Origin of the sequence: Pseudomonas syringae group sp. J309-1 (genome assembly GCF_032582135.1) — a bacterium.
Classification (GTDB): Bacteria; Pseudomonadota; Gammaproteobacteria; order Pseudomonadales; family Pseudomonadaceae; genus Aquipseudomonas; species Aquipseudomonas quasicaspiana.
On sequence record NZ_JAWHNU010000013.1, the window covers coordinates 55,758 to 111,830 of the forward strand.

At 58.1% G+C, this 56,073-nt stretch carries 56 protein-coding genes and 1 pseudogene (2 of these 57 running past the window's edge); 27 read left to right on the forward strand and 30 right to left on the reverse strand.

Features of this window, described 5'->3' with window-relative positions:
• The 4 genes from RX972_RS10175 to RX972_RS10190 all read right to left on the reverse strand — a co-directional run.
• On the reverse strand, positions 1-596 hold the beginning of the coding sequence (locus tag RX972_RS10175; protein ID WP_316874745.1) for an ABC transporter permease. It extends 670 nt beyond the left edge of the window; the window shows 596 of its 1,266 coding nt (coding positions 1-596); it begins with the start codon at positions 594-596; its stop codon lies off the left edge, out of view.
• Between the two features lies 1 nt (position 597).
• Complete coding sequence (locus RX972_RS10180; RefSeq protein ID WP_099268186.1) at positions 598-1,308, reverse strand: ABC transporter ATP-binding protein; 711 nt, start codon at positions 1,306-1,308, stop codon at positions 598-600.
• Positions 1,309-1,382: 74 nt separating this feature from the next.
• The gene (locus RX972_RS10185) at positions 1,383-1,976 is read right to left on the reverse strand and encodes a DUF2796 domain-containing protein (protein WP_316874748.1); all 594 of its coding nucleotides are present in this window, start codon (positions 1,974-1,976) and stop codon (positions 1,383-1,385) included.
• A gap of 205 nt (positions 1,977-2,181) precedes the next feature.
• A complete protein-coding gene (locus tag RX972_RS10190; protein ID WP_316874750.1) occupies positions 2,182-2,382 on the reverse strand; it encodes a hypothetical protein in 201 nt (66 codons plus the stop codon).
• 436 nt (positions 2,383-2,818) lie between these two features.
• Here RX972_RS10190 and RX972_RS10195 point away from each other — a divergent pair, with 436 nt between their 5' ends.
• On the forward strand, positions 2,819-3,175 hold the full coding sequence (locus tag RX972_RS10195) for a hypothetical protein (RefSeq protein WP_316874752.1): 357 nt from the start codon (positions 2,819-2,821) through the stop codon (positions 3,173-3,175).
• 10 nt (positions 3,176-3,185) lie between these two features.
• Here the strand turns inward: RX972_RS10195 and trxA are convergent, their stop codons facing one another.
• From trxA to RX972_RS10210, 3 genes are all read right to left on the reverse strand, one after another.
• Complete coding sequence (gene trxA / locus RX972_RS10200) at positions 3,186-4,058, reverse strand: thioredoxin (protein WP_316874754.1); 873 nt, start codon at positions 4,056-4,058, stop codon at positions 3,186-3,188.
• 133 nt (positions 4,059-4,191) lie between these two features.
• Complete coding sequence (locus tag RX972_RS10205; RefSeq protein ID WP_316874756.1) at positions 4,192-4,893, reverse strand: class I SAM-dependent methyltransferase; 702 nt, start codon at positions 4,891-4,893, stop codon at positions 4,192-4,194.
• Complete coding sequence (locus RX972_RS10210; RefSeq protein ID WP_316874758.1) at positions 4,890-5,342, reverse strand: hypothetical protein; 453 nt, start codon at positions 5,340-5,342, stop codon at positions 4,890-4,892. Before RX972_RS10210 ends, RX972_RS10205 begins: the two co-directional genes overlap by 4 nt.
• A 219-nt stretch (positions 5,343-5,561) precedes the next feature.
• On the opposite strand from RX972_RS10210, the gene nrdR reads away from it, so the two are divergent.
• From nrdR to RX972_RS10265, 11 genes are all read left to right on the forward strand, one after another.
• Positions 5,562-6,026 (forward strand): transcriptional regulator NrdR, encoded by a 465-nt coding sequence (gene nrdR / locus RX972_RS10215; protein ID WP_027901698.1) that lies wholly within the window; start codon positions 5,562-5,564, stop codon positions 6,024-6,026.
• Positions 6,027-6,067: 41 nt separating this feature from the next.
• A complete protein-coding gene (gene ribD / locus RX972_RS10220) occupies positions 6,068-7,168 on the forward strand; it encodes a bifunctional diaminohydroxyphosphoribosylaminopyrimidine deaminase/5-amino-6-(5-phosphoribosylamino)uracil reductase RibD (RefSeq protein ID WP_316874851.1) in 1,101 nt (366 codons plus the stop codon).
• Between the two features lie 47 nt (positions 7,169-7,215).
• Positions 7,216-7,887, forward strand: a complete 672-nt coding sequence (locus RX972_RS10225; protein WP_027901700.1) for a riboflavin synthase — start codon at positions 7,216-7,218, stop codon at positions 7,885-7,887.
• 18 nt (positions 7,888-7,905) lie between these two features.
• Positions 7,906-8,997, forward strand: coding sequence for a bifunctional 3,4-dihydroxy-2-butanone-4-phosphate synthase/GTP cyclohydrolase II (gene ribBA, locus RX972_RS10230; protein WP_027901701.1), 1,092 nt, complete (start codon positions 7,906-7,908; stop codon positions 8,995-8,997).
• Between the two features lie 114 nt (positions 8,998-9,111).
• Complete coding sequence (gene ribE / locus RX972_RS10235) at positions 9,112-9,588, forward strand: 6,7-dimethyl-8-ribityllumazine synthase (protein WP_027901702.1); 477 nt, start codon at positions 9,112-9,114, stop codon at positions 9,586-9,588.
• A complete protein-coding gene (gene nusB / locus RX972_RS10240) occupies positions 9,585-10,085 on the forward strand; it encodes a transcription antitermination factor NusB (RefSeq protein WP_316874761.1) in 501 nt (166 codons plus the stop codon). The genes ribE and nusB overlap by 4 nt, the downstream gene beginning before the upstream one ends.
• Before the next feature lie 123 nt (positions 10,086-10,208).
• The gene (thiL, locus tag RX972_RS10245; protein WP_122707015.1) at positions 10,209-11,174 is read left to right on the forward strand and encodes a thiamine-phosphate kinase; all 966 of its coding nucleotides are present in this window, start codon (positions 10,209-10,211) and stop codon (positions 11,172-11,174) included.
• Positions 11,171-11,680 (forward strand): phosphatidylglycerophosphatase A, encoded by a 510-nt coding sequence (locus tag RX972_RS10250; protein ID WP_027901910.1) that lies wholly within the window; start codon positions 11,171-11,173, stop codon positions 11,678-11,680. The genes thiL and RX972_RS10250 overlap by 4 nt, the downstream gene beginning before the upstream one ends.
• Before the next feature lie 399 nt (positions 11,681-12,079).
• Positions 12,080-12,697, forward strand: a complete 618-nt coding sequence (gene ribA / locus RX972_RS10255; RefSeq protein WP_316874763.1) for a GTP cyclohydrolase II — start codon at positions 12,080-12,082, stop codon at positions 12,695-12,697.
• Complete coding sequence (locus tag RX972_RS10260) at positions 12,694-13,113, forward strand: MFS transporter (RefSeq protein ID WP_316874766.1); 420 nt, start codon at positions 12,694-12,696, stop codon at positions 13,111-13,113. Before ribA ends, RX972_RS10260 begins: the two co-directional genes overlap by 4 nt.
• Before the next feature lie 52 nt (positions 13,114-13,165).
• On the forward strand, positions 13,166-13,798 hold the full coding sequence (locus tag RX972_RS10265; RefSeq protein ID WP_410478216.1) for a Vat family streptogramin A O-acetyltransferase: 633 nt from the start codon (positions 13,166-13,168) through the stop codon (positions 13,796-13,798).
• A gap of 373 nt (positions 13,799-14,171) precedes the next feature.
• Here the strand turns inward: RX972_RS10265 and dxs are convergent, their stop codons facing one another.
• The 3 genes from dxs to RX972_RS10280 form a co-directional block, all read right to left on the reverse strand.
• Entirely contained in the window at positions 14,172-16,067 is a 1,896-nt protein-coding gene (gene dxs, locus RX972_RS10270) for a 1-deoxy-D-xylulose-5-phosphate synthase (RefSeq protein ID WP_316874769.1), read from the reverse strand.
• Between the two features lie 160 nt (positions 16,068-16,227).
• Positions 16,228-17,115 carry a farnesyl diphosphate synthase gene (locus tag RX972_RS10275; RefSeq protein WP_316874772.1) on the reverse strand — a complete coding sequence of 296 codons (888 nt, stop codon included), beginning with the start codon at positions 17,113-17,115 and terminating at the stop codon, positions 16,228-16,230.
• Complete coding sequence (locus tag RX972_RS10280; protein WP_027901904.1) at positions 17,112-17,354, reverse strand: exodeoxyribonuclease VII small subunit; 243 nt, start codon at positions 17,352-17,354, stop codon at positions 17,112-17,114. The genes RX972_RS10275 and RX972_RS10280 overlap by 4 nt, the downstream gene beginning before the upstream one ends.
• 249 nt (positions 17,355-17,603) lie before the next feature.
• Between RX972_RS10280 and RX972_RS10285 the strand changes: the two genes are divergently transcribed.
• On the forward strand, positions 17,604-18,356 hold the full coding sequence (locus tag RX972_RS10285) for an Asp/Glu racemase (RefSeq protein WP_027901903.1): 753 nt from the start codon (positions 17,604-17,606) through the stop codon (positions 18,354-18,356).
• Between the two features lie 50 nt (positions 18,357-18,406).
• Complete coding sequence (locus RX972_RS10290; protein ID WP_316874776.1) at positions 18,407-19,288, forward strand: LysR family transcriptional regulator; 882 nt, start codon at positions 18,407-18,409, stop codon at positions 19,286-19,288.
• 414 nt (positions 19,289-19,702) lie between these two features.
• Here RX972_RS10290 and RX972_RS10295 read toward each other — a convergent pair whose 3' ends face one another.
• Entirely contained in the window at positions 19,703-21,025 is a 1,323-nt protein-coding gene (locus tag RX972_RS10295) for a UDP-glucose/GDP-mannose dehydrogenase family protein (protein ID WP_316874778.1), read from the reverse strand.
• A gap of 325 nt (positions 21,026-21,350) precedes the next feature.
• Here RX972_RS10295 and RX972_RS29470 point away from each other — a divergent pair.
• A pseudogene (locus RX972_RS29470) lies at positions 21,351-22,385 on the forward strand (methyl-accepting chemotaxis protein); the annotation flags it as partial.
• Positions 22,386-22,526: 141 nt separating this feature from the next.
• Positions 22,527-23,240, forward strand: coding sequence for a methyl-accepting chemotaxis protein (locus RX972_RS29475; protein WP_406645324.1), 714 nt, complete (start codon positions 22,527-22,529; stop codon positions 23,238-23,240).
• A 3-nt stretch (positions 23,241-23,243) separates the two neighbouring features.
• Here RX972_RS29475 and RX972_RS10305 read toward each other — a convergent pair whose 3' ends face one another.
• The 3 genes from RX972_RS10305 to RX972_RS10315 form a co-directional block, all read right to left on the reverse strand.
• A complete protein-coding gene (locus RX972_RS10305) occupies positions 23,244-23,549 on the reverse strand; it encodes a DUF3649 domain-containing protein (RefSeq protein ID WP_316874782.1) in 306 nt (101 codons plus the stop codon).
• Positions 23,550-23,933: 384 nt separating this feature from the next.
• Positions 23,934-25,484 (reverse strand): PepSY-associated TM helix domain-containing protein, encoded by a 1,551-nt coding sequence (locus tag RX972_RS10310; RefSeq protein ID WP_316874783.1) that lies wholly within the window; start codon positions 25,482-25,484, stop codon positions 23,934-23,936.
• Positions 25,485-25,687: 203 nt separating this feature from the next.
• Positions 25,688-28,141: a TonB-dependent siderophore receptor gene (locus tag RX972_RS10315; protein ID WP_316874785.1), complete on the reverse strand. Its 2,454-nt coding sequence runs from the start codon at positions 28,139-28,141 to the stop codon at positions 25,688-25,690.
• A 216-nt stretch (positions 28,142-28,357) separates the two neighbouring features.
• Here RX972_RS10315 and RX972_RS10320 point away from each other — a divergent pair, with 216 nt between their 5' ends.
• From RX972_RS10320 to RX972_RS10330, 3 genes are all read left to right on the forward strand, one after another.
• Positions 28,358-28,876 carry a sigma-70 family RNA polymerase sigma factor gene (locus tag RX972_RS10320; protein ID WP_027902034.1) on the forward strand — a complete coding sequence of 173 codons (519 nt, stop codon included), beginning with the start codon at positions 28,358-28,360 and terminating at the stop codon, positions 28,874-28,876.
• Positions 28,877-28,924: 48 nt separating this feature from the next.
• A complete protein-coding gene (locus RX972_RS10325; RefSeq protein WP_316874787.1) occupies positions 28,925-29,896 on the forward strand; it encodes a FecR family protein in 972 nt (323 codons plus the stop codon).
• A gap of 371 nt (positions 29,897-30,267) precedes the next feature.
• The gene (locus RX972_RS10330) at positions 30,268-31,161 is read left to right on the forward strand and encodes a helix-turn-helix transcriptional regulator (protein WP_316874789.1); all 894 of its coding nucleotides are present in this window, start codon (positions 30,268-30,270) and stop codon (positions 31,159-31,161) included.
• A 154-nt stretch (positions 31,162-31,315) separates the two neighbouring features.
• Here the strand turns inward: RX972_RS10330 and RX972_RS10335 are convergent, their stop codons facing one another.
• Positions 31,316-32,545, reverse strand: coding sequence for an MFS transporter (locus RX972_RS10335; protein WP_316874791.1), 1,230 nt, complete (start codon positions 32,543-32,545; stop codon positions 31,316-31,318).
• Between the two features lie 141 nt (positions 32,546-32,686).
• Here RX972_RS10335 and RX972_RS10340 point away from each other — a divergent pair, with 141 nt between their 5' ends.
• Positions 32,687-33,145 (forward strand): helix-turn-helix domain-containing protein, encoded by a 459-nt coding sequence (locus RX972_RS10340; protein ID WP_316874853.1) that lies wholly within the window; start codon positions 32,687-32,689, stop codon positions 33,143-33,145.
• A gap of 121 nt (positions 33,146-33,266) precedes the next feature.
• On the forward strand, positions 33,267-33,551 hold the full coding sequence (locus tag RX972_RS10345; RefSeq protein WP_316874793.1) for a hypothetical protein: 285 nt from the start codon (positions 33,267-33,269) through the stop codon (positions 33,549-33,551).
• A 564-nt stretch (positions 33,552-34,115) separates the two neighbouring features.
• On the opposite strand, the gene RX972_RS10350 is transcribed toward RX972_RS10345, so the two are convergent.
• From RX972_RS10350 to RX972_RS10405, 12 genes are all read right to left on the reverse strand, one after another.
• Positions 34,116-34,805: a protein phosphatase 2C domain-containing protein gene (locus RX972_RS10350; RefSeq protein WP_316874795.1), complete on the reverse strand. Its 690-nt coding sequence runs from the start codon at positions 34,803-34,805 to the stop codon at positions 34,116-34,118.
• Positions 34,806-35,510: a hypothetical protein gene (locus RX972_RS10355; RefSeq protein WP_316874797.1), complete on the reverse strand. Its 705-nt coding sequence runs from the start codon at positions 35,508-35,510 to the stop codon at positions 34,806-34,808.
• Entirely contained in the window at positions 35,507-36,151 is a 645-nt protein-coding gene (locus RX972_RS10360) for a hypothetical protein (protein WP_316874799.1), read from the reverse strand. Before RX972_RS10360 ends, RX972_RS10355 begins: the two co-directional genes overlap by 4 nt.
• Positions 36,152-36,384: 233 nt before the next feature.
• The gene (locus tag RX972_RS10365; RefSeq protein ID WP_316874801.1) at positions 36,385-39,834 is read right to left on the reverse strand and encodes a glycosyltransferase; all 3,450 of its coding nucleotides are present in this window, start codon (positions 39,832-39,834) and stop codon (positions 36,385-36,387) included.
• A 980-nt stretch (positions 39,835-40,814) separates the two neighbouring features.
• Entirely contained in the window at positions 40,815-41,540 is a 726-nt protein-coding gene (locus RX972_RS10370; RefSeq protein WP_027898626.1) for a helix-turn-helix transcriptional regulator, read from the reverse strand.
• 373 nt (positions 41,541-41,913) lie between these two features.
• Positions 41,914-42,441: an inorganic diphosphatase gene (gene ppa / locus RX972_RS10375; protein ID WP_003317259.1), complete on the reverse strand. Its 528-nt coding sequence runs from the start codon at positions 42,439-42,441 to the stop codon at positions 41,914-41,916.
• A gap of 111 nt (positions 42,442-42,552) precedes the next feature.
• Positions 42,553-43,365 (reverse strand): zinc-dependent peptidase, encoded by an 813-nt coding sequence (locus RX972_RS10380; RefSeq protein ID WP_316874816.1) that lies wholly within the window; start codon positions 43,363-43,365, stop codon positions 42,553-42,555.
• A gap of 3 nt (positions 43,366-43,368) precedes the next feature.
• A complete protein-coding gene (locus RX972_RS10385; protein WP_027898624.1) occupies positions 43,369-44,016 on the reverse strand; it encodes a DedA family protein in 648 nt (215 codons plus the stop codon).
• A 259-nt stretch (positions 44,017-44,275) separates the two neighbouring features.
• Positions 44,276-44,734, reverse strand: a complete 459-nt coding sequence (locus RX972_RS10390) for a GNAT family N-acetyltransferase (protein ID WP_316874820.1) — start codon at positions 44,732-44,734, stop codon at positions 44,276-44,278.
• Positions 44,735-44,821: 87 nt separating this feature from the next.
• A complete protein-coding gene (gene eutC, locus RX972_RS10395) occupies positions 44,822-45,658 on the reverse strand; it encodes an ethanolamine ammonia-lyase subunit EutC (RefSeq protein ID WP_316874855.1) in 837 nt (278 codons plus the stop codon).
• 11 nt (positions 45,659-45,669) lie between these two features.
• On the reverse strand, positions 45,670-47,064 hold the full coding sequence (locus RX972_RS10400; RefSeq protein ID WP_099268210.1) for an ethanolamine ammonia-lyase subunit EutB: 1,395 nt from the start codon (positions 47,062-47,064) through the stop codon (positions 45,670-45,672).
• Between the two features lie 450 nt (positions 47,065-47,514).
• A complete protein-coding gene (locus RX972_RS10405) occupies positions 47,515-49,035 on the reverse strand; it encodes an aldehyde dehydrogenase family protein (protein WP_231671318.1) in 1,521 nt (506 codons plus the stop codon).
• A gap of 258 nt (positions 49,036-49,293) precedes the next feature.
• On the opposite strand from RX972_RS10405, the gene mpl reads away from it, so the two are divergent.
• The 3 genes from mpl to RX972_RS10420 are packed head-to-tail and all read left to right on the forward strand — an operon-like array spanning position 49,294 to position 51,546.
• Positions 49,294-50,643: a UDP-N-acetylmuramate:L-alanyl-gamma-D-glutamyl-meso-diaminopimelate ligase gene (mpl, locus tag RX972_RS10410; protein WP_316874824.1), complete on the forward strand. Its 1,350-nt coding sequence runs from the start codon at positions 49,294-49,296 to the stop codon at positions 50,641-50,643.
• Positions 50,640-51,269, forward strand: coding sequence for a flavin prenyltransferase UbiX (ubiX, locus tag RX972_RS10415; RefSeq protein ID WP_027897914.1), 630 nt, complete (start codon positions 50,640-50,642; stop codon positions 51,267-51,269). The genes mpl and ubiX overlap by 4 nt, the downstream gene beginning before the upstream one ends.
• On the forward strand, positions 51,262-51,546 hold the full coding sequence (locus RX972_RS10420) for a YceK/YidQ family lipoprotein (protein ID WP_027897915.1): 285 nt from the start codon (positions 51,262-51,264) through the stop codon (positions 51,544-51,546). Before ubiX ends, RX972_RS10420 begins: the two co-directional genes overlap by 8 nt.
• A gap of 178 nt (positions 51,547-51,724) precedes the next feature.
• Here the strand turns inward: RX972_RS10420 and RX972_RS10425 are convergent, their stop codons facing one another.
• From RX972_RS10425 to RX972_RS10435, 3 genes are all read right to left on the reverse strand, one after another.
• A complete protein-coding gene (locus tag RX972_RS10425) occupies positions 51,725-52,366 on the reverse strand; it encodes an oxidoreductase (RefSeq protein WP_099268213.1) in 642 nt (213 codons plus the stop codon).
• Positions 52,367-52,391: 25 nt separating this feature from the next.
• Complete coding sequence (locus RX972_RS10430) at positions 52,392-54,116, reverse strand: C13 family peptidase (RefSeq protein ID WP_316874830.1); 1,725 nt, start codon at positions 54,114-54,116, stop codon at positions 52,392-52,394.
• Positions 54,117-54,252: 136 nt separating this feature from the next.
• The gene (locus tag RX972_RS10435) at positions 54,253-54,708 is read right to left on the reverse strand and encodes a MaoC family dehydratase (protein ID WP_027897918.1); all 456 of its coding nucleotides are present in this window, start codon (positions 54,706-54,708) and stop codon (positions 54,253-54,255) included.
• Between the two features lie 189 nt (positions 54,709-54,897).
• On the opposite strand from RX972_RS10435, the gene RX972_RS10440 reads away from it, so the two are divergent.
• The 3 genes in view from RX972_RS10440 to RX972_RS10450 are tightly spaced (at most 10 nt apart) and all read left to right on the forward strand, a layout consistent with a single transcriptional unit that may run on beyond the window.
• A complete protein-coding gene (locus RX972_RS10440; RefSeq protein ID WP_027897919.1) occupies positions 54,898-55,266 on the forward strand; it encodes a CidA/LrgA family protein in 369 nt (122 codons plus the stop codon).
• Positions 55,256-55,972 (forward strand): LrgB family protein, encoded by a 717-nt coding sequence (locus RX972_RS10445; protein WP_027897920.1) that lies wholly within the window; start codon positions 55,256-55,258, stop codon positions 55,970-55,972. Before RX972_RS10440 ends, RX972_RS10445 begins: the two co-directional genes overlap by 11 nt.
• 10 nt (positions 55,973-55,982) lie before the next feature.
• Positions 55,983-56,073: the 5' end (the start) of an LON peptidase substrate-binding domain-containing protein gene (locus tag RX972_RS10450; RefSeq protein WP_316874835.1), read on the forward strand. 500 nt of this gene lie beyond the right edge of the window; 91 of the gene's 591 nt are visible here — the first part of the coding sequence; the start codon lies at positions 55,983-55,985; the stop codon falls past the right edge of the window.

Consider the following 56,073-nt stretch of genomic DNA (forward strand, 5'->3'; position numbering starts at 1 on the left):
GTGCGATCCACTGGCGTGCCGGTACGCCTGAGAATACCGACCACGGTAAACGGTTTGTCGTCGTGTTTGACCAGACTGATCGCCGCTACGCCATGGGCCAGCACCAGCTTGTCGCCGAGTTTGTATTTGAAGGCATCGGCCACTTCGGCGCCGAGCACCACTTCAAAGGGGTCCGTCGCAAAGGCCCGACCTTGTGCCAGTTCCAGGTGTTGCTGGCGGCCAAACTGGTAATGCTCGAAGTAGTTTTCGTTGGTACCCATCACTCGATAACCGCGATGGGAGTCACCCAGGGAAATCGGGATGGCCCATTTCACTTGTTTGCTTTGGGCGATTTCTTCAAAGCTGTCCCAGCGAATATTGTTGGTTGCATTACCGATACGGAACACCGAATACAGCAACAGATTGATCGAGCCGGAGCGAGCGCCGACGATCAAATCCGTGCCGCTGATGGTGCTGGCGAAACTGGCGCGGGCTTCGGTACGCACGCGCTCCACCGCCAGCAACAGGCAGACCGACAAGGCAATGGCGAATGCGGTAAGGAAAGCGGTGAAACGACGGTTAGCCAGACTGGCCATGGCTAGGCGAAACAAATACATCTCAAACCTCTGCGGCGACGGCGGCGCGATTGAGTTCCGATAACGACAGACTGCGGTCGAACAGCGGTGCCAGGCTCTGGTCGTGGCTGACGAACAACAGGCTACTGCCTGCTTCGCGGCATTCGGCGAACAACAACTTGATGAACGCTTCCCGTGCGTCGGTATCCAGCGCGGAGGTCGGTTCGTCCGCGATCACCAATTCGGGCTGACCGATCAACGCTCGTGCGGCTGCCACTCGCTGCTGCTGGCCGATGGAAAGTGAGTCTGCACGGCGGCTGAGCATCTCCGGATCTTTCAAACCCAGATGAGCCAACAGTGTAACGGCGGCGTTTTCTACGCTGCCGTGGCGCTGTTTCGCACGTTCGGCGCGGACTTTGGAGAAGTGACACGGCAACTCGACGTTTTCACGCACCGAGAGAAACGGCAGCAGGTTGAACTGCTGGAAGATATAGCCGGTGTGATTGACGCGAAAACGATCACGCTCACCGGATGATAGTTCGGTGAGCTCCTGACCCAGCAGGCGAATGCTGCCGCGATTGGGTTTCTGGACGCCGCCCAGCAAACCCAGCAGCGTTGTCTTGCCACTGCCGCTGGGGCCTTTGAGGAACAGCGTTTCGCCCGGTTCCAGGCGGAACGCCGGGATATCCAGCAATTGCGCATGGCCTGGCCACGTGAAGCCAAGGTCTGCCAATTCGATAAGTGCTTGGGTCATAACCGTCTTCGGAATCCGGCTGAGTGGAAATCAAACGACCGGGCAAGCCCGGTCGGTTTTCAACAATAGCTGAATCAGAATTTCAGGCTTGGATTGCTTGGGCGTACTTCGGCACCTGACTGCCCTTTTGGCGAGATCAACTGAACCTGAAGTTTTTCGGTGCCCGGGAACGATTTGAAGATGGTCGACAGGTCGAGGGTTTTCAGCACTGCCGGGACCTTGCAGGTGAATTTGTAAGTGCCGTGGATTTCGCTGTGCTCGTGCTCATCGTGGGCGTCTTTGGCGTCATGATCGTGATCATGGTCCGCGTCAGCTTCAGGCTTGTCACCGAACAATGGGCTTTCCAGTTTCTGGGAAACCACGTTGCACTCGGCAGCTTCAGGGATGCTGAACAAGGCGTGGGGCTTGAGCAGTACATCTTTGGCCGCGGCTACTTTGGCTTTGTCTTCGGCGCTGGTAGCCAGATGCTCAAACCCGACGAGGTTCATGGCCGGGCTGCCCAGTTCGAACTCCAGCGTGCCGCCGACCAGCGCAACGTCCAGCCGACCCACACCGTGCTCATGCGCGCCGAGACTACCGTGCTCGTGGTCGTGATCATGCTCGGGGGCCGCATTAGCCATGGCGAGTGGAAGCAGGGCGAAGGGCAAAGCGAGCAGCAGACGGCGCATAAAAACAGACTCCGGACATGACTGGATAAAGATCGTTATGTGATCTTATAACAATTATTGTCGCGGGCGTGAGCTGGAATTTGGATTTGGGTAAGGATCACTTCCCCGGTAGGAGGCAACTTGTTGGCGAGACAGTCGTTCTGGTTACGCAGGTCCAACGCCTCGCCAACAAGTTGGCTCCTACCCTGGTGATGTATTCCAATTATTAAACGCGCTGACCCCAAGGCCGCGCCCGGCGCAGGTCTTGAGCCAGCGTGTAAATAATTGTCCGTCCGGCATGAGTGGTCCAGCGCAGGGTTTTTATGAGGCGATGTTCATCGGGCGTGAGGTAGGCGAAGCCTTGGATTCTGGCTTCGTGGAGGCAGTCGATGGGTTGGTGAATTGAGCTTTTCTTGGTCTTTTTCATGGCATTTCCTTTGGGGTAAAGGCTGCCACACAACGCTGCGTTCGAATGGGTGGCGGCTGTAATGGGTTCGCAGACCGAGCCAAAGGCATCCCGGCACACCTTTCAGGTGTCCCACATACAGCCGCCATAAAGCGTTTTGAAAGTATGTATGCCTTCTGCTGGTTCAGACTGCGACGTCTGTTCGCTGCTGCTGCAACGACCGGCGCACATTACCGATACGGGACGCGATCCACGAGGTAACAGATGCTATTCGTCAGGTAGGAATCTTCTGTGAGTGAAAGGGCCCCTTCGCGAATGAATTCGCTCCCACTGTGAAATGCGCTCTACCTGTGGGAGCGAATTCATTCGCGAAGACCTCAATCAAAGTAAAGAAGATTCTCCGGACGGACGCTTAACCATGCGAGCATGTCCCCCTGCAAAAAAAGAGGAAGCACCCATGTTGCGTATTCGTGGAACCGTTGGCGATTTGCCAGTGGATTTGACGCTGGAGCTGGACGAAGGCGATTGGGCGCAGCTTGGCGCTCAACTCAAAGCCGCCAAACCTGAAGCCACCGCCGCAGCCGTGGTCAGCAAACCGGCCAGTCAGGACGACAAGATCTGGCAGATCGCGTTGGATCTGCTGCGCAACGCCGGGCAGATAAATGGCCCGGAGTTGCTGGATCAACTGGAAGGTCTGACCGGCAGCACAGCGGCAGGCAAGCGCCTGTTAGTGCGCTTGCGCCACAGTTCGCAAGTCAAGGTCGAGAGCGGGCAGGACGCGCCGCTCTACAGCTGGGTTGGCACAGACGCCTGATGCCAGAGGCTTAGTACAGCGCAGCAAACAACTTGCGACGATAGGCAGTGACCAGTGGGTGGTCGTTGCCCAGCAGATCGAAGACTTGCAGCAGGGTTTTGTGCGGCAGGCCGTCGGCGTAGTTGCGGTTGCGGATGAACAGCTTCAACAAGCCTTCCAGCGCCGCTTCGTATTGCTGGCGGGCCAGTTGTTGAATCGCCAGTTGATGCACGGCTTCGTCATCCTGCGGGTTTTGCGCCAGTCGAGCTTTGAGGTCAGCTGCGTCAGGGAATGCCTTGGCTTCAGCCAGGAAGGTCAATTGCGCACGGGCACCGGCCAGATCTGCTTTATGGTCGTCGTTTTTTACCGCGTCCAGTACCTGACGAGCCTCACCCAGCTCGCCACGTTCTGCCAGGCAACGGGCATACAGAATCAGCGCGGCGGCGTTGGTGTTGTCCTCGGTCAGCATCTGCTGCAGCGCCGCTTCGGCTTCAGCGAAGTGGCTTTCAGCGAACATTTCCTGAGCCAGCTTCAGCGGGTCAGCGGCGACTGGCGCAGGCATGACCACGTGTTGTTCGAGAATCTTGCGGATCTCTGATTCAGGCTGGGCACCGGTGAAACCGTCGATGGGCTGACCATCCTTGAACAGCACAACCGTCGGCAGGCTACGGATGCCGAAGCGGGCGACGATGTCTTGCTCGGCGTCACAATCGACCTTCACCAGCAGCAATTCGCCCTGATAACTTTCAGTGATCTGCGCCAGCAATGGCATCAGCACTTTGCAGGGCGCACACCATTCGGCCCAGAAGTCCACCAGTACGGGCTGGTCGAAAGACTTGTCGATGACCAGTTGCTGAAAGGTCGCCGCCGTAGCGTCGAAGATGTAGGTAGTGTCCTGGTTCATTGCGAATCTCGGGGGATCTGAATGGGGCCAACTATAAAGGGCGCTTGGGTTTGCGCAAAGCGATGAGTAGAGGGATCTTTTGGAGCGAGGCTTGCCCGCGAATCAGTCGCCTCGGTGTGGCAGGGACAACGCGTTATCGTTCTTCGCGGGCAAGCCTCGCTCCCACAGGGGATTGCATTTCAACTCGGGCAGCGTGATACAGGCTCACGTGACGAAACTCATGGGGCTCGGCCAGATCCGGCAACGTATGCGCTTCAAAGATATCCAGCCGTTGATAAGCCGGGTGCTGAAAATCCCGGACTCGCGAATCCGCCACCAAGGCTTGCCGCCCGCGACTGAGGAACTGGTCCAGCAGAGGCAGGTTAGCCCGGTCGTACAGCACGTCCGCGACGATGATCAAATCGAAGCGATCCGCTTCGGCAAAGAAGTCCGCCGAGTAGCTCAACTGCACGCCGTTCAGTTCAGCATTGGCGCGGCAGGCTTCAATGGCCAGCGGGTCAAGATCACAGGCCACCACTTCAAGTGCGCCCGCTTTAGCCGCTGCAATCCCTGCAACACCAGAGCCCGCGCCAAAATCCAGCACTCGCATTCCGGCGACCCAATGCGGCTGCTCTGCCAGAAACCGCGCCAGCGCCAGGCCGCTGGCCCAGCAGAAACTCCAGTACGGCGGCTCTTCAAGGATGCGTCGGGTTTCTTCGGGGCTGAAGGCGCGATCCATGTTCTCGGCGTCGATCAGCCACAGCCGAAAATCGGTGCCCGGCAGTGCTGTGGCGACCAGTTGCGCATCGCCGAGCAATTCGCTGAGCGCCTGTTGCAGGTGTTGCGGTGCAATCATGGAGCGGTTTCGAACTGCAAAGGCCCCAGCGCTTGTGTGACGGGTTGTTCAATACGCATCGACGGCAGATGCAGGATCAATTGCCCAGACTTGCTGGCACGGCCGCGCAGTTCTACGCGCTGACCCACCGGGAAGGCTTCCGGATTGAAACGCAGCTGGAAGGGCAGCGACTGATTGTTGCCTTGCAGCTTGGTGCTGGTCAGCAGTTTCTGCGGACGACCGCGCTCGTCGATCACCAGCAGCGCCAATTCAACTTCGGCGCCAGCCGGTACGCCCAGCAACTGGCCGCTCAGCTCTCGCTGGAAGGGCTGCAAGGGGCCCGGACCGGCCGGTACTTTAACAACGGGCACCGTGGCAGGTTTGGCCGGGGCAGTTTCAGGCGTCTCATTGCTGCTGCAGGCGGCAAGCAGGCCAATCAGGCTGAGCAACATCAGCGGTCGTAGCGTCATGAACAGCTCCAACAAAAAAAATCAATACGAAGGACAGCAGCAAACCGCTCAATGACGGTAACGCTAAATTACCCGCAAGCGCCGATAAATAGCCCAATGGCCAGCAGTATCGCTGAACACCGCGCCAGATGCGCGTCTATATAGCGCAAAGTCCAAGACTTGTCTTGCCTGCGGGATGCGCTACCATGGCGGCCCTTCCTATTTTTGTTGCCTGCCACCATGCACTGTCCCTTCTGCGGTGCCAATGACACCAAAGTCATCGATTCCCGCCTGGTTGCCGAAGGCGATCAAGTTCGTCGTCGTCGTGAATGCCTGGCGTGCGGTGAGCGTTTCACGACGTTCGAAACAGCCGAGCTGGTGCTCCCACGCCTGATCAAGCAAGACGGTAGCCGTCAGCCCTTCGATGAAGAGAAGCTGCGCGCCGGTATGCAGCGCGCCCTTGAGAAACGCCCGGTCAGCGTCGAGCGGCTGGAAGCAGCGCTGGTGCATATCAAGCACAAGCTGCGCGCGACTGGCGAGCGCGAGGTCAAGTCGCTGGTGGTGGGCAATTTGGTCATGGGCGAACTGCAAAAGCTCGACGAAGTGGCGTATATCCGCTTTGCTTCTGTTTACAGGCGTTTTCAGGACCTCAACGAATTCCGCGAAGAAATCGATCGCCTGGCTCGCGAGCCAGCTAAAGAGTGAGTGCTTCGTTGACTGAGCAAACCGCGCTGGACACCCATTACATGGCGCGCGCGCTGGAACTGGCGCGCAAAGGGATTTACTCCACCCATCCCAACCCACGAGTCGGCTGCGTGATCGTGCGCGACGGGCAGATTGTCGGCGAAGGCTGGCACGCTCGCGCTGGCGAGCCGCATGCCGAAGTGCATGCCTTGCGTCATGCGGGCGACAAGGCCAAAGGCGCGACGGCTTATGTGACGCTGGAGCCTTGCAGTCATCATGGCCGCACACCGCCGTGCGCCGATGCGCTGGTCGATGCTGGCGTGGCGCGAGTGGTCGCAGCCATGCAGGACCCCAATCCCGATGTTGCCGGACGCGGTTTGCTGCGTTTGATGAATGCCGGTATTTCGGTGCAGTGCGGGGTTCTGGAAGACGAAGCCCGGGCGCTGAACAAAGGCTTCCTCAAGCGCATGATCAAAGGCTTGCCGTATGTGACGGTCAAGCTCGCCATGAGCCTGGACGGTCGCACCGCCATGGCCAGCGGCGAAAGCCAATGGATCACCGGCCCGGCTGCGCGTGGGGCGGTACAGCGTCTGCGTGCGCAATCGAGTGTCGTGTTGACTGGCGCTGACACCGTGCTGGCCGACAAGGCTCGCCTGACTGTACGTCCTGATGAGCTGGGCCTGAATGCCGAGCTCTCCGGCTTGGCCATGACGCGTCCGCCGCTGCGGGTGTTGATCGACGGCCGATTGCGGGTGCCGCTGGATGCGCCGTTCTTTCAGGCCGGGCATGCGTTGGTGGTGACCTGCGCTGCCGCGTCAGCCCGCGAGCGTTATCACGATGAAGGCCACGACATGTTGGCCCTGGCCGGCAGCGGCGGTCATGTAGACCTGCGCAAGTTACTGGTCGAGCTGGCGGCTCGCGGTGTCAACGACGTGCTGATCGAAGCGGGCCCGCGTCTCGCCGGGGCGTTTACTCGCCTGGGGATGGTGGATGAATTCCAGATTTTCGTCGCAGGCAAGTTCCTTGGCTCTTCTGCTCGCCCATTGCTTGATCTGCCGCTGGCGCAGATGAGCGAGGCTTTTGAGCTGAAAATTACGGATATACGCGCCGTGGGTGATGACTGGCGAGTCATTGCAACCCCCAAGCTCCCACCCGGCGTATAATTTCGGCCTTTCGCTCAGCGCGCTGGGCTTGTTCTCCTGGAGGACCCATGTTTACTGGCATCATCGAATCCATCGGCAGCATCCGCGCCATCACCCCTAAAGGCGGCGATGTCCGTGTTTATGTCGAGACGGGCAAACTTGATCTGAGCGACGTCAAACTCGGCGACAGCATCGCGGTCAACGGCGTTTGCCTGACTGCTGTAGAGCTGCCCGGCGATGGCTTCTGGGCTGACGTCAGCCGTGAAACCCTCGACGTCACGGCGTTCATCGATCTCAAGACCGGCAGCCCGGTCAACCTGGAAAAGGCCCTGACCCCGACTACACGTCTGGGCGGCCATCTGGTCAGCGGCCACGTCGATGGTGTTGGCGAGATCGTTTCCCGGGAGGAAAACGCCCGCGCTATCCAGTTCAAAGTGCGTGCCCCCCGCGAGCTGGCCAAGTACATATCGCACAAAGGTTCTATCACGGTCGACGGCACCAGCCTGACCGTGAACGCCGTTGACGGTGCCGAGTTCGAGCTGACCATCGTGCCGCATACCCTGGCCGAAACCATCATGGCCGACTACCGTCCGGGCCGTAAGGTCAACCTTGAGGTGGATTTGCTGGCGCGTTATCTGGAGCGTTTGCTGATGGGCGACAAGGCCGCCGACTCCTCGAAAGGGCAGTCCGGCACCATCACCGAGAGCTTCCTGGCCGCCAACGGCTACCTCAAATCCTGAATTGAAGGAGGGTGCCGCGTGGCGCTCAATAGTATCGAAGAACTGGTTGAAGATATTCGCCAGGGCAAAATGGTCATCCTCATGGATGACGAAGATCGCGAGAACGAAGGCGATCTGATCATGGCTTCCGAGTGCGTCAAGGCTGAACACATCAACTTTATGGCCCGCTACGCGCGTGGCCTGATCTGCATGCCGATGACCCGTGAGCGCTGCGAGGCCCTCAAGCTGCCACTGATGGCACCACGTAACGGATCCGGTTTTGGCACCAAATTCACCGTGTCCATCGAAGCTGCCGAAGGCGTGACCACTGGCATTTCTGCTGCTGACCGTGCCCGCACCGTGCAGGCTGCAGCGGCCAAAGACGCCAAAGCGGAAGACATTGTCAGCCCCGGCCACATTTTCCCGTTGATGGCTCAGGCCGGCGGTACATTATCCCGGGCAGGGCACACCGAAGCAGCCTGTGACCTGGCGCGCATGGCCGGTTTCGAGCCAAGCGGCGTGATCTGTGAAGTGATGAACGACGACGGCACAATGTCGCGTCGGGCTGAACTGGAAGCTTTTGCGGCGGAACACGACATCAAGATCGGTACGATTGCCGACCTGATTCACTACCGGATGATCCATGAACGTACCGTTCAGCGGATTGCCGAGCAGCCAATGGACAGCGAATTGGGCCAGTTCAACCTGGTGACCTATCGCGATTCAGTGGAAGGTGACGTCCACCTCGCACTGACGCTGGGCAAGATTTGCGCAGAAGAACCGACCCTGGTGCGGGTGCATAACATGGACCCGCTGCGTGACCTTTTGATGGTCAAACAGCCTGGCCGCTGGAGCCTGCGCGCCGCGATGACCAAGGTTTCCGAGGCGGGCAGCGGTGTTGTCCTGTTGCTCGGTCACCCGCTGGATGGCGATGTGCTGCTGGCGCATATTCGTGAAACCGCCGGGCAATTGCCGATCAAATCGCCGACCACTTACAGCACCGTGGGGGCCGGTTCGCAGATCCTGCGTGACCTCGGTGTGCGTAAAATGCGCCTGATGAGTTCGCCAATGAAGTTCAATGCGATATCCGGTTTCGATCTGGAAGTTGTAGAATACGTGCCCTCCGAATAAAGACCGGTCGGGTGGTGCGCTTTTGTGCGTGCCACCGGCTAATCTGATTCGTGGCCTAACATCCCTATAGTTCGCCCCAAGGCGTACTTGCTCTTTAATACGAGACTTACACGAATGACCCTGAAGACCATCGAAGGTACCTTCGTCGCTCCCCAAGGCCGCTACGCTCTGGTAGTTGGCCGTTTCAACAGCTTCGTCGTGGAAAGTCTGGTGAGCGGTGCTGTTGATGCTTTGGTACGCCACGGCGTCAAAGAAAGCGATATCACCATCATCCGCGCTCCGGGTGCCTTCGAAATCCCGCTGGTTGTGCAAAAAGTTGCCCAGCGCAGTGAGTTCGCTGCCATCGTCGCCCTTGGCGCAGTGATCCGTGGTGGTACTCCGCACTTTGAATACGTCGCCGGCGAATGCGTCAAAGGCCTGTCCCAGGTTTCCATGGAATTCGGCGTGCCGGTTGCGTTCGGCGTGCTGACTGTCGACACCATCGAACAAGCCATTGAGCGCTCCGGCACCAAAGCCGGTAATAAAGGCGCAGAAGCTGCGTTGTCCGCCCTTGAAATGGTCAGCCTGCTGGCGCAGTTGGAGGCCAAGTGATTTCCGACGACAGCGATCAGTTCAACCCGCGCGATCCAAAACCTGCGGACGCTGGCAAGCCATCCAAGAGCGTCAAGCGCCGGGAAGCCCGTCAGTTGGCAACTCAAGCGCTTTACCAGTGGATCATGGCGGGTCATTCGCTGAATGAAATCGAAGCGCAGTTCCGCGTCGATAACGACTTCAAAGATGTCGACGGCCCTTATTTCAGTGAGCTGCTGCGCGGCGTGCCGACCAACATCGACGAAATCGATGCGGCCCTGACGCCATGCCTGGACCTGACCATTGAAGAGCTCGACCCGGTTGAACTGGCCATCTTGCGCCTGTCCACCTACGAGTTGCTCAAGCGCGTCGATGTGCCGTATCGCGTGGTGATCAACGAAGGTATCGAGCTGGCGAAGGTCTACGGCTCCACTGACGGCCACAAGTTCGTCAATGGCGTCCTGGACAAACTGGCCCCGCGCCTGCGTGAAGCTGAAGTCAAAGCGTACAAGCGCTAAGATCTGGTCGCCTTCATCGCGGGCAAGCCACGCTCCCACAGGGAATGCGATCTCCTGTGGGAGCGTGGCTTGCCCGCGATAGAGCAACGCAAATACAGGCTGAGAACACAATAAGAGATCCTGATGGGCGAGTTTGAGCTGATCCGCAATTACTTCGCCGCTGCGCCTTGTGCGCAAGCGGGTGAAGGTGTGGCGCTGGGGATTGGTGATGACTGCGCTTTGCTGACGCTGCCGCCCGGTGAGCAGTTGGCGATCTCTACCGACACGCTGGTCATCGGCGTGCATTTCCCTGACGTTTGCGATCCTTTCCTGCTCGGCCAGCGTGCGCTTGGCGTGTCTGCCAGTGATCTGGCGGCCATGGGCGCCACGCCCGTTGCATTTACCCTTGCGTTGACCCTCCCTGAAGTATCTGCCGACTGGCTGAAGGCTTTCGCCGAAGGTTTGAACCTCATGGCGCAAGGTTGCGGCTTGCGACTGGTGGGCGGCGATACGACTCGGGGGCCATTAAGCCTTACAGTCACGGTATTCGGCCGCGTGCCGACGGGTCAGGCATTGACTCGCAGCGGCGCACTTCCGGGGGATCTGCTGTGTGTCGGTGGACCGTTGGGCGATGCGGCGGGTGCATTGCCGCTTGTGTTGAACCAGCGCACCACTGAGGCGTCTACCGCAGAGGCTTTACTGGCGCGCTACTGGTCGCCACAACCGCAATTTACCCTGGGGCTGGCGCTACGTGGCAAGGCCAGCGCCGCCCTGGATATCTCCGATGGTCTGTTGGCAGACTGCGGACATATCGCGCTGGCATCAAAAGTCCGGCTATTGGTCGAGCAGGAAACGCTGCCGATGTCCGAGCCTTTGCTAGCCTTTATCGGGCAGCAGGGCGCGAGGGAAGCAGCGTTGAGTGGTGGTGATGATTATTTGCTGGCGTTCACGTTGCCCCCAGAACACTTACAGGATTTGCTCGACGCAGGATTACCCATCCATGTCATCGGGCGAGTCGAGGCGGGCGAGGGCGTCGCGCTGATCGACACCATGGGTCACGACATTCCTGTCCTGGCACGCGGCTACCAACATTTTCGGGAGACACCGTGACAGATCATCCAAAGCAGGTCCCGGCGGAATTCGTTCCACCTTCGGTCTGGACCAACCCGTGGCACTTCCTGGCGTTCGGTTTCGGCTCCGGCACCCTGCCCAAAGCGCCGGGCACCTGGGGTTCCATGGTTGCCGTGCCGTTCATTCCGCTGTGGCAAATGCTTCCGGACTGGGGCTACTGGCTGATGCTCGGCATCACCATGCTGTTCGGTTTCTGGCTGTGCGGCAAAGTCGCGGATGATCTGGGCGTACACGACCACGAAGGCATCGTCTGGGACGAAATGGTCGGCATGTGGATCACCTTGTGGCTAGTGCCCGAGGGCTGGGTCTGGCTGCTGGTGGGGTTCCTGGTGTTCCGCTTTTTCGACATTCTCAAGCCATGGCCCATTCACTGGATCGATCGCAAGGTGCACGGTGGCGTCGGGATCATGCTCGATGACGTGCTAGCGGGCGTATTCGCTTGGGCGGCGATGCAGGGAATCGTCTGGGTCTGGGCGTGGATTTGAGCCGCAATGTGCTTTCCTGTGGGAGCGAGGCTTGCCCGCGATAAGTCTGGACGCGATCTAAAGTGAATCGCGTTCAACCTTATCGCGGGCAAGCCACGCTCCTATCAAACATCACTCCAATAATGGATTTGAAACGCGGACCTTGTAGGAGCTAACTTGTTGGCGAAGCGGAATTTCTGACGATGCGGGTCCGACGTCTCGCCAAAAAGTTGGCTCCTACAGGGTCATCCGTTTGCTTAGCGACAGCGAGGTGTCAGGGATACCAGGACCACTCCCACAGGGCATCAATCTAACTTCCCGATCTGTATGCCCCACAATTCGGCATAAGCGTCTGCCGAGGCGTGCTGCTACAATGCGTGCCTTGCGAATTTCCAGTCCCATACTGATCAGGAGCACACGGTGCCCGTCGTATTTGTAGCCGCTTCCAAGCTGCCTACCCCTTTTGCCGAATTCACCATGCATGGCTTTCTTGAGCATGCGACCGGTCGCGAACATCTTGTGTTGAGCCTGGGCGACGTATCCGATGGTGCTCCAGTGCTGGGGCGTGTCCATTCCGAATGCCTGACCGGCGATGCGTTGTTCAGTCAGCGTTGTGATTGCGGTTCACAGCTCGAAGCTGCCTTGCGTGCCATCGCTTCTGAAGGTCGCGGCGTTTTGCTCTATCTGCGTCAGGAAGGCCGGGGCATTGGCTTGCTGAACAAGGTTCGCGCGTACGAACTGCAGGATGGTGGTGCTGATACCGTTGAAGCCAATGAGCGTCTGGGTTTTGCCGCAGACCAGCGCGATTACGCTATCTGCCTGCCAATGCTGCAGCACCTGGGGGTCGAATCCCTGCGTCTGATGACCAACAACCCGCGCAAGGTCAAAGCCTTGACCGAGATGGGCATCAACGTTGCCGAGCGTGTACCGCTGCATACCGGCCATAACCCGCACAACAAGCTCTATCTGGCGACCAAGGCCGGCAAGCTCGGCCACATGATGGGCAATGAGGATCAAGGCGAGGCTGATCGCGCTTGAATCGCCACAACACCAGACGCCGCTTCGCTCTCGCGTGGTGGTGGCAACTGGTGTTGACCCTGGCGCCGCTGTTTGTGATCAGTGGTGCGTTCGATAGCAAAAACGCCATTTTTCCCGTGCTGGCGATGCCACTCTTCGTTGTCGGGCTGCTATCGATGTTTGTCAGCCTCAAGCCATTCGGCCGCTACAAACACGCGCTGATCGCTACCGGCGCTGCCCGCGACACCCCTGAAGAGTCCGCGGCCTGGATCAACCTCGCTGACGCCCGTCGCGTGGCGTTTCTGACTGCGGGGTTGCCGGCATGGATCGCTGCACTGGCGGTTTTTGTCGGGCTGGAAACGGTTCCGCTGCTGCTGTTGGCGTTCTCCAGTGCGGTGCTTCTGTATCTTTACCGCTTACCCCGGCAACTGGTTTGAAGTACTGCCACCTGTAGGCGCTGTGTGTACTTGCATGAAAAAGGAGCTTTCCATGAACGGACCTGACCCGAAAAACCCCCACCCAATGAACGGCTTTCCGCAGGTGTGTTTCATTAAGAACACCCTCAACAATCCGAATATCATTGTGGGCGATTACACCTACTACGATGACCCCGAAGATTCGGAAAACTTCGAGCGCAACGTCCTTTATCACTTCCCGTTCATTGGCGACAAACTGATCATTGGCAAATTCTGCGCACTGGCGCGGGGCACTAAATTCATCATGAACGGTGCCAACCACAAGATAAATGGCATCTCGACGTATCCGTTTCAAATCTTTGGCAGTGGCTGGGAGAAGGTCACCCCTGAGCCGGGAGACTTGCCCTATAAAGGCAATACCGTGGTGGGTAACGATGTCTGGATGGGCTACGACGTGCTGGTCATGCCGGGCGTGACGATCGGCGACGGGGCGATCATCTCTTCGCGCTCGGTAGTGGTGGGTGATGTCCCTGCTTACAGCGTCGTTGGCGGTAACCCGGCCAAAGTCCTGAAACACCGCTTCCCCGCTGAAGTCAGCCAGCGACTTTTGACCGTTGCCTGGTGGGACTGGCCCATAGAGAAAATTACCCGGAATCTGCAGATGATTGTTTCAGGTGATATCGAGGCGTTAGAGGCAGCTGTTTAGCGTAAATACGCGCACATTTCCTGTAGGGGCTCACCGAGGTTACGAGGCCAGCGATGGCGGTGTATCAGACAAACCGCTATCGCGGCCTCGCGCTGCTCGTGCGCTCCTACAGATCCGTGTTTGCTTAGCGAGACGCATAGTCATCGGGTGAAACGCATCCCCTGTAGGAGTGAGCTTGCTCGCGATAGCGTCAGGCCAGTCGATGATTCATAAACAGAAAAATCGAATCGCGAGCAAGCTCACTCCTACAGTTCCGTGGTTTGCTTCGCGACAGAGCGTTATCGGGACACAGTGCCATTCGCTGCCAGTCATCAACCAAACTGCACAAAAAAAGGCGCTCAATGAGCGCCTTTCTTTTTGATGCTTTCAACGATTAGCCAATCAACACTAGTCGCTCGTTGATCGCCGCTTCGATACCCGCCTCATCCAATCCGCACTCAGCCAGCATTTGTGCAGGCTTGGCGTGTTCAACGTAGACATCCGGCAAGCCGAGATGCAGCACGGACTTGAGGATGTTTTCCCGTGCCAGAAACTCACTGACGGCAGCACCGGCACCGCCCATGACGGCGTTTTCTTCGACGGTCACCAGCAATTCATGATTGGCTGCAGCGTCGCGGATCAGTGCCTCATCAATCGGTTTGACGAAGCGCATGTCGATTACGGTGGCGTCGATCTTATCTGCGACTTTAAGCGCGTCAGCCAATTGCACGCCGAACACCAGAATGGCAACGCCCTGACCATTACGGCGAACGATGCCTTTACCGATTTCGATCGGTGCGAGGCCGCTCTCGATCACTGCGTTCGGCCCGGTACCCCGTGGATAGCGCACAGCGGCGGGGCCGTTATGCAGATAGCCGGTGCTAAGCATCAGGCGCAATTCGTTTTCGTCGCTCGGCGTCATGACCACGATGCCGGGAATGCAGCGCAAGTACGACAGATCGAAGCTGCCCGCGTGGGTCGGGCCGTCTTCGCCTACCAGGCCTGCGCGGTCGATGGCGAACAGGACGTCGAGGTTCTGCACCGCCACGTCATGCACCAGCTGGTCATAGCCGCGTTGCAGGAAGGTGGAGTAGATCGCTACTACTGGTTTGGCGCCTTCGCAGGCCATGCCCGCAGCCAGTGTTACAGCGTGCTGCTCTGCAATGGCCACGTCGAAGTAGCGCTCCGGGAAGCGCTCGGCGAATTCGACCATGTCCGAGCCTTCCTTCATCGCTGGGGTAATACCCACCAGACGTGAGTCAGCCTCGGCCATGTCGCAGATCCACTGACCAAACACACCGGAATACTTCGGCCTGCTGGCCTTTTTCGGGGCAACGGCCGGAGCATTGAGTGGCTCCAGTTTGGTAATGGCGTGGTAGCCGATCGGGTCGACTTCAGCAGGTGCGAAACCTTTACCTTTCTTGGTCACAACGTGCAGGAATTGCGGACCTTTGAGGTCACGCATGTTGCGCAGCGTGGCGATCAGGGTTGGCAGGTCGTGGCCGTCGATAGGCCCGATGTAATTCCAGCCCAGCTCTTCGAACAGGGTGCCGGGCACCAGCATGCCTTTGGCGTATTCCTCGGTGCGGCGGGCAATTTCCCAGGCACCAGGTAAACGCGACAGAACCTTTTTGCTGCCCTCACGCATGCTGCTGTAAGTGCGACTGGAAAGAATCTTTGCCAGATAATTCGACAGCCCGCCAACGTTGCGCGAGATCGACATGTCATTGTCATTGAGGATGACGAGCATGTTGGCGGCGACTTCAGGCGCGTGGTTCAGCGCTTCGAACGCCATCCCCGCAGTCAGCGCGCCATCACCGATGACGGCGATGGACTTGCGGTCGCTGCCTTGCAGACGGGCGGCGATGGCCATGCCCAATGCTGCGCTGATCGAGGTGCTGGAGTGGCCGACGCCGAAAGTGTCGTACTCGCTCTCGCTGCGGCGCGGGAAGGCGGCAACACCGTCTTTCTGGCGCAGGGTGTTCATGCGCTGGCGACGGCCGGTGAGGATCTTGTGCGGATACGCCTGATGGCCCACGTCCCAGACCAAACGGTCGTCCGGGGTATCGAAGACATAATGCAAGGCGATGGTCAGCTCGATCACACCCAGGCCGGCACCGAAGTGCCCGCCGGTCTGGCCAACGGAATAGAGCAGCTCCAGGCGCAGTTCATCGGCCAGGTCTTCCAGCTCGGCTTCGCCCAGGCGACGCAAGCCGTCCGGCGTATCAGCGCGGTCGAGCAGCGGCGTGGTTGGGCGCACGCGGGGAATCTCTTTAAACGTCGTGGGCATCAGGCGAATCGTTATAAGTAAAAGAGGCGGCAGTTTACCTGATGCATCGCATGCTGCCCATGAAGTGCAGTTTTTGATACGTCGGCAAACCTGGAGAACACACGTTTCTGACCCGGCCAGACAAGACCGGTTCGGAGTATTTGCAGTCGAGTTAAAGGGATCAGTTGCGCCGTTCGACGATGAAACGAGCCAGCTCACGCAGCGGATCAGCCGACGCGTCGAAAGGTCGCAGGGCGTTGATGGCCTGGTCACGCAGTTGCAAGGCGTAAAGCCGGGCCGGTTCCAGCCCCAGCAGCGCCGGGTACGTTGGCTTGTCGCGGGCGATGTCTGCGCCCTGGCGTTTGCCGAGGGTTTCGGTATCGCTTTCAACGTCGAGAATGTCGTCCTGCACCTGAAATGCCAGACCAACGGCCCGGGCATAGACTTGCAACGCATCGAGTCGGGTCTGGTCAGCATTGCCGCTGGCCAGTGCGCCAAGCTTAACGCTGGCTTCGATCAGCGCGCCGGTCTTGTGCCGGTGCATGAATTCCAGTGCTGCCTGATCCAGTTTCAGACCTACCGAACCCAGGTCGATGGCCTGACCGCCAACCATACCGGCAGGGCCAGCGGCCAATGCCAAAGCACTGACCATTTGCAGGCGGGCTTCGGCGTCTCGCGAGGTCAGGCGTGGGTCGAGTAGAGCCGTGAAGGCCAGGCTTTGCAGGCCATCACCGGCCAAAATCGCGCAGGCTTCGTCGAACGCCTTGTGAGTCGTTGGCTGGCCGCGCCGCAGATCGTCATCGTCCATCGCCGGTAAATCGTCATGAACCAGCGAATATGCGTGGATCAGCTCAACGGCGCAGGCTGCGCCGTTGGCATCTTCGGCGTTACCGCCCAGCGCTTCGCAGGCTGCGTAGGCCAGCAGCGGGCGCACACGTTTGCCGCCGTTCATCACGCTGTAGCGCATGGCAGCGTACAGGCGGGTCAATTCTGGAGCGGGTGCTGCAAACAGACCTTCCAGCGCCGCGTTTACGCGGGTCTGACTCAGTGCCTGATAAGTCGCGATCATTCAGGTTGTTCCGCGTCGAATGGCTCTTCGGCCAGTTCGCCGTCGCGTTCGAGCAGCACTTGAACCTTCTGTTCGGCTTGCGCCAGCGCGCCCTGGCATTCGCGAGTCAGGCGAATACCTTGCTCGAAGGCAGTCAGCGAGTCTTCCAACGACAGCTCGCCGTTCTCCAGACGCTCTACCAGCGTTTGCAGATCAGCGAGTGATTGTTCGAAATCCAGTGCAGCTTTCTTGCGGGCCATGGGGGCTATTCCGGTAGAGGTTAAACCGGCGCGACACTAGCAGAGCGAGGGCTTCTGGGCAAATTGGGCGGCGCTAAAATGGCTGTTCGGGCAGGGTAAACCAGCGGTTTGTTACACCGTTCATCTGCCGGATAGCCATCGTCATCCGCGATGGCAGCCTCATCAATGCCTGATGTACGCGCTCGTTCAGCGCTTCTAGCATCGCAAGCCTGTGATCTTTGGATCGTTTGCTTTATCGAGGGCAGAACAATGAAGAATTTCCGTATCGGGCAAATCGTCCCCAGCTCCAACACCACCATGGAAACCGAAATTCCGGCGATGTTGACCTCGCGTTACTCGCTGTTCCCCGAAGAGCACTTCACCTTTCATTCGGCGCGCATGCGCATGATGAAGGTCAGCCCGGAAGAGCTGAAAAAAATGGACATCGACAGCGACCGTTGCGCGCTGGAACTGAGCGACGCACGTGTTGATGTCATGGCCTACGCCTGTCTGGTGGCGATCATGTGCCAGGGCGCGGGTTATCACAAAGTGTCTCAGGAACGTCTTGGCAACGTGGTTGCCGGGAACGAAGCGCCAACCCCGGTGCTGAGTTCGGCAGGGGCACTGATCGATAGCCTTAATGTGCTGGGCTACAAAAAAGTCGCGATTATTACGCCGTACATGAAGCCGCTGACTCAGCAAGTGATTGATTACATCGAAGCTGCAGGGATCGAAGTGACGGACTCCATCAGTCTGGAGGTGGCCGACAATCTGGCGGTAGGGCGTCTTGATCCGATGAATCTTGTGGCGCATGCCGATCGTTTGAATATCGGCCAGGCGGATGGTGTGGTGTTGTCATGCTGTGTGCAGATGCCGTCATTGCCTGCGATTCAGGTCGTGCAGGATCGGCTCGACAAGCCGGTACTGTCCGCCTCGGTCGCCACCGTTTATCAGATCCTGAAAACCCTGGGGCTGGAAGCCAAAGTGCCAAACGCCGGTCATCTGTTGTCAGGCGCGTTCTGAGAGGTTGATTGAACGCGTACTATGACCGGACTTCACGTCCGGTACTTCCCATGAAGCTCGATCCTGTTTCGCTGCGCCTATTCGTCAGTGTTATCGAAGAAGGCACCATCGCTGCCGCCGCCGAGCGCGAGCACATTGCCGCGGCGGCGGTCAGCAAGCGGCTCAGTGAGCTGGAAGAGTTGCTCGACGCGCCTTTGCTGGTGCGCACCAACAAGGGCGTCACGCCTACTGCGGCGGGTATCTCCCTCTTGTACATGGCCCGCAGTGCCCTGAACAGCCTCAATGAAATCGTCGTGCAGATGCGCGAATACGGCCATGGTCGTCGAGGTTCGGTGCATGTGCTGGCGAACATCTCGGCCATCAGCCAGTTCATGCCGGGTCTGATCAAGTCGTTCATGGATATGAACCCGCTGATTGATATCCGGCTTGAAGAAAAGGAAAGCCTGGCCATCACCAAAGCCGTGGCCGAGAACCGCGCTGATATCGGCATCTTCACCCGCTTGCCCCATGGCACCGATGTTGAAGTCTTTCCCTTTCGCAAGGATCGGCTGGTGTTGCTGGTGCCCGACACGCATCTGCTGGCGGGCCGTGACAGCGTCACGTTCAGCGAAACCCTTGATCATCCTTACGTAGCGCTGCGCAGCGGTACCCACCTGAATTTCCAGTTGATCAAAGCCGCCAACGATGTGGGGCGTTCGCTGAAAATCCGCATGGAAGTGTCCAGCTACGATGCGCTGTGTCTGATGGTTCAGGCGGGCGTCGGTATCGGCATCCTGCCGCAGGGTAGCGTCGGGATTTATAGGCTGGAAGGCGTACGAACAGTGGTGCTCAATGAGCCGTGGGCAGAGCGGGAATTGATGGTCTGCATCCGCCCGCGTGAAGGACTCTCGAGCGCGGCGGGGTTGTTTCTGGAGCATTTGCTGGGTGGTTGAGTCAGCGCCGGCCACCTGTCCTGAGGCAGGCATGATCCTGTAGGCGCGCACGCCGCTGGACCTGTGGGAGCTAGCCCTGTATCCCTGACACCGCCCACTCGCTCCAACAACCCCCGTTTATTCAGTGATTTATATTTTGTTTGATAGGAGCAGAGCTTGATCTGGGCGGCATTCCGACGATACAGGCACCGCAAATGTCAGGTATATCGAGTCCAGTCTTATCGCAGGCAAGCCTGGCTCCCACAGGATTGGCGGCGATCCGCAGACTTTTCCTACACACCTCATACCGCTATCTTTACCTCCCTGAACCCGCCGAAGGAAGACACACCGCTATTGCGGCCTCGCGTTGCTCGTGCGCTCACAGATCGGCCGTGGGGCGGGAAATCGGAGTGCATTTCACTTCGTCCCCGAAACTCAGGCCCGACCCATGCTCGAATAACTCAAACCCGCATCCGCCAACGCTTTGGGCTCATAAAGGTTGCGCCCGTCAATCACGATCGCGCACCTGAGTTGCTGCCTGAGCCAGGTGAAATCGACACTGCGAAAAGCTTTCCATTCGGTGCAGATCACCAATGCATCCGCGCCTTTGACTGCCTGGATGCGATCACCGACCAGAACCAAATCGTCACGTTCGCCGTAGATTCTTCGACATTCCTGCATCGCCTCGGGGTCGTACGCCTGAATGCTGGCTCCGGCGCTCCACAGTGATTCCATCAAGTCTCTGCTCGGCGCGGCGCGCATGTCGTCAGTATTGGGTTTGAAGGCCAGTCCCCAGACAGCGATGGTCTTGCCTGCCAATTGCCCCTCCAGAGCTCGTTCGAGCTTTTTGAACAGCGCGGTTTTCTGTCGCTGGTTGATCTCTTCCACAGCCCTGAGTAGTTGCGGGTTGTACCCGACTTCATGGGCTGTGCGACTCAGTGCCTGAATGTCCTTGGGGAAGCAGGAGCCGCCATAGCCGCAACCGGGATAGATGAAGTCATAACCAATGCGCGGATCGCTACCAATGCCGTGGCGGACTTGCTCAATATCCACGTCCAGGCGCTCGGCCAGGTTAGCCATTTCATTCATGAAGCTGATCTTTGTCGCCAGCATTGCGTTGGCGGCGTACTTGGTCAGTTCGGCGGCGCGCAGGCTCATGAACATCAGCTTGTCGTGATTGCGGTTGTAAGGCGCATAGCACTCGCGCATGAGCGTTCTGACACGCTCGGAGTCGGTGCCGATGATGATCCGTGCACCACGGGTGAAGTCCTCGATGGCCGCGCCCTCCTTGAGGAACTCGGGGTTGGAGCAGACATCGAAGGGGATCTGCAGGTCGCGGTTTTCCAGCGTCGTACGAATAGTCTCTGCCACCTTCTCCCCGGTGCCGACCGGAACGGTAGACTTGTTGACCACGGTTTTGCAGGTCTGCATGTGCTGGCCGATGCTTCGCGCGACTGCGAGGACGTATTGCAGGTCAGCGCTGCCGTCCTCATCGGAGGGCGTGCCTACCGCGATGAACAACAGGTCAGCAAAGGCAACGGCTTGTGCGGCATCGGTCGAGAAGAACAGCCTTTGCGCATGCACGTTGCTGCGAATGAGCATGTTCAGGCCGGGCTCATGAATCGGCGTTTCGCCTGATTTGAGTAGCTCTATTCGCTGCTCATCGATGTCCATGCACAGCACGTCATGCCCGACATCGGCAAGGCATGCACTGGCCACCAGACCGACATAGCCTGATCCAAAAACGCTGATCTTCATGAGTCATTACCCTCGGTTTTTTGCGCAGCGTGGTGACGTGCATGAGGGTATCGAGCGCGTGTTACAGCCAGTGCAACCTGATGATTTCGCTTGTCCGGCGATGAATTACGTTGCGCTGAAGGCTCTGGATCAATGCTTTCAGCGTGGTCCTTAATCAGCAGGGGGACTCAAAAAAACGCATAAACAGTCAAGTTATCCGTTGTGTTGGCCGATATGCCCTGTGCACAGGTTGCTCTCAATAAAAATAACAACAGCGTGCATTGGGGAAACACAGACACATCACGGAGAGTTTATGAACAGCAGCTTGGCCAATATCAGCGTCACCATGAAGTTAGCCCTGGGGTTCGGGGCGGTGCTTATATTCACTGCACTGCTTTCACTTCTGGGGTGGACCAGTCTGGATAAGCTGATCTACCGCACCGACAGAATCGGTGACATCGCTGAGCTTTCTGATCGCCTGACGGTATTACGCGTCGCGCGTCTGCAATACATGCTTGCCAATGGCGACGAAGCTGCCGCACAGAAAGTGCAGGCCGCCCTGGACGACTTCAAGAAGCAACAGCAACTGCTGCTGTCGACCTTCACCAATCCGCTCAACGCCAAAGCCCTTTCTCAGCTCACCGACATCATCAAAAACTACGAGACGTCGCTGGAGCAGATGCGCGGTGGCTATCAGGTCAGCACCAAGGTCCGTGCCGATATGGGCGTGGAGGCCACCAAAGGTGCTCAGTTGATTGCTGCCATCAATGACTCGGTGCTTAAACAGGACCCCTCGAACCCTGAGCGTTCTGACCAATTGCAACTGGTGGCTGACGCCAAAATGGATTTCCAGCTGGTTCGTTATGAAGTGCGCGGTTACACCGGCAACTCGAATGAAAAGACCGAGCAGGCTGCGTTCAGCCAACTGGAAACGTCGATTAAAAACGTCGACAAGCTGAAGACTGTGTTCAATGCGACCTATGGCACCGAAGTGACACAGCTTGAAGCCTCTCTGCGTAACTATCTGACTCTGGTTCAAGCCTACAAAACTGCCAACGATACGATTGTGTCGGCGCGCAAAGACATGACCGCCCAGGGTTACGAGATCGTTAACCTTGGCGAAGAACTCTCCAAAATCCAGCGTAGCCTTGCCGCGCAAGACACCACCAAGGCCCGCAGCATGCAGATCGGCGGTGCTGTGTTGGCCCTGCTGTTGGGTATCTTTGCGGCGATCATCATCACGCGTCAGATCACCCGTCCGTTGCAGCAAACCCTGGAAGTGGTGAACCGCATTGCCTCGGGGGATCTGACTCACACCATCACCATTACCCGTCGCGATGAACTGGGCGTGTTGCAGCAAGGTATTCAGCGCATGGGTGCCACGCTGCGAGATCTGATCAGCGGGATTCGTGATGGCGTGACGCAGATTGCCAGCGCGGCTGAAGAATTGTCCGCCGTCACCGAGCAGACCAGCGCCGGGGTCAACAATCAGAAGATCGAGACCGATCAGGTTGCTACCGCGATGCAGGAAATGTCTGCCACCGTGCACGAAGTTGCGCGCAACGCCGAGCAGGCTTCGGTAGCGGCGGCGAACGCCGACACTCAAGCCCGGGACGGCGACAAAGTGGTGGGCGAGGCCATCACGCAGATCGAAAAACTTGCCAGTGAAGTGCTGCGTTCGAGCGATGCCATGACCTTGCTGGAACAGGAAAGCGACAAGATCGGCAAAGTCATGGACGTGATCAAGGCCGTGGCCGAGCAGACCAACCTGCTGGCGCTCAACGCTGCCATCGAAGCGGCACGTGCCGGTGAAGCAGGGCGAGGTTTCGCGGTGGTTGCCGATGAAGTACGGGGTTTGGCGCAACGCACCCAACAGTCCACTGAAGAGATCGAAAGCCTGATTGCCGGGCTGCAAAACGGTACTCGTCAGGTCTCGCAAATCATGCTCGGCAGCCGCGCCTTGACCGACAACAGCGTTGCCCTGACGCGCAAGGCAGGCACCTCGCTGGAAAGCATCACTCAGACGGTTTCCAGTATTCAGGCCATGAACCAGCAAATCGCCGCAGCGGCTGAGCAGCAAAGCTCGGTGGCTGACGAAATCAGCCGTAGCATTGTCAACGTGCGTGACGTGTGTGAGCAGACGGCGGAAGCCAGTGAAGAGACCGCCGCGTCCAGCGTTGAGTTGGCGCGATTGGGTGGTCAGCTACAGATGATGGTTGGGCACTTCAAGGTTTAACGCTTACACGGTGATCGTCAGCCCGACGATCACCGCGCCCGTCAACAGCGCCGCCAGCCCCAGGCCGAACCATGCCCGCCAGGCGCTGGTGGTGCTGAATACCCAGATGACTATGGCGGTGTAGAGCACGAAACTCAGCAACGTCGCGATCTGCACGACGCTTGCGGGATCGCTGCCTGAGACGCGCGGCAACAACAGCGCCAGCAATGACATCACTAGCGCAGACAAAACATAACCGCCGAGGGTGGCGGCCAGCACCCGGCTGAGAATCATCCAGCGGTAGAGGTGTGTGTGGGTGGTTTTCTTCATTGCACATCACCTGTAGATGCCGCAAATAATTTACGAATTGAAATGCGATTTTATGTGGGAGCTTCTATGTTTGCCCGCAAGCGCTGATACCGGTGGGAGCGAATTCATTCGCGAAGAGTCCGGTACATCCGCAGCTTATGCATCGCTTGAAACACCGCTTTCCCGAATGAATTCGGTCCCACGGGGCAATCATGAGCTTAAGATCAAGGACAATCTGTGGGAGCTGAGCTTGGTCTGGGCGGCATTCCGACGATAAACGAAAACGCGCTATGCCTTTAAGCTGCGTCTCATGCATCGCGGGCAAGCCTCGCTCCCACAGGGAATCGCGTTCCAAATCGATGGGCCGTGAGTAGCTGATTGGCACACATGCATCTGCTGCAGATATCATCTACTTCGCCGCAGCAACAAAACAATCACCAGCATGACTCCAAACCCCAGCGCTACAATCTCAACGCTTCCGCGCTGCCAATCCCCTGTGGCCAGATAACGACCGATATGCTGGCCTGTTGTGCAAAAATTGAGCAGCGGCAGGCATAAGCACAGTATTGCGGCGATGGTCAGTTGCTCGGCCCACGCCTTGCTGACCGGTCGACACAGCGCATGAACCAACGTCACCAGCCAGATCAGCAGGAAGCTGCGAACCTCCCATGTGGCTCGGTCCGCCATATCCACCGGTATGGATCGATTGGCGTAGAAATATCCAATACACGCCACGCCAATGCCTGCAATGCTCGCCACGTTAAACGCTTCGATACAACGGTAAACCCTGGCAGTCGCGGTGCCGAATTCTCGCTGACTCTTGTTGCGTCGCTTGATGGTGAACAGCAGCGTACCGGTCGCCATCATCGCCATGCCCAGCAACCCGCTGACGAAGTACAGCCACTTCATGCCCCAGCCGCCCAACTCGGCAAAGTGCAGTGAACGCAGTACGCCGTAGATCTGATCGCCCAGCGACAGGGTTTCCGGCAGCGGCTTCTGGACCTGCAAAGTCGCGCCCGTTATACCGTCAAACAGCACGCTGGCTTGCGGCGTGAATAGTGTCTGGGAAGGGTGAGCTTCATCGTGGCGACCCATCACCCGGACCGTAGCCTTCTGTGACTCCGGGTTCTGCACCACCAGCATGCGTGCGTCCTGGCCCGTCAAGGTTTGCGCCTGTCGCAGAAGCGAGGGCCAGTCAGTTGCGGTGTTTTCGGTCTTGTCGATAGAGCCTGCTTTTCCCGACAGCTCCGACTGAAATTGACTGTAGGCATCCGGACTGGAACTGTAAGCCGCTTGCAGAGGCCAGGGCATGTAACTGGTATAGAAAACGGCCAGCCCGGTGTAGGCAATCATGATCAGAAAGGGCAGGGTCATGACCGCCGTGGCGTTGTGTGCGTCGAGCCAGGAGCGCAGACCTTTGTCAGGTCTGAAGGTGAAGAAATCCTGGAATATTCGCCGGTGGATCACTACGCCAGACACCAGCGCAACCAGCATGCCCACGGTCAGCCAGCCCACCAGCCAGAAGCCCAGCACCGGCAAATGCAGCATGTAGTGAAACGACATGAAGTGCCGACCGCCTTCGGTTTTCCGTGCGACGCCCTTGGGGAGTATTTCGCCGGTTTTAGCTGACAGCGAAACCTGCTGAAGGGTCGACCCCGAACGCCACGTCAATTGGAGGGCCTGGCCCGGATACTGAGGGAATTCGACCCGCCAGAATCGGGCACCGGTTGCGTGTTCAAGCAGGTAATGCTCGGCATAGCGCGCAGCACCCGAAATGTCACTGGTGGGCGCGTTTTGGTCGGCTGCAACCAGTGGCTGCGCTTCCATCCAGCGCGTGATGGGTTCCCGGAAAACGCTCAACGTGCCGGTCAGGAAAATCGCACACAACAACCATCCACACACCAGCCCGCACCACGTGTGGAGCCACGACATGGACTGGCGGAATTTACCTTTCATAATCTGGTTCGCCGGGGTTCATCAATGCGGCCAAGGCTCTTTTCAAACAATGCAATCTTCCAGGCTAAACCCAATCCTGTAGGAGCTCACCGAGGTTACGAGGCCAGCGATAGCGGTTTGTCTGATACACCGCTATCGCGGCCTCGCGGTGCTCGTGCGCTCCTACAAGTGCAGTGTTCCAGGCTATAGCGCGCTGTGCCTGATCAGAAATCGCCCCGCAGTGTGAACATGTAGCTGCGCGGATCGCCGAACAGGTTCGAGCGGTCGGTGGCCACGGCGGTGGTGTAGTAGCGACGGTCAAACAGGTTTTCGGCGTTCAGCGAAACCTTCCAGTGCTCGTCCAGTTTCCAGCTGGCGCGGGCATCCCAGATGGCGTAGCCCTGGCTGCCGAAATCCAGCCCTTCAACAGCGGCCTTGTAACCAGATTGCGCTGAAACACCGCCACCGATGGTGAGGCGATTCCAGACTCCTGGCAGGTTGTAGCTGGTTTGCAGGCGCAGCATGTGTTTTGGGGTTTCGTAGGCGACTTCGACCTCTGCGGTGTTGCGCAGCAGGTTGTAGGTGTAGCCGCCGAATACTTGCCAGCCCGGAAGTACTTCGCCGCTGGCTTCGATGTCGATGCCTTTGCTGCGCTTGATGGCTCCGTTGATGTAGCAGACGCCGTCGACATCTGTCTCGGTGCAGCCGATGTTTGAAGGGTCTGCGATCGCGACATTTTCCTGCTTGATATAGAACAGGGCCATCGACAGGTTCAGGCGTTTATCAAACAGCTCACCCTTGATGCCTGTTTCATAGTTATCACCTGTCGAGGGTGACAGTGGTGCGCCGCTGGCATCGACATAGTTGCCCTGAGCGTTGAAGATTTCCGCGTAGCTCGCATACCAGGACCAATTGTCGCTGATGTCGTAGATCAAGCCCGTATAGGGCGTTACTTCGCGGGTGACCTTCGAGTTATAGGGAAGGGCGCCACCTTTATCGACATCGTAGGTGTAGTCATACCAACTGGCTCGCGCGCCCAATATCAAACTCAGCTCTTGAGTAAGGCGCAATCGTGTATTGGCATAAACGCCCGAACGCTCTTCGGTCATGTCGATGTCCGTCATCCACGCAGGCCGTGCAGGCTTGTTGAATGCATGGTGATCAACGTTGAAGACATCGGTGGGGATTGTTGGCCTAAAGGTGACCGTCGATTGCTTGGTATTGGCCTCTTGCCGAGACCAAGTGGCACCCACAGTCACTTCATGGGTCAGCCCGAACGCATCGAAGTTACCATTCACATGGCTGTCCAGCCCGGTACTTGCCACCTCATCCCGGCGGAACAACACCCTGCGAAAAGTCGAGCCTGCGTTGGTAACAGGGCTGATTGCGCCCTGAGCATAAGCAACCTGCTGATCAAACCCACCCTCCGAATACGTCATCGACGTCGTGTTGCTCCAGCGATCATTGAAGCGATGCTCAACCTCGGCAAACACCTCGCTCATGTCGCTCTCGTGACGGTTCCAGTCCTGCACCAACGAGGTCGAGCGGGAGATATCCAGCGAGTTGCCATTGCTGTAGCGCGGCAGGCCGTAGATCGAATAGCCGTTGATGACGTTTTCCTGATGACGCAGGCTCAGGGTCAGCGTGGTGTCGTCATTCACATCGGCTTCGACAATCCCGTACATCAATGGCGTGCGGGTGTCGCGCTCGTCAATGTACGAGCCGCTGTCCTCGTAAGCGGTGACCATGCGGCCGCGCACCGTGCCGGTATCATTGAGCTTGCCGCTGGCATCGAGGTCCATGCGGTAGCGGTCCCAGGAGCCTGCGCTGGCCTGCACCGTCAGCTTGTTTTCCGCGGTTGGGCGCTTGCGCACCAGGTTGACCGCACCGCCGGGCTCGCCTGCACCCACCAGCAGGCCGGAAGCACCGCGCAATACCTCGACGCGGTCGTAAATAGCGGTATCAGGTTTCATCCAGCCGGTGATCTGGTAGCCCTGACCCGGCACGCCATCAATCAAAAAACTTTCAGCCAGCAGCGAGAAGCCTCTTGAGGTGTAAACGTGGCCGCCGAAGTTGCGGTACTGGAAAGTAATACCGGGCGTCTGCTCCAGCACCTTGTCGAGGCTGGTGAGTTTCTTGTCGTCCATCAGTTGCCGAGTCATGACGCTGACCGTCTGCGGTGTTTCCCGCAGGCTCAGGTTCAGTTTCGAGGCGGTACTGCTTCCTCCCGTGGTGTAGGAGCCTGTCCCATCGGTGGTCGTTCCGAGTTGGCCCGCCGCATTCACATTAGTGGCGCCCAGCACCATGGCGGAGTCGCCCGAAACCGGCAGTCTTTCCAGCACCACGGTGCGTTCGTCCAGCAGGCGCCAGGTGAAACCGCTGCCCTTTAGCAGCGTGTCCATGGCCTGGCCCAGTGTGTACTTGCCCTGCAGCGCTTTGGTGCGTAGCGCGCCTACATCGCTGGAGTTGAAAATAAGACGGACGTTGGCCTGATCCGCAAGCTGAGTCAGCGCCTGATCCAGGGATTGCTCCGGCAGCTTCAGATCAATACTGGTCGATGTGTCAGCGGCCATCGCAGTGAGCGGCATCAAGGGCAGGCTGCCAGCCATGGTCAACATCAGCGTCAGGGTCAACGTGCGACCGCTGACCGGAGCAAAGAACTTGGAAGGTGCCTGCATTTCAATCGTCCGTATTGAATAGTGGTGGTGACACGACATGAGAATTATTCGCGCCCACCCCAACGACGAATCATCCCCACCAACCTTGCCGTCGATTATTGAAATAATTTTTATTCGCGTGACGCCGATAGATGAAAACCGGCCTGGCGGGAGATATTGATGATAACTGTTCTCAGTTGAGATAGGATGCATGCCTTACCAGCCGGGGCAGTCCGAATGTCTGTTTCACCCAACTCAAATCACTTGCTGACAGTCTTTCAGGAGCATTACAGCGACCTGTTGGCCTTTCTCGCACGTCGTCTGGGGAATGTGGAAAAGGCCGCTGATGTGGCCCAGGACACCTATTTGCGGCTGGCAGGTCTGTCCGATACGGCGCAGATTCTGGAGCCTCGGGCCTTTGTATTTCGGGTGGCGGGCAATCTGGCCATTGACCGTTTACGTCAGGAACAACGGCGCTCCGCATTGCAGGCCGATGACCTGGATGAGGACTTCTGCGACCCGATGGCATCGCCGGAACGCTCGTTTCTGGCGACCGAAGCCGTCGAGCAGCTCGATAAGGCTCTGCACCTTTTGCCAAGCAATGCGCGGCTGGCGTTGTTGCTCAATCGCCTGGAAGGCATGACCCACGCGCAGATCGCTACACGTTTGGGGGTATCGGAAAGCTCGGTGGGCAAATACATTGTCCAGGCCATGCGCCATTGTCGGGATTGGCTACGCCAGTCGGAGTGCATCTAGAATGAGCAAGATGCACTCTCCACTGGCGGCTTCTTTGAGCCCATCACCATGACCGAGCCTATGAACCACGCGATGCCCAACGTTGAGCTGGAAGATCAGGCCATTGAACAATGGGTGCGGCTAACCTCGGGCAGTGCCAGTGAATCGGAGCACGCCGCGTTCGCCCGCTGGCGCCAGCAAAGCCCTGCGCATGAAGCCGCCGCCAGGCTGGCCGAACAGATGTGGCAGGCCATCCCGAAGACCCGGACCGCTGAAGTCTTCGTGCCCCCAGCCCCGCCGCAGCGCCGTCCTTTGCGTTGGGTCGCACTGGCTGCCGGACTGGGCGCGTTGGCGCTGACCAGTTTTACAGAACCTGTTCAGGTCTATTTCGCCGACCACACCACCGCAGTCGGCGAGCGCAAAATGCTCACCCTCGAAGACGGCAGCCAGGTCTGGATGAACAGCGCCACAGCGTTGTCCGTGCATTACTCGGCTAACCGTCGCGACATCAGTCTGCTCAAAGGCGAAGCACTGTTTCAAGTTAGCAAAGACGCCAACCGGCCCTTCGTTGTCCAGGCCTCTGGCGGCAGCGTGCAGGCTGTTGGCACCCGCTTTGATGTCGACCGCCAGAGCCAGCGTGTCCGCGTCGGTGTCACCGAAGGTGAAGTCAAAGTCTCTTCGGGCGGCGAAGCCGTCCCGCTGAAAGTGGCCCAGCAACTCGAGTTCGAAAGCGGCTTCCCTCCGTCCACCACCAGCCCCCTGGACACCACCACCGCGGCCGCCTGGCAACGCGGCAAACTGATCTTCAACAGCCGCCCGCTGACCGAAGTCTTCGCCGACATCGAACGCTACATGCCCGGCTCACTGATCGTCGCTGGCACCTTGCCCGACACCGCCGTCAGCGGCGTATTCAACCTCGACGACGTACCCGGCATGCTCAACGTGCTGTCCCAAACCCAGCCCGTGCGGATCTATCAACTGCCTTGGTTGACCGTGGTGATGAATGGCGAGGCGGTGAAAGAGGGGAAGGCCGGGATTTAGCCCTGGCTGATACCGGAATCTAAGCTGAACACTGAACCCCTGTGGGAGCGAGGCTTGCCCGCGATAAGGACACCGCAAATATCAGGTGTATCGCGTCTAGCCTCATCGCGGGCAAGCCTCGCTCCCACAAGGGAAGGGGCTAGTATTCCATTCAGTAGTTGACGGGCCATCACGATCAACCATCGGCCTGTCGCTTCGCCTTGTAAGAAACGTCCGTCAGCCTTTTACGTAATCCACTACGCCTCCCATAAACCCTCTCCCCGAACGCGCCTGCTCACTCCCGCTAATTTCTCCCTCCGATAGATGCTGACGTACCGGTCACCTGCTGGCTCAGCATCTGCTTCTGGAAGAACTAACGGTTGGAGTAAGCCATGCAGCGCATACAAGAATTACGCACCACCTTAGGCGTGCCGATGGCCGATTTTGCCAAGGCACTGGGCGTGTCCGAACAGGTTGTCGGGCAGTGGGAAAGCGGCGAGGCGGAGCCTGGTGTTCCAGCCTTGAGAGATATCGCCACGCTGCTGGGCACCAACGTTGATGACTTGATGGACTTCGCCACCAGTGGCCGAAGAATCACCTCCCAGCACTGGGTGCCGGGCGACGATGCCATCTTTGACGGCTTCTGGGGCCGCATGGGTTTGCTGCTTCCCGGCGAAACCAATTGCAGTTGGTATCCCGTTACTTTCGCGGAATATTCCCAGATTACCGACTCGCTGAGCATTGAGCATGCAGAGCCACAGTGGTTGGTGGTCAGCACCCTTAACAACCGAAAGCTGCTGATCAATCCCGCGTTGATCCGACGCATCCGCCTGCTCGACGACGCCGCAGACCGCCCGGAAGACGACGCCTGGCAACTCGGCTGGGACAGCGAACAAGGCCTGACACCGGAGCTCTATCGCGCACTTGGTGAATACTTCACCGACGAACTTGCGTTCGACACCAACAACTCACCGGTGGCCCAGCAGGTGATTCATACGCTGATCGCCCAACACGATCTGACCAGCGCGAAAGTCATGCACTTGATCAGCGATACCCACGTCCATCTCGCAAGCGGCACAACCGCCAACGTGCGCGCCGCCAACGCCGACATCTACAACCTCGTGCTGGACGCCTACGCGGGCATGCCGCTCGGTATCAGCTTGAGCACAAGGGATTCGGAAGAAGAAAACCACTTCTCGCCGTCGCAAGTGGCGTTGGTGGATATCCCGCTGCTTCAGTATCAGACGGCGGAGATTGAGGCATCGGCGGAGATGGAGGGCGTCTGATAACGCTGACATAGGACCGGCTAAAGCGGGTCTTACGGTTTGCGCAGATCCTGTGGGAGCGAGGCTTGCCCGCGATGAACGATAACGCGGAATATCCGCCTGTTTGCGTCGTCTTGGTCGCGGGCTAATCAATCTCTCCCTCTAAAGCGGCTAATCACGAACGCCCCGCAACTCTTGTCCATACCCAAAACCCCAGCGCCACAACACTAATCGAGCACCCCAACAAACACACCGCCACCCAGCCCCAACGTGCATAAACCTGGGTGGCCGCAACCGCCCCTAGTGCACTACCAAGCGAGTAAAAGCACATATAAGCGCCAACCAGCCGACTTTGCGCATCGGGCCTCGCCGCAAATATCAGACTCTGATTAGTGACATGCACCGCCTGAACCGCGAAATCCAGAACGACCACTCCGACAATCAGCGCGAGCAATGATGTTTCCGCGAACGCGATAGGCACCCAGGACAGCGCCAGCAATGCCAAAGCAATCCCCGTAATGCGCTGTGCCAAACCCTGATCGGCCCAGCGACCAGCCCTCGATGCCGCCAAGGCACCGGCTATCCCCGCGAGGCCAAACAAGCCAATCTGCGTATGCGAAAGACTCAACGGCGGCGCACTCAGCGGCAACACCATCGCCGTCCACAAGACACTGAACGCAGCAAAGATCAGCAGCGCAAAAACACCCCTGATCCTTAAAACCGGCTCGGTGACAAAAAGTGTGAACGTCGACAGCAGAAGCGCCCAATACGAGCTTGCAACACGCGGCAAGCTTTTGCTTGGGATAGCCCTCCACAGCACAACGGCCAGGGTCAGCATCAACCCCGCGGAAACAAAATAAACCGCCCGCCACCCGGCCAGATCAGCAATAAGCCCTGATGTAAAACGCGCAAGCAGGATGCCCAAGACAATCCCGCTCGTTACCGTGCCAACGGCCTGCCCGCGTCGTGATGGCGTCGCCAGCGCAGCGACATAAGCCACGACCACTTGAACAACCACCGCCATCAAACCGACCAAAATCATCGCCCCCAGCAAGGCCGACCATTGCTGAGCAGACCCGACCACTATCAACGCAACAGCCGACAGCAACACTTGAGTCAGGATCAAAGTCTTGCGATTAATCAGATCGCCCAGCGGCACGATGAAAATCAAACCCACGCCGTAGCCAACCTGAGTGGCGGTGACCACAATGCCGATCATGCCCGGGTCGACACCGAGACTCTGAGCCATGGAGTCGAGCAAAGGCTGAGCAAAATAGACATTGGCCACGGCCAGTGCGCAGGTGATCGACAACAGTAGCGTCAGCGCTGGAGATAGCTCGGGAGTGCTCGCCGACCGGATTTCACAAGATTCGAGCTCGATTGCTGCATTGATAGTGGAGGCCATGGATCCATCCTTGATGCTGATTCCGGTTTCAATTAAAAACCACTTCATTGATTTCTACCAAGGCCGGTTTTAATCTGCAACCAGTTTTTCATGGCGTTGCTGCTGGCGAGACTTCCTCTGATGGTTGATCGGGAATCCAAAATGGCGAATCATTCAACTGTCCAAGGCGACGAATGCCCAGTGGCAAGAACCCTGGAAGCCATCGGCGATCGCTGGTCGCTGCTCATCATCCGCGACGCCTTCGACAACGTTCGACGGTTCGGCGAGTTTCAGAAAAACCTCGGCATGGCCAAAAACATCCTCGCCGCACGCCTGAAAACCCTCGTCGAACTGCAAATCCTCGAAATCCACCCCGCCTCAGACGGCAGCGCTTACAAGGAATACATCCTCACTGAGCGCGGCCGTGCGGTTTTTCCCATCGTCGTCTCGATGCGCCAATGGGGAGAACAGCACCTATTCCAGACTGGCGAAGTGCATTCGGTGCTGCTGGATAAAGCGCGTGAGCAGCCGGTGGTTGCGTTGGAGGTTCGGTCTGCAGAAGGGCGACTGCTTGGGCCGGAGGATTGTCAGCGGGGGCGGGTGGTTAAGGGGGCGAAATAGTGGGAAGACTGCTCATCGACGCAGTTCACCCCGACCCGGACAAAAGCACGCTATAGCGTGTGGTCATCCGGGCGGCAGCATTGAAAAATGGCTCGCAATTACGTAAGGACTCGAGCCATTTATGAACTGCAATGAATCCGCTTCACCTCCTGAAACGCTGAACAAGCTCCAAGTCGTCAGCGCTATGTACGACTATCTGATGACAAGCTGGGAAGACCTCCCGGATGAAAACAAAGGCGCCCTGGGTTTTGATTTTGTCGTCGGCAGCGAAGCAGAGGAGGCTGCGCTGAATTACTTGGCCCGGCTGTTCATGGAATACGCGGATTTGTCGTTTCGACGTGCTTTGGTCGCCAGGCGGAGAAGGGTAGGTCTGGATGCTTATTCAGACTCCGTATTTGCCGGTTGATTAGTTGTCATTGGGGCATACCGTAAGTCTCAATCCACACATAGCCAAACGCTTACATGCGATAGAGAAAAACTGCCATTTGCAGACCTGCCCGACAGGCATAGTCTTGTATTCAACCACTGACGAGCAGGAAGCCCGTCAGGATCAAGGATGATCGACCATGAAAGGATACTGCCGACAGGGAGTTGGAATGGTAGTGGACAAAAAACCCGCTTCGGCGGGTTTTTTATTGGGGGTCGGAAAGTGGGTGTCGAGGGTACGCAAGGCTTAGCTCCTAAAAGGGAGAGCGGCGACATGGCGAATACTCGATTTTGGTGTGTTTTACTCGTAATTATTGTATTTTTTTTAGAGTCGAGATGAACAGGTTAAAAGAGCTACGTAAGGCCCTCGGAATAAGTTAATGAGGCGATGGCAGAGCTGGAGGGTTAAAAAAGCGGACTCCGGCGCTGCGCTATGTACTTGTGCGCCTAGCAGCTGTCCTCTGTGAAGTAATCGCGGTCCAACTGCCGCACTTCATGCAGCGATCAAGAATCCACCGTACCTGCGGCCGGGTCCTGAATGGCTTCACCGGGCTGAGGGTTGATCTTGAACGCTCAGGCAACTGATGTCGTCAGCCGTGGGCGGCGTTATCAGGTTGCCGTTGCGTAAAAAAGTCAGTTGTTCCTGCGGGCTGAGGCCGGCCCAGAAGCCGTCGCTGGCCAGCAGCCAATGTTGGTTAGCTGTGATAGGCCAATGCTTGATTTCGGGATTGCTTTCACGCCGCGCGCTGAAACAGCGGGTTAACTGATGGCGCGATAAATTTTGTGCAATCGTTTCATGAGCCAGGTCGCCTTGCCAATTAGCGGCGCAGTGCACGTTACTCAGCCAATTAATACTGCCGTTCTGCTCTATCAAGCCAAGACAGCAATCGCCTTCATGGATGCTGAACGCCGCGTCAGTAAGCAGGCAAAGCACCATATAGCTGCATGCTGCGCAAGGGTAAGCGTCACGCAGTGCCTCATGGCTGTCGGTGATTATCTGCAGTAGTGCTTTGGCCGTTTGTTCTGAGTCCATCCCGGTCAGTTGCAGGAGGCTGAAGTCTTCTGCGAGCTTTGCAAGCAGGGCATTGGCGAGTTCGCCACTGTAAGGATGGCTGCTACTCCCGTCGGCGATCATGTAGAGGCTGGCATGGGCTTGCTCGACATGGGCGAGAGCATCGCGGTTGTCGGCTGTCATAGTGCCGGTCTGAGTGTGACATTGCACGGTTGCACGCATTTAAGCGGTCACCTGGGCGATGTGACGCAAGCGCTGCCAGATGATTTGCTCACGCTCTTCATCACCGCGTGCGGCGTCCTGTACCAAATAGCCGAAATCGTTGTTGCCCAGCAGTGCCTTCAGTGTTTGTGCCAAGTAGGCGTGGAGGTCTGGTGGAGCGGCGTCTACTTCTTGCAGCAGCTCTTCGCGTCCGTTCACCAGATTGAGGATGTCCTCAAGGTCCTGACTCCCTAGCGGATTCAGCGCGCCGCGTCCGGCATAGGCTTCCAGTTTGCTGCCGAGAAAGTAGGGCGGTGTGAACAAGCGTATGCGGCAGCCGCTTGGTAACTCGTGCCATTGCGCGCTGGCCAGGCCGTCTTTAAACCAGCGGTTATTGCAGCCCAACAGATTGGCGGTCTCTGGGTCTTCGGGCATAAAGTCGACTTTCAGTTCGCCGAGGCGCATGCGGCAGATAACGTTATCTTGCGGTGATTGCTTGAAGCCTTTTTGCCGAAGTTGTTCGACAAGCTGTTGCCATCCGGCATAGCCAGTCAGATGGACTACCAAGTCGACATCATCTGTGTAGCGCACTTCCTCCTGACTGAACTCGTCAGTAAGAAGTAAGGCGGTGGTACAGCCGCCCACAAAGGCTACCTGTTGGCAGAGCTCTTGGCCGAGCGCTTGGGCAACCACTTCCAGCATCTGAATGTTTTGGCTGCGACTCATGCTTGCAGCACCTTACTGCGCAGTATCTCGTTGGCGAGATTGGCTTCCCTTGCGCTACCCAGACGAATGGCATCTATAAGGGCCAAGTATTCATAAAGGCGTGAGTCTTTCTTCACAGCGCCAGGCACTGTTTTGAATAGGGGGGTGATGGATTGTCCCTTACGATTACCGAAGGCGTCTGGCCAGACATGTATCAAATCGCCGCCGCTCATCAACTTGTCCTTTAGCACCGGAGCGGAAAAGCTTGTAGGAATGCCCCGGACAATCTCTGCCGGTTTGACGGGGAACACATAGCGCAAACCATGCTCGATAAAGCTCAGCAGGGCTTTGCTATTGACCCGAGGTAACTGGGTGTTGGGGTCTACGCGCAGTAATCCGATTTGCTGGCAGCGCTTTAAAGCCGAAGCAATTTCGGTTTTGCTGATGCCTAACGATGCTTGCAGCGCTCGAACGGAGTAACTGTCGTTATGAACTGGAGGGTCCTGCTCGGAGTGATCTTCCCAGCCTTGCCATTCGCGGGATGAGTTGACATCACCTAGCTTGATCAGCTCCTCAGTTTCACTGTCGAGCTTCCTTTGCTCACGTTCGCGCTGCTCAAGGCAAATCAGCTTGATCAACAGCAAAACATCTTGACTCTTCATGGCGCTCTCAGTTAGTGACTGTCCTTTGTCCTAGGACTGAGGACAGTTTAAGTGCTTGTGCATAGTGTCTGTCAATTGCTTAGCTGACCGCCTGCCACAAGTTGTCGTTCAAGGCATACAGCACCTGATCCAGTTTCCCGCCAAGATTACGGTCCAGACCTTTTAGGCCTCCATCGTTCCTGAAAAAAGACAACCCCCCCTTCCATACGGTTTTTCGATAACAAGCAGTTCAGTCAATCCGCCAGCCAGGCTTCTCGCCACGCCAACAGGTGTTCTTCCCTGAGCATCCAGTTATCGAGTACCAGGCTGCGCAGGGCATCTCCGGCCCCGGCGCTGGCGTCGGGTTCAGCGAGATGTTCGCGAATAGCGGCAATCCAGTCTTTTGGTTTGTTCCTTACCCGGGTCACCGGCAAGTCGCCGCGATAACAAATGATGTCCGAGCAGATCACCGGGAAGCCACAGGCGCCGTATTCCAATAACCGTAAATTGCTTTTGCATGCGTTGAAAAAATTGTCTTCCAGAGGTGCCAACGCCAGGTCCAGGTTTAAGCCGGCCAGGTATGCCGGGTACTTCTCGATACTCACACCCCTATGAAACTCGTGGACATAGGGAAGCAGTGCCGGTGGACACATGCCCATAAACACCCATTCCACTTCCCCTGCCAGTTCACGAACTACTTCGGCAATGACTTGCAAGTCATCGCGGTGGCTCGAGCCACCTGCCCAGCCGACCCGCGGCTTGCGGCCTTGTTGGCGATGGGCGATCAGGCCGCTCCACCACTGGCTGGGCAGGCGGTTCTCTACCACGCGAATGTCGGCGTTAAAACCCTTCAGCGCATTTGCCAGTGGCTGGGTCGACACCACTAACCGGTCGCACAGCCCCACGCCTTTTTTCAGGCGCTTGGCGATGTCTTTGGGAAGCTGTTCGCGGGTTCCGTTGCCGGTGGGCACGTCGAGAATGTAGTCATCCAGCTCGTAAACCTTGAAGGCCTTGGAGAATGCCTTGGCGTCCTGGATCATTTCCAGCTGAGGCGTCGTGAATTGTCGCTGGAAAATGATCGTGTCCGGCGCCAGGCGCTCCAGTTCTACCGGTTGACGCAGCCAGTCGCTCACCGCGCCCTCGACCAGCTGCGCGGCTTTCAGGGCAGCGAAAGGCTGGCGCACCCGATAATGTCCGCTGCCGAAAGAGTCGCCGGGGTAGCACAGCGCATAAGGCAACGGGTGACTGGCGAACGGTTGCCAGTCGCCCTCGCTACGGAGTTCGTGCGCGAAACCGCTGCCTTCCAGGGTGAGGTTGCGGTTGTAGGCCGGGTCGTTGGCGAGCAGCGGCAGCCAGCGCTGGTACATCACCGATTGCTCGCGTTTGAAGCGTTCTCGCTTGGCCTCCAGCTTGGTCGTGTCGACCTTGTTCTGGCTCACGTTGGCTTCATGCAAAAGCACCGCATAAGGCGTCCAGACAATCAGTTGCCCGGCCCTGCCGACTTTCAGGCACAGGTCTACGTCGTTATAGGAAACTGCCAGGCTAGCCTCGTCCATTCCGCCCACCTGGCGGTACAGCTCGGTGCGGATCATCAGACAGGCAGCGGTCACCGCGCTGTAGTTCTGGTCAACCTGCAAACGGTGAAGGTAGCCATTGGACTGCATGGGGTCGCCGACGAATGGGTGGTCTGCCACGCCGCGCAACCCGAGTACCACGCCTCCATGCTGGATAGTCCCGTCGAGGAATAATAATTTGGCGCCGACTATCCCCACTTCCGGCCGCTGAGCGTGATGGAGCATCGCGCCAAGCCAGTCCCCGTCAATGACGGCGGTGTCATTGTTGAGCAGCACCAGGTAATCGCCCCGTGCCTGGCTGACGGCAAAGTTGTTGATTGCCGAATAGTTGAAAGGGTGAGGGTAACGCAGGATACGCACCTTGGCGTCGTTCAGGCGCTCCATACCCGTTAACCAATCCTGGGCTTCGGCGGTCTCACTGTTGTTGTCGACGATGATCAGTTCGTAGTTCGTGTAGCGGGTTTTCTCCATTAAGCTTTCGATGCAGCGCATCAGCATCGGCAGCTGATCTTTTGTGGGGATCACAATGGACACCAACGGCTGCCCGGCGTGTTGGTAAACGACCCGGTTGGCCATCGGCAAGGGGCCTGCGTGCAGTTCATGAGCCACGCCCAGACGCTGCAAGTGCGCCTCGACGATTGCCGCGGAGTGCGCGATGACCTGGCCTTCGCCGAGCCACTGGCCGAAGTTGATTACCTGGTGTACCAGCACTTCAGCGAGATGCCCGACGGTGCCTAGCCCATGAGTTTCAACTAGCCGATAGAGCAAGTCATGGGGCGCCAGTTCGGCGAAGGCGGGATCGAAGCCATTGGCACCTAGCGCGGCCTCGCGACTGAAGGCCAGGGCTCGACCGACATACGGATAACTTCGCAACAGGTCCAGGTTCAGATCCGGCTTGAATACCGGATTCTGGCATCCAGTTGCGGTCAGCGAGTCTTCATCGCTATAGCAAACGCTGACGCCGGGGTTCAAGGCGATGCCCTCGGCGAGCAACAGCAGCGCGTGGGGGGCGAGTTGGTCGCCGCCCCGCAGCAGGTAGCACCAGTCGGTCTGGATGTCCTGCAGCAGCTCGTTGAGCTGGCTCGGCCAGGACTCCGCCAGCGGTAGCCAGACCAGATTGTCGGTCGGCGTCACCCCTACCGGTTCGGCATTGGACAGCACTACAATGGCCGCCGCCCCGTAAAGCTGGCGGTCGATGCTTTCCAGACTGGAACGCAACAGCGCAATGTCACCGGTGGTATCCGTCAATACCAACAACACATCCGGTTGACTCGGCCAACTCGCAAGTCGCGCCGGCAAACCTTCGAACTCCGCGGCAGTCAGTTGCCGGGTGTCCAGCCAGCGCCGATACAGGTTGATATTGCGCTGCTGTTTGCCGAGATCCGCCAGCACGCCGAAAAAGCGTTCAAAGGCGTGTGCCAGTGTGCCGTTGAGCTGACCACGCTCGGTTTCGAAATCTTTGCCTGTCAGTTGTATCCTTTCCAGGGGGGACAACGCTTCGGTGCGCACGAAGAACATGGCGCCGGCAAAAAAATCCGCCTCATTGATTCGTTGTTGATCAATGCCGGCACGTTCGGCCAGGGTGACCAGGTGCGTGCGTTCGCTTTCATCGAGGTTTTTGATGACCGGCAGCCGGTACTTATCGATGCCAAGCATTGGATGGTGCGCCGGGTCGGCAAGGTATTCTACCGATCGGCGGAAGCGTACCGGGCTTAGCAGATCATCGAAAAGGTCATGGGCGGAGGAGTTAGTCACGCCCAAGTGCACCGTGCGCCTGGTGTGCAGCTTGATCAGTGTGTGGATATTATCGGCACGTAAAAACGGCAGCACCCGCAGGAATGGTAAAACATCCCTCCCGTGATCGGGCACCCGGTACAGCGAATAACTCAGCCCGCTGGCCGCTAACTGGGTACGTACCGTATCGTCACGGCCGGTCACGCAAGTTACGTAGAGGTGCAGGCGTTCTTGCAGGTGAATCAAACGGACCAAAATGTCTCGCAGCACATCGGGCTGGCAGACATGAATGACCACGCCAACTGGCGGCTCACCGTTTTCGAGAGAGGGATGCTCCATGACCAGCACTTCAAGCTCCTCGATCAACGGGTCATTACGCCGCGTACGATCTTGCATACCTTTCCCTCTAGCGTCTCAATGAGTAAATAGCCGAAAAACAACGCTATAGCCCGATTGCAACCTGCTGAGTTCTTCATGTCAATGAAGTTATCGTCCGGGTCGAGATAGGGGGCGTGATAGAGGCTGATCAGAAATAGTTGGCGGGTAAGGTGGGTCGCGCAATTGCCAGGCAGATATTCCTGTGCGTCCTCGGCAACGGCCGTCATGGCGGTGAGGACCATCTGACACATGAATGCCTGAAACTCCCGAATAGCCAAGCTATCAGGAGAGATTCTTGGATGGGGCAGGGTTATTCGTAAGAAATTAAAAAGCCGGCTTGTGGCCGGCTTCTCAAGGACGAACTTGGTTTGTTTTTGGCAAACCGTGCTCGCCTTTAACAGGTGCGCTCAGCGAGTGGCGCTAATTTGGATGGTGACGCTGACCAGCTTTGAGTCTGGGCGTAACCGTCGGCGTCGAGGCGTTGTGTGCTTCGGGCCGGGATGGCGCAGAGGATACTGATGTTCGCGGCGCTTGCCCAGTCTTGAAACACTTTGACTTGGCATTGTGGATTTCAGGTTGACAGCGTCCAGCCTTGTCGTCGGAATGCCGCCCAGACCAAGCCTCGCCCACAGAGTCGCAATCATCCCGACAGGCATGCGAGGTAATCTCAGGAGGGTCACGGTCCTGTGGGAGTGGTCCCGGTATCCCTGACACCGCGCTGTCGCGCAGCAAACGGGTGACCTGTAGGAGCCAACTTGTTGGCGAGACGTCGGACCCGCATCGTCAGAAATTCCGCTTCGCCAACAAGTTAGCTCCTACAAGGTCCGCGTTTCAAATCCATTATTGGAGTGATGTTTGATAGGAGCCGAGCTTGCTCGCGATAAACGATAACGCGGTATGACTTCAAACCGCAGCGCTACTATCGCGAGCAAGCTCAGCTCCCATAGGTTTGCTGGCAAGTCGGATTGCCGCCTGCTCGCTCCAACAGATCACCACCCTCACCGAAACGCTATCCCATGCCGCCGCGTGTTCAGCGTCGACCACCAGAACACCCAGCCCAGTACGCGGATGCCTTGCTGCTCGATCTGTTCGGCTGAGAACAGTTCGTCTGGGTATTCGGCGCTGTTGTGGCTGCGCAGGCGCAGGCCGTTGCCGGGTAGGCGGTAGAGGTATTTCACGCGCAGCATGCCGCCGTGTTCCAGGGCGTACATTTCGCCGTCGATGATTCGGGTCAGGCCGCGGTCGATGCCGAGTACGGAGCCGTCCTGGATCTTGTCGGCCATGCTATTGCCGATCATGGCGACGCAGATGGCGTTGTCGATGTTGATATTCATGCTTTGCAGCACATGCAGCGGCAGGCGGATTTTCTTGCCGGGGGCTTCAGCGATAAGGGTGTCGCCGGTGTCCGATTCGGTTTCCTTATAGACCGGCACTTCCACGTCGCTGCGCAGCGAGCTGCGGTTGGCGTGGCGGGACGCGCCGCTGTCGCCGCCATTGTTTTCATTGGCCGAGTCGCACGGATGCTTGGGGCCTTCGCCCGTGCGCAGCCACCGTGCGTTGACGGTTAACAGTTCAGCCACTTCGTCCAGACGGGCCATGGGGATGCCCCGCTTGAACCAGTTGTTCACATGCTGAGGCGTGACCTTCCGGTTGGCGGCGAAGTCCGTGGCTGAGAGGTGGCACTCCCGCAGGAGGGCGCGTAGTCGATCACCTGATGTATTCATGACCCCGAGTTTACGGCGCTCGTTAGCGGGTTTAAATAAACGAGGTGTTCAAATGAGCGGTGTGTCTAATTGTCCTGCGAGCCCCGGGATTACAGGGTTTGACGGGTTTTGTAGGGGGCTTCTGTCATTGGCTGGCGGCAGGTAAACAGTGCAGGTTTTGCCCGGCGCGCACTGACAGGCGTGGAGGTCTGTTTATTGGGTTTAACGGGGGAGTTGTTTGTTTGGCGCGTGTTTACTGAAAAAACTGATTGTTTTCGCAGAACGATCAATCGGCATGGATGTTTGCCGGGAGCGTTTTAAAGAAGAGGAGGTTTTGCGAGGGATGTTAACGGAGCATCTGTTGCAGATGCTCCGTTGGCGATGCAGCAATCGATCAGCCTTTGTAGGCAGCAACCGATTTGGTGATCTCGGCACGGGCGGCGTCTGCGTTGCCCCAGCCTTCGATTTTCACCCATTTGCCTTTCTCGAGATCTTTATAGTTCTCGAAGAAGTGCTTGATCTGCTCCAGCAGCAGTGGAGGCAGGTCGGTGTATTCCTTCACGTCGACGTACAGCTGGGACAGCTTGTCGTGTGGGACTGCGATGACTTTGGCATCGCCGCCGCCGTCGTCGGTCATGTGCAGGATGCCGACTGGACGGGCGCGGATAACCGAACCTGGGGTAACCGGGTAAGGGGTTACAACCAGCACGTCGAGGGGGTCACCGTCGTCAGCCAGGGTGTTCGGGATGAAACCGTAGTTGGCCGGGTAGAACATCGGCGTCGCCATGAAACGGTCAACGAACAGGCAATCGGAATCTTTGTCGATTTCGTATTTGATCGGCGCGTGGTTGGCCGGAATTTCGATCGCGACGTAGATGTCGTTCGGCAGGTCTTTACCCGCCGGAATCTTGCTGTAGCTCATTGGGCATTGCCCCCCTTGATTGACCAGACGGCTTTGGCTGGTTACGCCAAAAAGTGGGCCGGATTATAGGCATATTCTGTTGGTGTTGCCACGCGTGGCAGCCTGCAGGGGTTAGTCCTGATTCTGGTAGGAAGGTTCATCACGCTGCAGGTTTTGCAGGCGGTTGAGCGGGTCCTGGCGATAGAAGGCTTTGAGCTGCTGATAGACCGCCGGGTGAGCATCAACCAATAGATCCGGTGCGCAGAAGAAGTATTCGCTGGTCACGGCGAAAAACTCCGCCGGGTCTTCGGCGGCGTAGGGGTCGATGGCGGTTTCGATGTCCGGATCTGCATCGAGCTGGCGGTTCATGTCGTCGTAGGCGTGCTGCATGACGCTGGCCCACTGGCTGACCTGCATGTCGCTATGCAGCGGCGGCAGGCCGTTGGCGTCGCCGTTGAGCATGTCGAGTTTGTGCGCCAGTTCGTGTATCACCAGATTGTACGGCTCCCAGTTGCCACTGGACATCACGCCGGGCAGGGCAAGGATCACCGGGCCTTGCTGCCAGGCTTCGCCGCTGTGCTCGCCGTCCCATTCGTGTTCGATACCGCTGGGATCGCGATGGCGCTGCGGGCTGACGAAGTCGTCGGGGTAGATCACCAGTTCGTGAAAGCCCTGATACCAGTTCAGGTCGCCCAGGTTGAGCAATGGCAGTTGCGCCTGGGCGGCGAGATGCAGGCGCTGTTCGTCACTGAGTTCAACGCCCGGCAGGCAGTTGATGTGCTTGTCTTGCAGGAACAGCACGCTGTTTTCCCGCAGCAGGGCGTCTTGCTCGGCGCTCAGTCCATCGAGGATTGGCAAACCCTGACGCACTCGCTGCCACAGCTCGGCGGCAACGGGGCTTTTGGCCAGCCTGCGTTGCCGACGCCATTGGCTTAACGACCACATCCCCTAGCGGGCGTCCGCCGAGCGAGTCATACGACCGCGAACCACGCTGATGATCATCGGCAGCAGCGAGATCACGATGATCGCCAGCACCAATACCGACAGGTTCTTCTTGATGAACGGTACGTTGCCAAAGAAGTAGCCGAGGGTGACCAGGCTGCCGACCCACAACACCGAGCCCAGCACACTGAAGCCGAGGAAGCGCGGGTAATGCATTTTGCCGACGCCAGCGACGAAGGGCGCAAAGGTGCGAATGATCGGCAGGAAGCGCGCGAGGGTGACGGTCTTGCCGCCATGTCGGTCGTAGAACTCGTGGGTGCGGACCAGATAGTCGCGGCGGAAAATCTTCGAGTTAGAGTTCTGGAAGAGTTTTTCCCCTACGGTGCGGCCAATGATGTAGTTGGTGCTGTCACCAAGGATCGCCGCCGCCATCAGCAGGCATGCCAGCAATACAGGATCCATGGCGCCACCGGCGGCTACCGCACCAGCAATGAACAGCAACGAATCACCCGGCAGGAACGGCATGACCACCAGACCGGTTTCGCAAAAAATCACCAGAAACAGGATCGCGTAGACCCACGTGCCGTAGTTGGTTACGAGTAAATCGAGGTACACATCCAAGTGCAGAATCAGGTCGAGCGGGTTGAAATCCATGTATGGCACCAATAGCGGAGACCCAGACCGGGTCACGTGCGGAAGTAACTACTGAGGAGGTTGCGGCGGGATTATAGAAGCAGAATGGGTGGGGAGGGGGATTGGGTTCTCAGGATCAGTTGTATTCGCGGCAATCATGCAGATCCCGCGCTGTCGTGTGGCGAGTAAGTAGTCTGTAGGAGCTGCCGAAGGCTGCGATGGCTGCGTGTCAGGATAAATGCTTCGCAGCCTTCGGCAGCTCCTACGGAATTGCGGCGTTTCAATCCTCACTGATCGGCAGAACGTAATTCTTGAACTGGGTGTCTTCGCGAAACCCGATGGATTCGTAGACCTTTTGCGCCACTTCGTTATTGCTGCTGGTCGATACGCGCATGCGGACGGCTTGGGTGTCTTTGGCCATTTTCTTTGCGGTGCGCATCAGGTGGTCGGCCACCAGTTGGCGACGGGCATCTTCGGCCACATAGATATCGTTGAGGATCCACACGCGTTTCAGCGACAGCGATGAGTAGCTCGGATAAAGCTGACAAAAGCCCATCAGCTTTTTGTCATCGTCGGCAGCCAGCGCCAGGTAGATCACTGATTCATCCCGGCTCAGGCGTTTTTCGAGGAAGGCGCGGGACGAATCCGGAAACGGCAGTTCGCCATAGAACTCGCGGTATTTGACGAATAGCGGGGCTAGCAGGTCCAGGTGTTCCAGTGTGGCTTTAACGATCCGCATGGTTGGGCCTCAACTTCTCGATGACAAATATTCCACAGGCTTGCCGCCCGATGCTGCCGAATGAGTTTAGAAAGCGCAATCTAATGCTCAGTCCGATGGCCCTGCCAGTAGAAAGTTGCCTTTCGTGTTCAGTGGCTCATCGGATTCCAGGCTGTTGAGTTGCGCGTCGTCCTTGAGATTGACCCCGGATAAACCCCGTGTGCAGGCCTCCCGCATCAAGTAAAGCAGACGATGCGCGGCCATTGCGTAACTCAGCCCTTCAAGTCGTACATTCGAGATGCAATTGCGGTGCGCGTCATTGAGACCGACTTTGGGGGCGTAGGTGAAATAAAGGCCCAGACTGTCCGGCGAGCTGAGGCCGGGGCGTTCGCCGATCAGGATCACTGACATTTTTGCCCCGAGCAATTCGCCGATTTCGTCAGCAATCGCGACCCGGCCTTGTTCCACAAGAATCACCGGTGAAAGCGTCCAGCCTTCGGCGCTGGCCAATTCCTCCATGCGCGCCAGAAACGGCACGGTGTGGCGATGCACGGCCAATGCAGACAAACCATCGGCGACCACTACAGCCACATCAATCCCGCCGGGATGTGCCGCTGCGTAATCGCGAAGGGTTTGCGCGGAAGCCTCGTCCAGACGACGGCCCTTGTCCGGGCGTTGCAGGTAGCTGTCGCGGTCGGTTGCGGCGCTGTGTAAATGCAGGGTCTCGCGATTTTTAGCGGTCAATTGTTCGCTGAGCGCTGCGTGATCGAACGGCAAATGCACGGCATCCCGAGCCTGCGCGTGGGCAAACTGGAAATCCAGTTGCGCACTGGTGGGTAGGCTGGTGCCGGTGCGACCCAGGGCGATTCGCGCGGGGGTGAGGCGGCGCAGTTCCAGCCACGGGTTTGGCGTGTTGTCGGGTTTGCTTTCGGGGAGATCGTCCATCAACTCGTCACTCATGCCAGATGTGCCAAGGCGTTGCGAAAGGCGGGCGGCAGGCTGTCACCGAAGCGTATACGGCCATCGGCCTGGGTGAAGATGCCCATTTTTTCCAGCCAGGCTTCGTATTCCGGTGCTGCACGCAGGCCCAGTGTTTGCCGGGCGTAGAGTGCGTCGTGGAACGAGGTCGTCTGGTAGTTGAGCATGATGTCGTCAGAGCCGGGGATGCCCATGATGAAATTGATGCCCGCTACCCCCAACAGCGTCAGCAGGGTATCCATGTCGTCCTGATCGGCTTCGGCGTGGTTGGTGTAACAAATGTCGCACCCCATGGGCACGCCCAGCAGCTTGCCGCAGAAGTGATCTTCAAGCCCGGCGCGGATGATCTGTTTGCCGTTGTAGAGGTATTCCGGGCCGATGAAACCGACCACGGTGTTGACCAGAAACGGGTTGAAGTGCCGGGCCACAGCGTAGGCGCGGGTTTCGCAGGTTTGTTGATCGAGGCCGTGATGGGCGTTGGCCGACAGTGCGCTGCCCTGACCTGTCTCGAAATACATCAGGTTCTGGCCCAGCGTGCCGCGATTGAGGCTCAACCCCGCTTCATAACCTTCCTGCAACAGATTGAGGTTGATGCCGAAACTGGAGTTGGCCGCTTCGGTGCCGGTAATCGACTGGAAGACCAGGTCCACCGGTACGCCACGATTGATGACTTCAATCGAAGTGGTGACGTGTGTCAGTACACAAGCCTGAGTCGGGATTTCATAGCGCTGGATAATTGCGTCGAGCATCTCCAGCAGGGCGACGATGGATGAGGTGCTGTCAGTCGCCGGGTTGATGCCGATCATGGCGTCGCCGTTACCGTACAGCAGACCGTCGAGAATGCTCGCGGCGATACCGGAAGGCTCATCAGTAGGGTGGTTGGGTTGCAGGCGGGTTGATAAGCGCCCGCGCAGGCCCAGGGTGCCGCGGAATTTGGTGACCACACGAATCTTCTGCGCCACCAGTACCAGGTCCTGAACGCGCATGATCTTCGACACAGCAGCGGCCATTTCCGGCGTCAGGCCAGGGGCGAGGGCGCGCAGGCTGGCTTCGTCGGCCTTGTCGCTGAGCAGCCAGTCACGGAAACCGCCGACGGTCAGATGGCTGACTGGGGCGAAGGCCAGTGTGTCGTGGGTGTCGATGATCAGGCGGGTGACTTCGTCCTGTTCATACGGGATTAGCGCTTCTTCAAGAAAGTGCTTGAGGGGAATATCAGCCAGCGCCATTTGCGCGGCAACTCGCTCGCCATCATTCAACGCCGCTACGCCCGCCAGAAAATCCCCGGAGCGCGCTGGACTGGCCTTTGCCATGACGTCTTTGAGGCTATCAAAGCGATACGTCTGTGCACCGACGGAGTGGGAAAAGCTTGCCATACAGAATCTCCATGACGTCCCGGTTCAAATACGGGGCGAAGGCAGCAAAGTAAGCAATTAATACTCCATCATGGCCCAAGGCGCCAATTACCGGGGGCGGCGTGTCGTGAATGCAGTGGGTGGCGGCGTTTTGTGAACCAATTTGGAGCATTCTCGATCAGTAGGAGTGGTCCCGGTATCCCTGACACCTCGCTGTCGCTAAGCAAACGGATGACCCTGTAGGAGCCAACTTGTTGGCGAGACGTCGGACCCGCATCGTCAGAAATTCCGCTTCGCCAACAAGTTAGCTCCTACAAGGTCCGCGTTTCAAATCCATTATTGGAGTGATGTTTGATAGGAGCGCGCTTGCCCGCGATAGCATCCTGTCAGCAAAAACTATGTGGCTGACACGACGCCATCGCGGGCAAGCGCGCTCCTACCGATCCGAGGTGCCTTCTAGCATCAATGGCCTTAGAAAAAGCCGAGCGGGTTGGTGTCGTAGCTCACCAGCAGATTCTTGGTCTGTTGGTAATGCTCAAGCGCGACTTTGTGGGTTTCGCGGCCAACACCGGACTTTTTATAGCCACCGAACGCCGCGTGCGCTGGATAGAGGTGATAGCAGTTGGTCCACACACGACCGGCCTTGATCGCACGGCCCACGCGGTATGCGCGGTTGATGTCCCGGGTCCATAGGCCCGCACCCAGACCGAACTCGGTGTCGTTGGCGATGGCCACTGCTTCGGCTTCATCCTTGAAGGTCGTAACGCTGACCACCGGGCCGAAGATTTCCTCCTGGAAGACGCGCATCTTGTTGTTGCCTTTGAGCAGCGTTGGCTGGATGTAGTAACCGGTTGCCAGGTCGCCTTCCAGTTTCTCCACTTTGCCACCCGTCAGCAGCTCGGCACCTTCGCCCTGGGCGATTTCCAGATAAGAGAGGATTTTGTCGAACTGCTGCTGCGAAGCTTGCGCACCGACCATGGTATCGGTGTCCAGCGGGTCTCCGCGCTTGATCTTCAAGACCTTCTTCATCACCACTTCCATGAACTGCGGGTAGATCGACTCCTGTACCAGCGCGCGGGAAGGGCAGGTGCAAACTTCGCCCTGATTGAAGAACGCCAGCACCACGCCTTCAGCAGCTTTTTCGATGAACTCGGGCTCGGCGTTCATGATGTCTTCGAAGAAGATATTCGGCGACTTGCCGCCCAGCTCGACGGTGGACGGAATAATGTTATCCGCCGCCAGCTTCATGATGTGCGAGCCCACCGGGGTCGAGCCGGTGAAGGCGATCTTGGCGATGCGCTTGCTGCTGGCCAGGGCTTCGCCCGCTTCACGGCCATAACCCTGCACGATGTTGAGTACGCCGGGCGGCAGCAGGTCGCCGATCAGTTCAACCAGCACGCTGATACCCAGCGGGGTTTGTTCGGCCGGTTTGAGGACGACGCAGTTACCGGCAGCCAAGGCTGGGGCGAGCTTCCAGGCGGCCATCAGGATCGGGAAGTTCCACGGGATGATCTGCCCGACTACGCCCAGCGGTTCATGAATGTGATAAGCCACAGTATTGCCGTCAATCTCGGCTGCGGTGCCTTCCTGCGCACGTAATACGCCTGCGAAGTAACGGAAGTGATCGACTGCCAGCGGGATGTCGGCATTCAGGGTTTCGCGGATGGCCTTGCCGTTGTCCCAGGTTTCAGTGATCGCCAGGATTTCGAGATTCTGCTCGATACGGTCGGCGATTTTCAGCAGGGTCAGTGAGCGCGCCTGAACAGAGGTCGATCCCCAGGCGTCGGCGGCGGCATGAGCAGCGTCCAGGGCTTTATCGATGTCTTCGGCCGTAGAGCGCGGGAAATCAGCGATGGGCTTGCCGGTAATCGGCGAGGTATTGGTGAAATATTGACCTTTGACCGGCGCAACGAACTCGCCGCCAATATAGTTACCGTAGCGCTCCTTGAAGTTGATCAGAGCGCCTTCAGTACCGGGATGTGCGTAACGCATGGTGATTTCTCCTGATTTTTTGTTGTTGGGAGAGCTGACAAGACAGTAGCTCCGAATCGTGCGGTTGTTCAAGCGTAGAGCAAAGGGCGCAAATACGCTTTTGTAGGAGCGCGCTTGCCCGCGATGCTATTTCGACTTCGACATGTGTGTAGGCTGACACAACGCTGTCGCGGGCAAGCGCGCTCCTACGGGGTGTTGATACTAAGTGCCATTTCACCCTCTGTGAGCTAACCTGCGCGGATGTTTTAAGAGGTGGTCATGCATATTCATATCCTTGGTATTTGCGGCACGTTCATGGGCTCTCTGGCGGTGCTCGCCAAAGAGTTAGGACATCGGGTGACCGGTTCCGACGCCAATGTCTATCCGCCGATGAGCACGCAATTGCAGGCTCAGGGCATCGAGTTGACGCAGGGTTACGACCCGGCGCAACTGGACCCTGCGCCGGATGTGGTGGTGATTGGCAACGCGCTGTCGCGTGGCAACCCTGCCGTTGAATATGTGCTCAATAAAGGTTTGCCGTATGTGTCCGGCCCACAATGGCTGGCTGATCACGTGCTGCAAGGCCGTTGGGTGCTGGCGGTTGCGGGCACCCACGGCAAGACCACCACCAGCAGCATGCTCGCCTGGGTGCTGGAACATGCGGGCATGAGCCCCGGTTTCCTGATTGGTGGTGTACCGCAGAACTTCGCGGTGTCGGCCCGGTTGGGCGGCACGCCGTTCTTCGTGGTCGAAGCCGACGAGTACGACAGCGCCTTCTTCGACAAACGCTCCAAGTTCGTTCATTACCGTCCACGCACCGCGATCCTCAATAATCTTGAGTTCGATCACGCTGACATCTTCCCCGATCTGCCTGCTATCGAACGCCAGTTCCACCATTTGGTGCGGACTATCCCAAGCGAAGGCCTGGTCATTCATCCGACGACCGAGCCTGCGCTGACCCGCGTGGTTCAAATGGGCTGCTGGACGCCGGTGCAAACCACCGGCCAGGGCGGTCAGTGGCAAGCGCGTTTGTTGCGCGAGGACGGTTCGCAGTTCGAAGTCATTTTCGAAGGCGAAGTGCAGGGTACGGTGGACTGGGACATGACCGGTCAGCACAACGTTGCGAATGCCTTGGCTACGCTTGCAGCTGCACGCCATGTTGGCGTCGTACCTGCGCTGGGCGTCGAAGCCTTGAGTGCATTCAAAAGCGTCAAACGTCGCATGGAGAAAGTCGCAGAGGTGCACGGCGTCACCATCTACGACGACTTCGCTCACCATCCGACCGCCATCGCCACCACTTTGGACGGCTTGCGCAAGAAAGTCGGTGATGCTCCCTTGATCGCGATCATTGAGCCGCGCTCCAACTCCATGAAGCTCGGCGCTCACCGCGACGGTTTGCCGGAAAGCGTGCAGCAGGCTGATCAGGTGGTCTGGTACGCACCGGCCAATCTCGGTTGGGACCTGGGCGCAACCGCAGCGCAGTGTTCGGTACCGGCAGTGGTCTGTGATTCTCTGGAAGGCATTATTGCTCGTGTGAAAAGCCTGGCTCAGCCCGGGACTCACGTAGTGATCATGAGCAACGGCGGCTTCGGCGGCCTGCATGGCAAACTCGCCGAGGCTCTGCAATGAGTGGCCCGGAACGTATTACCCTGGCGATGACCGGTGCGTCCGGCGCGCAGTACGGCTTGCGCCTGCTGGACTGTCTGGTGCGTGAAGATCGGGAGGTACACTTCCTGATCTCCAAGGCCGCGCAGTTGGTGATGGCGACTGAGACCGACGTTTCGCTGCCGCCCAAGTCGGCGATGATGCAGGCCTTCCTTACCGAGTACACCGGCGCTGCCGCCGGGCAGATTCGGGTGTATGGCAAAGAGGACTGGATGTCTCCGGTGGCTTCAGGCTCAGGCTCGCCCGCCGCAATGGTGGTGGTGCCGTGTTCCACCGGCTCGTTGTCGGCCATTGCGACCGGCGCTTGCAACAACCTGATCGAGCGCGCCGCCGACGTGACCCTCAAGGAGCGTCGGCAGTTGATTCTGGTCCCGCGTGAGGCGCCGTTTTCCAGCATTCACCTGGAGAACATGCTCAAGCTGTCGAACATGGGGGCGGTGATTCTGCCTGCTTCGCCGGGCTTTTATCACCAGCCGCAGACCATTGATGATCTGGTGGACTTCGTTGTGGCGCGGATTCTCAACCTGCTCAACATTCCGCAAGACATGCTGCCACGCTGGGGTGAGCATCACATGGGCGGCGATGAATAAGCTGCTGCTGATTGCGCTGGCGTTGAGCCTGACGGGCTGCGCCACCGCCCGTACGCTCAATGCCGCACAGCCCGGCGCGCCAGTGGTGTATGCCGGCACGCGGCTGGATTTGTATGCGATGCAGGGTGGCTGCTGTGCAATGGACCGCTTTGGTGCGCATGCGCCAAGCTATCCAGGGCTGGACCTTCCGGCCAGCGCGTTGCTCGATACGTTGCTGCTGCCACTGTCTCTATTGACCGCCGCAGGCGTGGGCTTTCAGGCGAGTGGTGGGTTGTAGCCCTTGTTGGATTAGCCCTGTGGGAGATTCTATGTTGGCCTGCAAGCATTGATCCCGGTGGGAGCGAATTCATTCGCGAAGAGGTCCGTACAACCGATACAAAGCTATCGCCTCTGATACTGCATTCGCGAATGAATTCGCTCCCACATTGATGTCCGCCGGGAAACTTCCCGAGGCTTCACTTCCCCAACCGCCGCAGCTCATCCGACTCCACAATCCGCACCCCGGATTGCTCTTCAAGCGCCAGGCGCCATAGCGCTCTGCCCAACGTGCACGCTTCAATCGCGCCGTATTTGCCGGGGATCAGCTTGGCCAGGGGCGCAGCAAGTTGTTCAGCCAGACGCTGGTCGCTGCGGTTGCCCACCAGCAGGGAAGGACGGGCGATGGTCAGTTGTGGCCAGTCCTGAGCGATGAGCGCCTGTTCCATCTCACCTTTGATACGGGTGTAGAACACGCTGGATTTCGGATCTGCGTTGATGGCGCTGATGACCAGCAAGTGCCGCGCGCCGAGCTCTCGTGCGCGCTTGGCGAACGCCACGACCAGATCCAGATCAACCGCTTTGAATGCTTCCTGTGACCCTGCCTGTTTGATCGTCGTACCCAGGCAGCAGAACGCGATATCGACCTGGCCACTCAAGCCAGGCAACAGCCCGCTCAGATCGCCGACCGGGTTTTCCAGGTGTGAATGCTCGGGCACTGGCCGACGCGTTGGTGCCAATACGCGGCTGATGGTGGGTTCATTGAGCAGGCGATCCAGCAAGTGTTCGCCAGTGAGACCGGTAGCTCCCGCAAGCAGGATGTGTTGAGGCGTCAAGTACATAGCACTCTCCCTTGATACCGACAGCTTAGTGGCTTGCAGCAGTCTTCGCTTCCTTGCGGATCATCGCGGTGTTCAGGGCCCGTTCCGCCTGGTTCTTGCGCAGCAATTGCCAGCGGGAAATCACGCCCTTGGGTGCCCAGATCTGCGGCTCAGACGCTTCGTAGTTATCTGCTATCTCACGCTCTGCGACGAAAGCTTTGGCGTCGCTGAAAGCTTGTTGCAGGTCATCGGTTTCGACCAGCGCCTTGGCAAATAGTGCATCGCCAAAATAAGTGAAGTCCGCTTCTTCCGAGCAGCCAAAGGAAACCCGGTCAGCACGGGAGGCGGTCATGATCAGCGTGCGCTCGTCTTTCAGTGCCGGGATGAAGCCGCCGGAGTAGCAGGCTGAAATGACGATGACTTTGTCGCGATTCTTCAACGGGGCCAGTGCCTCAGCCAGTTCGTCGGCGGGCAGGTCGGCCAGTTCCAGGCGTGGCTGATCGAGTACCAGTTCATGCTCGGAAGTGCCGTGGCTGGTCAGGTAAATGAACACCAGATCTTCCGGGCCGCTGCGTTGTGCCAGGGTTTTCACTGCGCGGCTGATGCTTTCCCGGGTGGCCAGAGGACGATCAATCATATGGTCGCGATGGTTGACCAGCGTAATCTGCCCAAAAGCGCCGAAGCGTGAGGCCAGCAAATTGTTGACGTAGTCGGCTTCGCGCAGGAACACGCTTTGTTTGCCGTCGCCGCCCACCACCAGGCTGAACAGCTCTACTGATGGCGTTGAGGCCGGTACCGCAGCGAGAGATTTTTCCAGTAGCGGGCCCTGGGCCAGCAAGCCAGCCTCCAGCGTATCGGGCAGCAGTTTGCCCTTGGCGTCGCGGATCAATTGTCCGTTGGCCCATGTGCCGCTTTGCACGCTGCCCTGAATCGGAGTCAGAACGCCTTGGCCCTGATAGACGTCATCGGCGAATTGCCCAACGTAAGTCGTGCCATCCACCTGCCTCAAGCGGCCCTGGCCGGTAAAGCGCCAGTTAGTGAATTCCCCTTGGTAGCGGCTGCCATCGGCACCGATCAATTCGCCTTTGCCGTTTAATGCGCCCGCTCTGAACTGGCCCACCCACACGTCGCCATCGCTATTTTCGTAGCGGCCGCGGCCATCCAGTTGGTTGTTACGAAAGCCACCGACGTATTGATCGCCTTCGGCGCTGGTAAAGCTGCCGTTGCCTTCCAGCTTGCCGTTGACGAATTTGCCGCTGAACTGGTTACCGCTGGCGTCGCTGCGCAGACCTTCGCCATTGGGCTTGCCGCGGGCAAACATGCCTTGGTACTGGCTGCCGTCTTCGAGTTCGATACGGCCCAACCCTTCGTATTGGTCAGCCTTGAAGGCCCCGCGATAAGTCAGGCCCTTCTCTTTGAGCGTACCTTCGCCTTCGCGGCGTCCTTGTTTGAAACCGCCGACGTAGACACCACCGTGAGTAATCAGTGTGCCTTCACCGTCGAACAGACCGTTGGCGAAGTAACCTTTATAGGTGTCGCCATTACTCGCGTGCCATTCGCCGTGGCCCTGCCACAGTCCGTCGTGAAATTCTCCCTTGTACCAACTACCGTTGGGGTAGTCGATGCGGCCCTGGCCCTGTAGCAGGCCATTGACCACGTCCCCGCGATAGCGTCCACCGTCTGGCAGGCGCGCGTCAGGAGGGGACAGCGGTTCGCCCTCTCCGCAAGCAGCGAGAAGAAAAGTCAGAGCCAAAGGAACAAGCGCGCGCATGGTCAATCCTGAGCAAGATGATTTCAGGCGTGCAAGTGACGATCAGGTGGCGTTATGTGCACAGCCGCAGGGAGTATGCCGCAGCGAGTATTAGTGGCGAAACAGTCTGTAACGACTGTTTCGTGTTTCGGCCGTTTTACACGAAGCACAACGACAAAGGTTCGGCGATGAATGCAGGCTTTTCCTGCCCTTCGATTTCCAGTGTGGCCGTGGCTTTCAGTAGCCATTGACCGGGTTTTTTCTCGGTGACTTCAGTCAGCGCGACTTTTAGACGAACGCGTGAATCGACTTTGACCGGCTGAATGAAGCGAACGCTGTCCAGCCCATAGTTGACCACCATTTTCAAACCGTCAGGCAGCACCAGCAGGTTTTCCATCAACTTGGGAATCAACGATAACGACAGGAAGCCGTGGGCGATGGTCCCGCCAAATGGCGTCTGCGCAGCTTTGACCGGATCGACGTGAATGAACTGGTAATCGCCCGTGGCTTCAGCGAATAAATTAATGCGTTCCTGGTCGATGGTCAGCCATTCGGAATGTCCCAACTCCTTGCCAATGTAGTCCTTGAGCTCTGCAACAGGTACGAAAGGCATGTCCACTCTCCTTGTTCTGGCTGATGTTGTTGTCGCTTTTTGCGTGTTATTGCGTAGGATTTTGCCTGCGCTTGCGACACCAAGATCAGCAGAGAGAGTGGGATTGGTCAAGGAAGCCTAATGTCGCGAATGCCCATCCATAGCTCTACAAGGTGCTTATAATGGCCCGCGAATCTGCTGGAGCTTTCTATGTTGCTAAGGGGCCTGACCTGGCTGGTGCTGTTTCAATTACTTGGCACCGCGCTGAATCATTTGTTCTTGTCCATTTTGCCGGGACCAATCATTGGTCTGGTGCTGTTGCTGGCATTCCTCATGGTGCGCGGCGAAGTCAGTGAGCCCATTAGTCAGGCTGCCAGCAGTCTGCTGCGTTACTTGCCGCTTTTGCTGGTGCCACCTGCGGTGGGTGTGATGGTCTATGCGGCGGCAATTGCCGAAGACTTCTGGGCGATTGTCGGCGCGCTGGTGCTGTCGCTGTTGATTGCCCTGACTTTTGCCGGATGGCTGATGCAGAAACTGATCGAACGTCAGGCGCGTGCCGGGAGGCATCATGACGCTTGATTGGTACGGCGCCGGGATGTCGGTGATTCATCATCCGCTATTTGGTATAGCGATTACCCTGGGCGCTTATCAACTGGCGCTGGCCGCTTATGAGAAGACTCGTCTGGTGTTCCTGCAGCCGGTGTTGATCTCCATGCTGGTGCTGATTGGTGTGCTGACCGCCTGTGGCGTGAGCTACGTGGAGTACCGCAAGAGCACGGAAATCCTCAGCGTCCTGCTGGGCCCGGCGACGGTTGCGCTGGCGGTGCCCCTTTATTTGAATTTGCGTCGAATTCGTCAGTTGTTGTGGCCGACCTTAACTACGCTGGTAGTGGGCGGCGTGTTCGCCACCGGGCTGTGTTTGCTGCTGGGTGTGTGGTTCGGTGCCGATCACATGATTTTGATGACCATGGCGCCGAAATCAGTGACGTCACCGATCGCCATGCTGGTGGCTGAGCAGATCGGCGGAGTTGCAGCACTGGCCGCAGTGTTCGTTCTGATCACCGGCGTGCTTGGCGCTATATTCGGGCCCGGCTTGCTGACGCTGGCGCGGGTCGATAATCCTGCTGCGCGGGGTATGGCGCTGGGCCTGACGGCGCATGCTGTCGGGACTTCAATCGCGTTGCAGGAAGGCGAGGAGTGCGGCGCGTTCGCTGCGCTCGGGATGAGTCTGATGGGAGTCGCCACGGCGTTGTTCCTGCCGTTGGCGGTGTCTCTGGTCGTTTAAAGGTGCATGTATGACATTGCCGCTGTTTCCACTTAACGCTGTGCTGTTTCCGGGGTGCATTCTCGATCTGCAATTGTTCGAGGCGCGCTACCTGGACATGA

What these genes read in the sequence shown, in the direction of transcription:
- RX972_RS10210 (WP_316874758.1), bottom strand. Translation starts at nt 5,342, where the DNA reads ATGACGCTACGACCGCTGATGTTGCTCAGCCTGATTGGCCTGCTTGCC.
- RX972_RS10400 (WP_099268210.1), bottom strand. Translation starts at nt 47,064, where the DNA reads ATGGCAAGCTTTTCCCACTCCGTCGGTGCACAGACGTATCGCTTTGAT.
- RX972_RS10420 (WP_027897915.1), top strand. Translation starts at nt 51,262, where the DNA reads ATGAATAAGCTGCTGCTGATTGCGCTGGCGTTGAGCCTGACGGGCTGC.
- ppa (WP_003317259.1), bottom strand. Translation starts at nt 42,441, where the DNA reads ATGAGCTACAGCAAGATTCCGGCGGGTAAAGACCTGCCGAACGACATC.
- RX972_RS10325 (WP_316874787.1), top strand. Translation starts at nt 28,925, where the DNA reads ATGACCGAGCCTATGAACCACGCGATGCCCAACGTTGAGCTGGAAGAT.
- RX972_RS10425 (WP_099268213.1), bottom strand. Translation starts at nt 52,366, where the DNA reads ATGTACTTGACGCCTCAACACATCCTGCTTGCGGGAGCTACCGGTCTC.
- mpl (WP_316874824.1), top strand. Translation starts at nt 49,294, where the DNA reads ATGCATATTCATATCCTTGGTATTTGCGGCACGTTCATGGGCTCTCTG.
- nrdR (WP_027901698.1), top strand. Translation starts at nt 5,562, where the DNA reads ATGCACTGTCCCTTCTGCGGTGCCAATGACACCAAAGTCATCGATTCC.
- RX972_RS10225 (WP_027901700.1), top strand. Translation starts at nt 7,216, where the DNA reads ATGTTTACTGGCATCATCGAATCCATCGGCAGCATCCGCGCCATCACC.
- ribD (WP_316874851.1), top strand. Translation starts at nt 6,068, where the DNA reads ATGGCGCGCGCGCTGGAACTGGCGCGCAAAGGGATTTACTCCACCCAT.
- RX972_RS10195 (WP_316874752.1), top strand. Translation starts at nt 2,819, where the DNA reads ATGTTGCGTATTCGTGGAACCGTTGGCGATTTGCCAGTGGATTTGACG.
- RX972_RS10430 (WP_316874830.1), bottom strand. Translation starts at nt 54,116, where the DNA reads ATGCGCGCGCTTGTTCCTTTGGCTCTGACTTTTCTTCTCGCTGCTTGC.
- RX972_RS10345 (WP_316874793.1), top strand. Translation starts at nt 33,267, where the DNA reads ATGAACTGCAATGAATCCGCTTCACCTCCTGAAACGCTGAACAAGCTC.
- RX972_RS10205 (WP_316874756.1), bottom strand. Translation starts at nt 4,893, where the DNA reads ATGATTGCACCGCAACACCTGCAACAGGCGCTCAGCGAATTGCTCGGC.
- RX972_RS10315 (WP_316874785.1), bottom strand. Translation starts at nt 28,141, where the DNA reads ATGCAGGCACCTTCCAAGTTCTTTGCTCCGGTCAGCGGTCGCACGTTG.
- RX972_RS29475 (WP_406645324.1), top strand. Translation starts at nt 22,527, where the DNA reads ATGCAGGAAATGTCTGCCACCGTGCACGAAGTTGCGCGCAACGCCGAG.
- dxs (WP_316874769.1), bottom strand. Translation starts at nt 16,067, where the DNA reads ATGCCCACGACGTTTAAAGAGATTCCCCGCGTGCGCCCAACCACGCCG.
- RX972_RS10280 (WP_027901904.1), bottom strand. Translation starts at nt 17,354, where the DNA reads ATGGCCCGCAAGAAAGCTGCACTGGATTTCGAACAATCACTCGCTGAT.
- RX972_RS10340 (WP_316874853.1), top strand. Translation starts at nt 32,687, where the DNA reads ATGGCGAATCATTCAACTGTCCAAGGCGACGAATGCCCAGTGGCAAGA.
- RX972_RS10180 (WP_099268186.1), bottom strand. Translation starts at nt 1,308, where the DNA reads ATGACCCAAGCACTTATCGAATTGGCAGACCTTGGCTTCACGTGGCCA.
- RX972_RS10445 (WP_027897920.1), top strand. Translation starts at nt 55,256, where the DNA reads ATGACGCTTGATTGGTACGGCGCCGGGATGTCGGTGATTCATCATCCG.
- RX972_RS10295 (WP_316874778.1), bottom strand. Translation starts at nt 21,025, where the DNA reads ATGAAGATCAGCGTTTTTGGATCAGGCTATGTCGGTCTGGTGGCCAGT.
- RX972_RS10265 (WP_410478216.1), top strand. Translation starts at nt 13,166, where the DNA reads ATGAACGGACCTGACCCGAAAAACCCCCACCCAATGAACGGCTTTCCG.
- RX972_RS10385 (WP_027898624.1), bottom strand. Translation starts at nt 44,016, where the DNA reads ATGGATTTCAACCCGCTCGACCTGATTCTGCACTTGGATGTGTACCTC.
- RX972_RS10365 (WP_316874801.1), bottom strand. Translation starts at nt 39,834, where the DNA reads ATGCAAGATCGTACGCGGCGTAATGACCCGTTGATCGAGGAGCTTGAA.
- RX972_RS10190 (WP_316874750.1), bottom strand. Translation starts at nt 2,382, where the DNA reads ATGAAAAAGACCAAGAAAAGCTCAATTCACCAACCCATCGACTGCCTC.
- RX972_RS10285 (WP_027901903.1), top strand. Translation starts at nt 17,604, where the DNA reads ATGAAGAATTTCCGTATCGGGCAAATCGTCCCCAGCTCCAACACCACC.
- ribE (WP_027901702.1), top strand. Translation starts at nt 9,112, where the DNA reads ATGACCCTGAAGACCATCGAAGGTACCTTCGTCGCTCCCCAAGGCCGC.
- RX972_RS10330 (WP_316874789.1), top strand. Translation starts at nt 30,268, where the DNA reads ATGCAGCGCATACAAGAATTACGCACCACCTTAGGCGTGCCGATGGCC.
- RX972_RS10290 (WP_316874776.1), top strand. Translation starts at nt 18,407, where the DNA reads ATGAAGCTCGATCCTGTTTCGCTGCGCCTATTCGTCAGTGTTATCGAA.
- RX972_RS10305 (WP_316874782.1), bottom strand. Translation starts at nt 23,549, where the DNA reads ATGAAGAAAACCACCCACACACACCTCTACCGCTGGATGATTCTCAGC.
- RX972_RS10185 (WP_316874748.1), bottom strand. Translation starts at nt 1,976, where the DNA reads ATGCGCCGTCTGCTGCTCGCTTTGCCCTTCGCCCTGCTTCCACTCGCC.
- ubiX (WP_027897914.1), top strand. Translation starts at nt 50,640, where the DNA reads ATGAGTGGCCCGGAACGTATTACCCTGGCGATGACCGGTGCGTCCGGC.
- RX972_RS10355 (WP_316874797.1), bottom strand. Translation starts at nt 35,510, where the DNA reads ATGAGTCGCAGCCAAAACATTCAGATGCTGGAAGTGGTTGCCCAAGCG.
- RX972_RS10405 (WP_231671318.1), bottom strand. Translation starts at nt 49,035, where the DNA reads ATGCGTTACGCACATCCCGGTACTGAAGGCGCTCTGATCAACTTCAAG.
- RX972_RS10390 (WP_316874820.1), bottom strand. Translation starts at nt 44,734, where the DNA reads ATGCGGATCGTTAAAGCCACACTGGAACACCTGGACCTGCTAGCCCCG.
- RX972_RS10310 (WP_316874783.1), bottom strand. Translation starts at nt 25,484, where the DNA reads ATGAAAGGTAAATTCCGCCAGTCCATGTCGTGGCTCCACACGTGGTGC.
- RX972_RS10360 (WP_316874799.1), bottom strand. Translation starts at nt 36,151, where the DNA reads ATGAAGAGTCAAGATGTTTTGCTGTTGATCAAGCTGATTTGCCTTGAG.
- RX972_RS10350 (WP_316874795.1), bottom strand. Translation starts at nt 34,805, where the DNA reads ATGCGTGCAACCGTGCAATGTCACACTCAGACCGGCACTATGACAGCC.
- thiL (WP_122707015.1), top strand. Translation starts at nt 10,209, where the DNA reads ATGGGCGAGTTTGAGCTGATCCGCAATTACTTCGCCGCTGCGCCTTGT.
- eutC (WP_316874855.1), bottom strand. Translation starts at nt 45,658, where the DNA reads ATGGACGATCTCCCCGAAAGCAAACCCGACAACACGCCAAACCCGTGG.
- RX972_RS10275 (WP_316874772.1), bottom strand. Translation starts at nt 17,115, where the DNA reads ATGATCGCGACTTATCAGGCACTGAGTCAGACCCGCGTAAACGCGGCG.
- RX972_RS10335 (WP_316874791.1), bottom strand. Translation starts at nt 32,545, where the DNA reads ATGGCCTCCACTATCAATGCAGCAATCGAGCTCGAATCTTGTGAAATC.
- RX972_RS10435 (WP_027897918.1), bottom strand. Translation starts at nt 54,708, where the DNA reads ATGCCTTTCGTACCTGTTGCAGAGCTCAAGGACTACATTGGCAAGGAG.
- trxA (WP_316874754.1), bottom strand. Translation starts at nt 4,058, where the DNA reads ATGAACCAGGACACTACCTACATCTTCGACGCTACGGCGGCGACCTTT.
- RX972_RS10320 (WP_027902034.1), top strand. Translation starts at nt 28,358, where the DNA reads ATGTCTGTTTCACCCAACTCAAATCACTTGCTGACAGTCTTTCAGGAG.
- RX972_RS10370 (WP_027898626.1), bottom strand. Translation starts at nt 41,540, where the DNA reads ATGAATACATCAGGTGATCGACTACGCGCCCTCCTGCGGGAGTGCCAC.
- RX972_RS10440 (WP_027897919.1), top strand. Translation starts at nt 54,898, where the DNA reads ATGTTGCTAAGGGGCCTGACCTGGCTGGTGCTGTTTCAATTACTTGGC.
- RX972_RS10380 (WP_316874816.1), bottom strand. Translation starts at nt 43,365, where the DNA reads ATGTGGTCGTTAAGCCAATGGCGTCGGCAACGCAGGCTGGCCAAAAGC.